Consider the following 41080-nt stretch of genomic DNA (forward strand, 5'->3'; position numbering starts at 1 on the left):
TGCAGCTTCTATTTCAGTTCGCAGTCAGCGTCAACTTCGCTTTTGCGTCCTGCGGGCTGTCTCGAATCTCGTCGGCGCCGTCCAGTGACTTCCGCCGCTTCGTTTCGAGGGAGGCGGCTTCTACTTCAGCGCCGTCTTCCTTGTCAACCGCTCGCTGTCAGCTTTCCTCACCGCTTTGCGTCCGTCGTGTTGTCTTCCGGACCGCCGCTTCTTCGGTGGGGCGCGGCTTCTATCTCTTCGCCGCGTTCGCTGTCAACCCGCTCGTTGACTGCCCTATTTCCTTGTCGGTGCTGCTCTCCCTCCGAAGTGCCTTCCGCGCCAGTGCGCGGGCTTCGAAGCGAGGGGCGCGGCTTCTACCACCGCCGCATCCTGTGTCAACTGCCCTACTCCTGCTTCCCGATCCGCTCCGCCTCCCATGAGGCGGCAACCCACTCCAACACCTTCAACGCCCGCTGACCGTCTGCGGCGAACATCTAAGAACCGGATCGGAGAATGTCAACTTCTCGTCACCGCCACCGCATCGCGCTGGTGTCACCGGGGTGACGCCTGCGTGTCGCCGCGAGGTGGGCGGCTTATCCATCAAGCGATCCGGCGGCGCAAGAAATTTGATGCAGGCCGCCGGCGCGATGCGACGTGGTGAAGGGGGAACCCGTAGGGCGGTTCCACCCATTCCCCGGGGATTTCAGCTCCCGAACCGGAGTTTCGAGAGGTCCACCCTCCCCCGCCGGCACTTCTCCGCGACCACCACCGAGCGCAGCTCCTGGTAGGCGCGCTCGAAGTCGTCGTTCACGATGACGTAGTCGTAGGAGGCGATCCCCCGCTCGATCTCCGAGCGGGCAGCCAGCATCCGGCGGCGGATGGTCTCATCCGAGTCCGTCTGGCGATCCCGCAGCCGCCGCTCCAGCTCATCCATGGAGGGGGGCAGGACGAAGATGAGGACCGCGTCGGGGTGCTTGCGCTTGATGGCCTGCCCACCCTGGACGTCGATGTCGAAGATGGCGGTTCCACGGCGCGTGCGGGCTTCGTCCACCACGGACTGAGGGCTGCCGTAGAAGTGGCCGTGCACCTCGGCCCACTCCACGAACTCGCCCTTCTCGATCTTCTCCTGGAAGGTGGCGACTCCCACGAAGTGGTAGTCCACACCCTCCTGCTCCTTCCCGCGGGGGCGCCGGGTGGTGACGCTGGTGGAGAAGATGCCATCCGGCATCTCCTTCAGCAGGCGGTGCGCGAGGGTGGTCTTTCCCGCTCCAGACGGAGCGGAGAGGACGAGGAGCAGGCCAGGCTGGAGTCCAGTGGATTCGTTCATTCGACGTTCTGCACCTGTTCGCGGATGCGCTCGACCTCGGCCTTCATCGAGACCACGCGCGCGGAGATCTCCGCGTGCTGGCTCTTGGAGCCGGTCGTGTTCACCTCGCGGTGCATCTCCTGCACGAGGAAATCCATGCGCCGGCCCACCGGCTCGGGGCTCGCCATGAGGAGCCGGAACTGCTCCAGGTGGGTCGCGAGCCGGGTCACCTCTTCCGCGATGTCCGTGCGCTCGGCGAACAGGGCCACTTCCTGCGCCAGGCGCTGCGGATCCACCGCGACGCCGCGCGCGAGCTCCGCGACACGGTCGGTGAGCCGCTGCTGGTAGTCACTGACCGCGCGGGGCGCGAGGCGGGCGACCTCCTGGCTCCAGCCTTCGATGAGCTTCATCCGGGCGTCCAGGTCCGCGTGGATGGATTCGCCCTCGGTGTTCCGCATCGTCTCCAGGGCCGCGAGCGCCTGCTGCAGCGCGGTCTGCGTGGCCTGGGTGGCGGACTCCACGTCAACGCCCTTCTCCTCCAGGCGGATGACGCCCGGCTGGTTGGAGACCTGCGACCAGGCGATCTCCGCCGGCTGGCCCAGGGCCTCGGCGACTTCCTTGAAGGCGCGCGCGTATTCGCGGGCCAGGGCGACATCCACCGTGGGGACGTTGCCGGAGACGGTGGCGGCCTGCCGGCGCACCAGGATCTCCACCGAGCCTCGCGCGAGGCGGTCCTTCACCTGCTTCACGAGCGCGGGCTCGAGCGCGGACAGCTCGCGCGGCAGCCGGACCTTCACTTCACAGAACTTGTGGTTGAGCGAGCGTGCTTCGACGGAGACCTCTTCGTCTCCCACTCGGGCGCGGCCCGAACCAAATCCGGTCATGCTCTTGAGCATTGGGGCGGGTGCTAGGGGCTTTCCGTCCCAAGGTCAAGCCAGCGTCTTGTGTCCGTTCCAATTCTGGTAGGGTCCGCCGCCGATGGCGTGGCACAAGTGGCTTGAAACGTGGGCGAAGCTGGCACTGACGCTCCTGGCTTCCCTCCTGTTCTGGCGCCCCGGACGTCGCCGTTCTCCCGGAGCGCCCCTCCCCCACCCGCGCAGGGTCCTGCTCGTCCGGCCCGACAACCGCGTGGGCGAGGCCCTTCTCACCACGCCCCTGATGCGGACCCTCAAGGCGCACCTCCATCCGGCTCCGGAGGTGCATGTGCTCGTGCACGCCAGGGTGGCTCGCGTCCTCCAGGGACACCCTGACGCGGATGCAATCCTGGCGTTCGACCGGCGCCTGCTCTGGCTGGGACCGCTGGCGCCTGGCATCCGGGCACTGCGCCGCGCGGGCTACGACACCGTCGTGGATTGCGCCAACTGGAGCGCGCCTTCGGTCACGAGCGCGCTCATCTCGCGAATGGCGGGGCCGAAGGCCGTCGTCATCGGACCGGGCGTCTGGCCGGTGTCGCTGCTGCAGTCGGTGTCCGTCCCTGCCCGTTCCGATACCCGGCACGAGGCCGTTCAGCGGACGCACCTGCTCACGCCCCTGACGAAGGGCGCGGTCTCCGAGGGGCTTTCCTTCCGGGAGCCGGTGCTGGGCGATGCGTTCCGTGGCTACCTGGCGATATTCGCCGGCAAGGGTTCTCGCCGTGCGGTCATCAACCCGGGGGGCCGGCTGGGTGAGCGCCGCATTCCCGCCGAGGCCTTCGCGGCCGCGGCCCGGGAGCTGATCTCGCTCGGCTATTCGCCCGTCGTGACCTGGGGACCGGGTGAGGAAGCCCTGGCTCGGAGCGTGCTCGCGGGTGCTCCGGGGGCGGAGCTGGCTCCGGCGACGAGCATCGATGAGCTGGGGGCCCTCATGCGGACCGCGGGCCTCACCATCTGCAACAACACCGGGCCCATGCACCTGTCCGTCGCCGTGGGTGCCCCCACGCTGGCGTTCTTCCTGCGCATCGACATGGAGCGCTGGGGCCACGCGGTGGCTCCGCACCGGATGGTGGATCTGACGCCCATCGTGGACGGCGCCGCCGGTGCGGGGTTGGAGCAGCGCGTGGCCGAGGAGGTCCGGTCGTTCGTCTCGGAGCGGACTTCGCTCACGGGGTGAGCCTTCGCTCCTCCTCGTGCACCATCCTCGGGACGCCGTCCTCGACGGGCCAGGCTCGCAGGCACCTGAGGCAGCGGACTTCGGGCGGAGGGCCCTCGTGCTCTTCGAGCGGGCCCTTGCAGTGGGGACAGCCGAGGATGGACCGCAGCAGCGGGTCCAGGACCATGGCTACTTCGCGCCTTCCCGGCCGAGCCTGCGCGCCAGCTCCGTGGTGCTGTGGTCCTTCGGGTCTCCCGCCACCGCGGTCCTGCCTCCGTAGGCCCGGACCTCGTCGCCTTCCGGAATGGTGTCCGGCGTGTAGTCCGTCCCCTTCACGTGCACGTCGGGCTTGAGGGCCCGGATGATGCTCCGCACGTTCGGCTCGTCGAAGACGACCACGCGGTCCGTGCAGGCCAGCGCCGCGACGAGTTCCGCTCGCTCCGCTTCCGGGATGTGCGGACGGCCGGGTCCCTTGTAGGCCCGGGTGGAGGCGTCCGAGTTCACCGCCACCACCAGCACGTCCGCCAGCGCCTTCGCCCCTTCGAGGTACCGGACGTGCCCGACGTGCAGCAGGTCGAAGACGCCGTTCGCGAGGGCCACCGTGCGGCCCTGCTCGCGCCAGCGTTCTCGTTCCTCCGCGATGGCGGCGAGGGGGCGAAGCTTGTCCAGGGTGTTCATCGGGGGCTCCGCAGTGCTTCGAGGAGTTCTTCGCGTGAGACCGTCGCCGTGCCGGGCTTCTGCACCACCAGCGAGCCCGCCACGTTCGCGAGCCTCGCGGCGTCACCGAAGGAGGCACCCGCCGCGAGCGACAGCGCGAAGCTCGCGATGACGGTGTCACCGGCTCCGGTCACGTCCACCGCGGACTTCGCTCCGTGCACCGGGATGAGGTCCACGCCGCCCTTCGCGTCGAAGAGGGCCATGCCGTGCCGGCCTCGCGTCACCAGCAGGGCCTTGCAGCCCAGCTTGCGGACTGCTTCATGGCCCGCCTCCAGGAGGTCTTCCTTCGTTCGCACCGGACGGCCCGTGAGGGCTTCGAGTTCCGGTTCGTTGGGCTTGCACACCGTGAGACCGGCGAAGGCGGCCAGCGCATAGCGGCTGTCCACGCAGACCGGGAGCCCGTCCGCGGCGAGCTTTCGCAGCGCGGCCCGGACTTCGTCGCTCACGACGCCCGCGCCGTAGTCCGAGACGACCACCGCGTCCGCGTCCTTCGCCGCCGCCTCCACCTGCCTGGCGATGGCCTTGCGCATCCGGGGCGGGAGGGGGCCTCGCTGGCCCCGGTCGACCCGGAGCATCTGCTGCCTTGTGGTGCTGATGCCTCCCGCGAGGATGCGCGTCTTCGTCTCCGTCTGGATGCTTCGGCTGCTGACCGCGTGCAGCCGGATGTCCGCCGTGTCGAAGAGCTTGCGCAGCTCGGTGCCCATGGAGTCCACGCCCAGGGCGCCCACCGCCGTCACCTGCCCCGACAGCGCGCGGATGTTGGCCGCCACGTTGGCTCCGCCGCCGAGCTTCACCTCCGACGACTCGTACCGGACGATGAGCACCGGGGCCTCGCGGCTCACCCGGTCCGTCTGGCCATAGAGGTAGTGGTCGGCGACCAGGTCTCCCACCAGCAACACCCGACGGCGCGCGAAGGCGAGTGGCAGGCGCGAGGACGATGCTGCCGGACGTGAAGACGGGGCCGCGGGCATGGGCGCGCGTTGTCCCACAGCGCTCCAGCCCTCACAAGTCGCGCGTCTGCCCCTGCAGCCCCAGCGCCCGCTTCAGATGCGCTTCGCCCTCCAGGACCTCCACTCCCAGGCGTACCACCCAGGCCTCGAAGCCAGCGGGCAGGCGCACCGCGTCCTTCTCTGTCGTCACCACTCGCGCGCCTCGCTGACGGGCACGGGCTTCGACCTGCCGCAGCTCTTCCGCCGTGAAGCGATGGTGATCCGGGAAGAGGGCCGCGTCCCGGACCTCCACCCCGAGCGTGGTGAGGGTCTTCAGGAAGCCTCCGGGCCTTGCCAGTCCGGCCAGGGCGAGGACGGGCCTTCCTTCGAGCGCGTTCGTCGCGTGCTCGGTGCCCGCGGGGGCCCTCCAGCCCGTGGGGCCGTAGCGCGTCCGGACCCTGGGGACGGTCAGGGCTTCGACCCATGGGTTGGGGGCGGCGTCTCCCGGGGCGGCTCTCAGCCAGAGCAGCGTGGCCCGGCGCAGGGCGGACGGGGGCTCTCGCAGCGGGCCTCTTGGGAGCAGCTGGCCGTTGCCCAGGCCCACGGCTTCGTCGACGACGACCAGGTCTTCGTCACGGTGCAGACGGCGGTGCTGGAAGCCGTCGTCCAGCAGGACCGTGTCCAGGCCGAAGTCGTCCCTGGCCCGGAAGGCCGCCGCCACCCGGTCCGCGCCCACGAAGAGCCGGGCCCCGGGGCACCTGCGTGCGAGCAGCAGCGGTTCGTCCCCCGCCTCCGTCACGTCGGGCAGTGGCTCCGCTCCCGTGAAGGTGAGCGGCTGCTGGGACTCGCGTCCGTAGCCTCTCGTGAGGATTCCGACCTTGCGCCCTTCGCGGATCAATTGCTCCGCGAGGTGGAGGACCGCGGGCGTCTTGCCCGTGCCTCCGACGTTGAGGTTGCCGATGGAGATGACTCGCAGTCCTTCGACGTGTTCGGCTCGCTTCAGTCCCGAGTCGTAGAGGGCGCTTCGGAGGCGGACCGCTCCGCTGTAGGTCCAGGACACCAGCGTCAGCGGCGACAGGAGGGCACGGCGGGTCCAGGGCTCCGGTGTCGGCGGATAGAAGATCCGCTCCAGCGCCGTGGGTGCTCCGGTCATCGCCGTGGCTCCGCGGCCTGCGCGTAGAGGGACAGGATGTCCCTGGCGATGTGCTCGTTCGTCGGGTGCCGGGTCTTCGCCGTGGATCCGGACCGTGCGGCGGTGATGACGGCTTCCACCGTGGACGCTTCCACGCTTGCGTCCGCCAGCTCCGGGAGCGCTCCTTCGTTCACCGCGACCACCCGGACTCCACAGGCCCGGGCCTGAGCCGCGGCCCTGGCGCTCCAGTCGTTTCCCAGACCGAGGATCCAGACCTCGTCCAGGGCCTGCAGCCACTTCGCGAAGTCCGCTCCCTGCTGGTAGCCCGCGAAGGTCACATGCTCCGTGAGGCCTCGCTCCGCCACCTGCGTCCGCGTCGCTTCGAGCAGGGCTCCGTCGCCTACCAGCACGAGGCGGGCTTCGGGGCGCTGCTGCCGGAACGTGGCGAAGGCTTCGACTCCCAGCGCGTGACGACGGCTCTGCTGAAAGGTGGAGATCATCCCCACGAGGTGCGTGTCCTCCAGGCCCAGGGTCTGGCGGAGGGTCTTGCGGTCGCTCGGCGGGGCGAACATCGGATCCACCAGCGCGGGCAGGACCTGGACGGGACGGTGACGGCCTTCGAGCTTTTGTACCAGGTGGCTCGCGGGCACCGTGTAGGCGCTGGCTTCGGGCAGCGAGGACCTCAGCGAGCGCGGCGCGTGGATGGAGCGGATCCGCACGGCTCCCTTCGGCGTTCCCCAACGGGCCACGAGATGATCATGCGTGAAGTGGGTGTGGACCACGTCCACCGTCCTGCGGCGGAGGGCTCGCAGGTCGCTCCAGATTTCCCACGGTGGGGACTTCACGGACAACGTCAGGCCTCCTTCATCCAGGAGGCCCAGTTGCTGGAAGCGGGGGACGGCGGGTTCTTCGGCGGCGATGTCCCGGCGCTTGCGGTCCACCGCCACCGTGACCTCGTGGCCCAGGGCCCGCTGTGCTTGCGCGAGCAGCGCGACGTTCTCCGCCGGGCCGCTCCAGAAGGGACTCGCGAGCAGGTGCAGGATGCGCATCAGCGCTTCACCAGCGAATGGTAGAGGTCCCGGAGCGCCCGGGCTTCGTGCTCGACGCCGCAGCGGCTGCGGGCCTCTTCTGCCGCGTTGCGGCCGACCTGACGGGCTCGCTCCGGTTCGCGGGTCAGTTCGTCCAGGAGGGCTCGCAGGCCCTTCACGTCTCCGGGTTCGAAGAAGAAGCCCGTGCGGCCGTGCTCGATGAGCGTGTCCAGGTACGGCAGCTTGGAGGCCACCACGCAGCAGCCGGAGGCCATCGCCTCCACGTGCACCAGCGAGTAGCCCTCCGCGTAGGACGGGTGCACCAGGATGCTCAGGCCCTGGTACCAGGGCTCGATGGTGGACTGCTCTCCCGCGAGCAGCACCCGGTCCTCGATGCCCTCGCGCAGCCCGTTCACCCACGTCAGGTCCGGCCCCTTCGCGAGCCCCACCAGCACCGCCTGCCACTCCGGCCGCTGCGGCAAGAGGGGCCTCAAGGCTTCGATGAAGTCGCCCTGCCCCTTCTCCTTGCGGATGCGCCCGATGACGCCGATGCCGTAGCGGCCTCCCTGCTGGAGCCGGGCCCAGGCCGCGTCACGGTCTTCCGGTGGATGGAAGCGCTGGAGGTCGATGCCGTGGGAGATGACCGTGGACGGGAGCGCGATGACGTCGGAGATCTGCTTCGTCAGCGACACCAGCGCGTCCGCGCCCCTGGCGAGCCAGCGCGTGAAGCGCGTGGGGGCCACCGACGTGTGCCTGGTGAAGACGAGTTGGACCTTGCCTCCCAGCGCCTTCAGGAGCATCCCCGCCAGCAGCTCGTTGTTGCGGTGCGCGTGCCAGACAATGGGCTCCTGGTGCGAGCGGCGGATCAGCTCTCCCCAGGTGATTCGCGGCAGGGCCTCCGTCAGGCCGGAGCCGATGACCCGTGTCTCGTCGCCGTGGGCCAGCGCTGGCACCACGGACTCCACGTGCCGCGTGACTCCTGTGTAGCGCTTGTGGAAGTGCGGATGGACGATGAGCGTCATCGAGGCGCCCTCCTTAGCGCGGCCATGGCTTCAGCGTTGCGCTCACTGGCTCCGGAGATGCGGCGCACCGTGGCTTCCGCCTGGGCGCCCAGTTGCTCCCGGCGTTCGGGATGGGCGAGCAGGTCCTCCAGCGCGGCGTGCAGGGCTTCTCCGTCCGCCACTTGAAGGCCTCCGTTGCCTTGCAGCACCGCGACGCTGTCCCGGAAGTTGTCCATGTGCGGGCCAAACAACACCGGCCTGCCCTGCCCCGCCGGCTCCAGGATGTTCTGTCCGCCCCGCTTCGTGAACGAACCTCCCACGAACACCACCGTCGCCAGGCGGTAGGCCCGCGACAGCTCGCCCATCGAGTCCATCACCACCACCGGTGCCCGCTCCGGGTTGCCCTGCGAGCGCAGGCCCACGATCAGGTTGCGCTCCTTCGCGAGGGTCATGATCCGCTCCGCCCGGTTCAGGTAGCGCGGCGCGATGACCAGGGTCAGCGTGGGCCAGCGCTCCCGCAGACGCTGATACACCTGCAACAGGATTTCTTCCTCGCCCTCGTGCGTGCTTCCCGCGAGCCACATGGGCTCCGCTGGGGACAGGCCCAGGGCGGTTCGCAGGGCTTCGTCCTCTGGGGCGGGCCCCGCGGCGAGGGCGTCGAACTTGGTGTTTCCGGTGGTGAGGACCCGGTCGGCCGGGGCTCCCAGGGCCTTGGCTCTTTCGGATTCCTCGTCCTGCCGCATCAGCAGCAGGTCCATGTCCTTCAGCGGGTTTTCGATGAGGCCGAAGAGCGTCCGATACTTCCCCACGTTCGCCGGGGAGAAGCGTCCGTTCGTCATGACGACGCTGGCTCCGGATTGCTTCGCGGCGCGGATGAGGTTGGGCCAGACCTCCGTGTACTCGAGGACCAGGAGGTCCGGACGAAGGGCCCGCACCGCTCGTCGCGTCGCGCCCCAGAGGTCGTAGGGCGCGTAGACGACTCCGTCGATCTGCTTCGACAGGCGGTCCCTCGCCATCGCGTGGCCGCTGTCCGTCATCGTCGAGAGCACGATGCGGCAGCCGGGAAAGCGCTGGCGCAAGGGGCCGAACATGGGCGCGAGGGCCAGCAGGTCTCCCGCGCTGGCTCCGTGCAACCACAGCAGCGGGCCCTCTCCCTTCGGCAGGTCTCCCGGTCCGTAGAAGCCCAGCCGCTGCTTCAGCCCGTGACGCGTCTTCCGATGCACGCAGAGCACCGGGAACAGCAGCGCGAAGAGGATGTAGGTGGCGACGACGTAGAGCAGGCGCATGGGCGACGTCCCGCGCTCTATCAGATGCCCGGCGGTCCGGGCACCACTCGCACCGGGCTGGGGACCAACCAGGGCCGCCACTCGTGGCCGAAGAAACGCCCGGGCGCGTGGGCCCAGACCTCCACCTGGACCACTCCGGGACCGGTCAGTTCGACGTGCTGTCCGTCGGGTTGGAGGCGGCCTTCACCCCAGACGCGGACCTCCAGCGTCCCGGGCGTGTGTTCCGGGAGGCGGACCGTCAGCAGCGCTCCCACGGGGGCCTCTCGCGTGTTCGGGTCGTAGCCTTCCAGGGCGAAGCCGTCGGGGGCTCCGAGTGCTCGGAAGACGCAGAGTGCACGGCCGCTCGCCAGGGCCTGCGTGACCTGGGCCGCGGCTTCGCGTGCGTTCTGGGACAGGGGACCTGGCAGCACGTCCGGTGGCAGCTCCATGTCGAGCGCGTTGAAGATGTCCTCGTACGCGGGCACGCCGTGCGCGTCACTGCCGCACAGGGCGAGGCGATTGCGCTCTCGCGCCAGTTCCAGGAAGCGTTCCGTCGGGCGTGGCTCTGGAACCGCGAGCAGCATCACTCCGTGCACCGGGCTCACCATGGAAGCTCCGAGCGCGGGCAGCAGGCGGCTCACCGGGCTTCTCAGCGCCTGCCGGAAGAAGGTGTCCGCCGAGTACAGCTCGAAGCCCGGGACCTGGTGCGCAGTGGCTTCGTCCTTCCACGGGTTCTTCGTCTGGACCGGATGCGCGAGGACCGCCGTGCCTCCGGCGGCTTCGATCGCGGCCACGGCCTGTTCCGGGGGGCCCCAGGGCTTCACGCCTTCGATGGGCCGCTGCATGCCGAACGCGGCCAGATGGCCCGCGCTGGTCGACACCTCCACGCCCGGGATGAGCAACACGCCGTCCACCCAGGTCGCGGCGGGTGGCTTGAAGTCGTTGTGGTCGGTGAGCACCACGAAGTCCAGGCCCGCGGCCTTCGCCGCCTGGGCGACCTTCGCGGGTGAACCGTTCCCGTCCGAGCGCGTGGTGTGCACGTGGTACGCGCCCCGGATCCACGGCTTCGCGTCCGGCTTGGGCTCGACCATGGGGTAGTCCGCGAAGCCCGCCGCGAAGGCGAAGAAGCCCGCGACACCGAGCAGCAGGAACAGCACGCCGAACACGGCGCGGATCGCCAGGGAGAGCGGCTTCCTGGCCTTGCTCACGCCGCTCCCCGCTCCATGGGGCCCGACGTCTGCAGGCGCCACATGGCGGCGTAGCGGCCTTCCTTCTGGAGCAGGTCCGCGTGGCTCCCGCTCTCCACGATGCGGCCCGCCTCCACCACGTGGATGACGTCCGCGCCCGTCACCGTCGACAGCCGGTGCGCGATGACCAGCGCCGTCCGGCCGGGGAGCACCTTCGCCAGCGCGGCCTGCACTTCGCGCTCATTCTCCGGATCCAGGCTGCTCGTCGCTTCGTCCAGCACCAGCACCGGGGCCTTCGACAGCACCGCTCTCGCGATGCACAGGCGCTGACGCTGGCCTCCGCTCAGGGTGACGCCTCGCTCTCCGATGCGCGTGTCGTAGCCCTGGGGCAGCGCCTGGATGAAGGTGTCCGCGTTCGCCACCCTCGCCGCGGCCTCCACTTCCTCTTTCGTCGCATCGGGCCTGGCGTGCCGCAGGTTCTCCAGCACCGTTCCGTGGAAGAGCAGCGGCTCCTGCGTCACCAGCGCGAACTGACTTCGGACGCTCGCGGCCGTGTACGCGTCCGCGTCCACTCCATCCAGGAGGATGCGCCCCTGCTGGGGCCGCTCGAAGCGCAGCAGCAGCGACGTCACCGTGCTCTTGCCGCCTCCGCTGCCTCCCACCAGCGCAGCCACCTGCCCCACCTTCAGGTCCAGTGTCAGCCCGTCCAGCGCGCGGCGCTCTCCGTAGAAGAAGCGCACGTCCTCCATGTGCAGCGACTCGCGCAGCGCGGGCGCCGGCACCGCGCTGGCGGTGTCCTCCACCGGGTGCTTCAGGTCGAGCAGCGCGAAGAGGCGCTCTCCCGCCGCTCCCGCCTGCACCGCGAACTGCGTCACCCGGCCCAGGTCCTTCACCGGCTGGTACACGAGGATGACCGCCGTGAGCAGCGACAGGAGCGCTTCCGGCTCCATCGCCCGCGTCGCCGCCGCGTACCCCAGCGCTCCCGCGAGCGCCGCCGCCGCGAGCACCTCCATCAACCCCGGCACGCCTCCTCGCGCCCAGGCCGCGCCCACCACGGCTTCCTCGTGGGCCTTGGCGTAGGACTCGAAGCGCGCCAGCTCCGCCTCCTGGCCGTTGAAGGCCTGGATGGTGCGCAGGCCTCCCAGCCCTTCGTGCAGCTGGCCCGCGAGCTGTCCCAGGTGGGCCTGGCCTTCGCGCGTTCCCTTCAGCACCTTGCGCGTGAGCTTCGACGCGGGCAGCGCCGCCAGCGGAATCACCGCCAGCATCAGCCCTCCGAGCATCGGGCTCATCGCCAGCGCCACGCCCGCGAGCACCAGCACCTGGATCGTGTCTCGCAGGTACGAGCCCACCGTGTACATGGCGGCCATCTCCACCGCCAACACGTCCGAGGAGAAGCGGCTGAGCAGGTCTCCCGTCCGCTCCTTCGACAGCTGCGACGGCGACAGCGCCGTGAGCCTCAGGAACAGGTCGCGCCGCAGGTCCTTCACCACGCGCTGCGCGAACAGGCCCATGAAGTAGAACTGGCCCAGGTACCCCACGCCCTTCACCGCGCCCACGCCCAGCACCAGCACCGGGAAGCCCCAGAGCGCCGCCTCGCGCGGCAGGTCCGCGAGCCACGGCACCTTGTGAGCGCTCGCGAAGCCCTCTTCACCTCCCGACAACAGGAAGCGCAGCGCCGGCCCCAGCAGGTACGCGTACGCGCCCGTGGCGAGCCCCAACACCGCCATGCACACGAAGGCCAGGACCAGGATTCCCGCGTGCGGCTTCGCGTAGCGCAAGAGCTTCCAGAGCGCGCGATGCATGACTACTTCACCACCTTCTGCAACGCCGCCCTCGCGAGCACCGAATACGGGTTCAGCTCCAGCACCTTCATCAGCTTCTTTCGTGCGAGCGGCGCGTCGTCCAAATCGATTTCGATGATGGCCGCGATGACCTGCGCCCGCTCCAGGTACGGGTCCAACGTCAGCGCCTGCTTGAGCACCTTGCGCGCCGCGAGCGCCCGCTGCATCAGCGGCCCGGGGGAGCCCCGGTACTTCGCCCAGGCGAGGTACGAGTAGTACTCGGGCTCGCTGCCGTTGAGTAACACCGCTTCTTCAAAGCCCTGGATGGCCGCCCTGTAGTCGCCCCGCTTCATCGCGGACTCGCCCCGGCGCAGCGCCAGCTCCGCGTCCACGTTGATGGCGGTCGCGCGGCCCACCACTTCCTGCCGGCTGAAGAAGTACTGGAGGTAGGCGCGGCGCTTCTCGTCCACGCTCAGCACGCGGTACGCCGCGGACAGCTTCTCCTGCACCTGCTCCAACAGGTCGCGCAGGTCGGAGATGTCGAACTCCGCGTAGGTGTCCGGGTGAAAGCGCATCGCCGTCTCGTGGTACGCGCGCTCCACCGCTTCTTTATCCGCCGCGAGGTCCAGCCCCAGCCCGCCGAAGTAGCTGCGCGTGATGATGCGCACCGCCTCCTCGCGCACCGCCGCCGCCGTCTCCGGTGGCAGGCTCTTGCGCTTGCGCGGCGCGATGACGTCCGGCACCGCCGCGGCGCTGAGCACGTCCGTCCCCGTCGCCACCGGCGTCGCGGAGAACGTCACGCCGCCCGTCAGCTTGAGGAACCACAGCAGCGTGTACGCCGCCCGCAGCTCCGCGCGCCCGTGCGCCAGCAGGTCCTTGAGGACGATGCGGCCATTCACCTGCATGGCCAGCTTGATGTCCTCCGTGTCCAGCGCCATCGCCTGGAGGTCCCGGCCGAAGTCCGCCGAGCGCACCGGGTACTCGTTCACGTGCGCCTTGAGCGCGCCCGCCACCACCCGCAGCGGCATGCGCCGGCGCGCGGCCTCCAGCAGCGGGGCCAGGGCGGGCTGCTCCACGGAGGCCACTTCGGAGGAGAACTCGTCACCCGCGTAGAACGCGAAGCGGCCTTCGCGCATGGCCAGCACGCGCCCGAGCCGGTCCCTCGTGAAGTCGCGCAGCAGCGCCAGCAGGTCCTCGCCCACCGCCTCCACGCCCACGTCCGCGAGCGCCGCGCCGATGCGCAGCCCGGAGGCGAGCGACTCCACCACCGGGTGCTCCTGCGCCTCCGTGAGGACCTTCCGCTCGCGCAGGTAGCGGGGAAGCGCGTCCTCCTTCGCGGAGGAGTCGAAGTTCGCGGGTCCACCGCGCAGGAAGAACACGCGGCGATAGAGGCCCTTGTGCGCCACCACCAGCACGCCGTCGCGCCGCAGCCGGTAGAGCGAATGCAGCAGCGCCGGCAGCGGGAAGGCCTTCAGGTCCCCCGCCGCCACCGCGGGCCTCGACAGCGTGGCGGCCAGGCCCGTGAGCGGGATGGCCTGGGCGGCCTTCACCAGCGCCTCCAGGCGGGGCACCAGCTCTCCCGGCTTGAGCGGATCCGGGATGTACGCGTTGACCTTCAGGTCCAGCACCGAGCTCACGCCCTTCGCGCGGCCCAGGTGCCCCTTGTCGATGGCCACGATGGGCACGCGCCCGCCCTGGCTGTGCCCGCGGATGAGGTGCACGACGTGCTGCCCCTCCACGCGCGGCAGGTCCACGCCCAGCACCACCACGTCCGGGTTGTCCGCCGAGAAGTGCTCCAACGCCATCACGGCGTCATTCACCGCCCGAACGGTGTACCCGGCCTGCGAGAGCAGGCCCGTCAGGTGCTCCAGGGTCGGGGGGTGGCTCTCGGCGAGCAGAAGCGTCTTCAAGGGGGCCGCAGTCTACAACCTCCCTCCCTCCGCGCATCAGCTACGATGAGGGTCTTGCCTCCCATGACGCAGCCATCCTCCCCCCGCATCCTCGTCGTGGCCGGCGAGGCCTCCGGCGACACCCACGCGTCGGAGCTCGTCGCCGCCCTCCAGGCCCTGCGCCCGGACCTCACCTTCTTCGGCATGGGGGGCGCCCGCCTGGCCGCTCGGGGAGTGGAGCTCATCCACGACGCCCGCGAAGTGTCCGTCATGGGCATCACCGAGGTGCTCCCCCGCATCCCCCGCATCCTGCGGATCATGAAGGACCTGGCCCAGGCCGCCGAGGAGCGCCGCCCCGACGTCGCCATCCTCGTGGACATCCCGGACTTCAACCTGCGGCTGGCCAAGAAGCTCAAGGCCCTGGGCATCCCGGTGGCCTACTACGTGTCCCCGATGATCTGGGCTTGGCGCCGGGGCCGCGTGCGCACCATCCAGCGGCTGGTGGACCGGATGCTCTGCATCCTGCCCTTCGAGGAGGAGTTCTACCGGGAGGCCGGGGTGCCCGCACGCTACGTGGGAAGTCCCGTGCTGGAGCAGATGCCCCCATCCGCCAGCGCCCATGAGTTCCGGCAGCGGCTGGGGCTGAAGCAGGACGCCCCCACGCTCGCGCTCCTACCCGGCAGCCGGATGAGTGAGATCCGCCGCATCCTCCCCACCCTCGTGGGCGCCGCGAAGCAGCTGGCCTCCGAGCGGCCGGGGCTCCAGGTGGTGGTGCCGGTGGCGCCCACCATCGAGAAGGAGGAAATCCTCTCCCGCTTCGAGGGCAGCGGCGTGACTCCGGTGCTGGTGGACGGGCGCGCCCCGGAGGTGGTGGGCGCGAGCGACGCCGCGGTGGTGGCGTCCGGCACGGCGGTGCTGGAGGCGGGGCTGATGGAGCGGCCGCTCGTCGTCGTCTACCGCGTGTCGATGGTGACGTACTGGGTGGGCCGGCTGATGCTGAAGGTGGCCTTCGTGTCGCTCATCAACCTGCTGGCGGGCCGGCGCGTGGTGCCGGAGCTGCTCCAGGGGGAGATGACGCCGGAGAACATCGCCTCGGAGGTGCGGCGCGTGTGGCTGCCGGGCGAGCCCCGCGACGTCATGGTCCAGGGCCTGGCCGAGGTGCGTGGACGCCTGGGCGAGGTGGGGGCCGCCCACCGCGCGGCCCAGACGGTGCTGGAGCTGTTGCCCCCTCGCGCTGTGTCCTGAGCCGGCAGAACCGACGGGGTTGGCGCGGGTTCTGCTGTTCCAGCGCCGGGTTTGGGGTATGTCCGCCGGGTCATGAACCGTGCGCTGGTCTGCATCCCCACCTACAACGAGCGGGACAACATCGGCCCCATCACCCAGGCGGTGCTGGCGGCGGACCCCCGTGTGGACATCCTCGTCGTCGACGACAACTCGCCCGACGGGACGGGGCAGCTGGCGGACGCGCTGGCCGCGAAGAACCCGCGCGTGCGCGTGCTCCACCGCGAGAAGAAGGAGGGCCTGGGCCGCGCGTACCTGGCCGCCTTCCGCTGGGCCCTGGCCGAGGGCTACACGTACATCCTGGAGATGGACGCGGACTTCAGCCACGACCCGCGCTACCTGCCCACCTTCCTGGACGCCGCCGAAGGTGGCGCGGACCTGGTGCTGGGCTCGCGCTACGTGGAGGGCGGCGGCACGGTGAACTGGGGCGTGGGCCGGAAGATCATCAGCCGCGGCGGTTCGCTCTACGCGCGCAGCATCCTGGGCGTGGACGTGCGCGACCTCACCGGCGGCTTCAAGTGCTTCAACCGCCGCGTGCTGGAGTCCCTCAACCTGGATGAGGTGCGCAGCACCGGGTACGCGTTCCAGATTGAGCTGACCTACCGCACCCTGCGCAAGGGCTTCACCGTGCGAGAGGTCCCCATCGTGTTCGAGGACCGGCGCGTGGGGCACTCGAAGATGAACAAGAAGATCTTCGTCGAAGCGCTGGGCATGGTCTGGAAGCTCCGCTTCACGGTGTAAGGCGCCATGTCGATGTCCGCCATGGTGTCCACCTTCCTCGTGTCGCTGTCCGCCATCTTCTTCGTGGTGGACCCGATTGGCGTCGTGCCGCTGTTCCTGGCGATGACGGCGGGGGACACCAAGCAGCAGATACGAAGCACCGCCCTGCGCGCCTGTCTGGTGGCGTGCGGGCTGATGCTCTTCTTCGCCGTCTTCGGCCGCGTCATCTTCCAGGTGTTCGCGGTGTCGCTGGGCGCCTTCCGCGTGGCCGGCGGCATCCTGCTGCTGATTACGTCCCTGGACATGCTCCGCGCGCGGCCGTCCTCCACGCGCACCAGCCCCACGGAAGAGGAAGAGGGCGTGGTGAAGGAGGACGTGGCCATCGTCCCGCTGGCCATTCCGCTGCTCGCGGGGCCGGGCGCCATCGCCACGGCCATGGTGCTGATGGCGCGCTCCGGGACGTCCTTCGTGTCCGCGCTGCCGGTGGTCGCGGCGGTGGTGCTCACCTTCACCGCGACCTACTTCATCCTCAACGCGTCCAGCCTGGTGCAGCGGGTGCTGCGTCAGTCCGGCGTGGCCATCCTGGAGCGCGTGTCCGGCCTAATCCTGGCCGCCATCGCGGTGCAGTTCATCGCGGACGGGGCGAAGGACCTGCTCAAATAGCGTCCGCGCCCGCCACCCACACCGTGCCGTCCTTGCGCACGGTGCCCTGGGGACGGCCGTCCATGGTGAGGTGCTCCGGGCTGGAGCGCTGAGCGTCGTACGCGTAGCCGCCCTGGACCTCCTGCAGGTACACCACCACTGCGTCCACGACGTTCTCCTGCACGACCTTGAACGAGTCGCTGGCGCACTGGGTGTCGCCGGTGAAGAAGCGCTCCAGCGAGGCCTCCTCCGGGTGGCGCACGTAGACGACCACGGGGGCCCTCTGCTCCTTGCCCTCCGAGACGAACTTCTGGATGGCCTGGGCGGGCGCGGGCTGACGCAGCAGCGCCTGGAGGAGCGTGCACTTCTCGTCCTCGGCCTCCACGCGCTGGGCATAGGGCACGGTGCGCACACAGCCCACCGTCCCCATGAAGCCCAGGCCCGCCACCGCGAGCGCCCAACGGATGCGAGGAAGTTCCACCATGTGACACCTCAAGGCTTGCGCCAGCGAGGGGTGAAGGGCGCGTTCGTCAGCGACGGGTCCTCCACCGCGATGATGTATTCGGCGCGGCGGTTGGCCGCCTCCGCCGTCTCGTCCGGCGTGGGCACCGCCGGGGACTGCTCACCAAAGCCCTCGTAGAACACTGGTACCTTCAGGCCGCGCTGGCGGAAGTAGGACGCGATGCTCTTCGCCCGCTTGAGCGAAAGCTCGCGGTTGTCACTCGCGCTGCCCACCGTGTCGGTGTGCCCGAGCACGTACAGGCGCAGCGACGCCCACCGGCCATACTTATTCAACGCCTCCGTGATGCTCTTGTAGCTGGCGTCCAGCTTGCCCTTCTCCGCCGGCGGGATGTCCGAGCGGCCGGAGGCGAACGTCACCTCCTCGTGCGGGATGTCCACCTGCCACGGGTAGAGGTCCACGCCGGTGTAGAAGTCCGAGGTGTCGTAGGCGCGCAGGCGGATGTGCATCACCTTGCCCTCCGCCGGCAGCCACTTCACCTCCAGGGGCGTGCCCGCGGGCGCGCCCTTGAAGTCCACGTCGCCCGCGAAGGCCGTCTTGCCGGTGTCCATCTTCACCGAGACTTCCGTCTTCCCGGCCGGACGCGACAGCGTGAAGCGCAGCTTGCGGCCGGCCACGTCCACGTCCTCCGGGCGCACCTCCATCTTCAGCGGGCCGTTGAGCTCCGTGTCGAAGGACAGGGGCATGGAGCCGGGCTCCGCATTGCCCGGGAAGCGCACGGTCAGCTCGCCCTCGTAGTGGAACTTCCCTTCCGGCTGCTCCAGGGCGACGCGGCGGGTGATGCCCGGCTTGCCGCCCCCCTTGAGCTCCACCGTCTTGCCGTCGCTGCGCTTGAGCTTCACCTCGAAGCCGTCGATGGGCTCCTCGATGTGGACGAGCAGCGTGGGCACACCCTCACCCAGCGCCGCCTTGCCCTCCAGCGACACCCGGATGGCCTCCGCGGAGGCAGAGAGCGGCAGGCCCAGCAGGGCCACGAGAGGTAGGATTCGGACGGACATGCGGCGTCGGCCTCGGCGTCGCGGGGGAGGTGGGGAGGCAACTCCAGCCCGGGGGAAGGGATTCCCGCGCGAGCCTACCGCACGCCCACCAGGGTGATGCCCCGCGCGGTGGCCCCGGAAAAGAGGGCGGGTGCGTCCAACAGCACCGTCCGCCCTACCTCCAGCGCGAGCACCCGGGCGCCCACCTCCGCCATGACCTCCAGCGTGCGGGGGCCCACGGCGGGCAAATCAAAGCGCAGGTCCTGCTCCGGCTTGCAGCGCTTCACCACCACGGCGCCCGGGCCGCCCAGCTTCGCGCCCCGGCGGATGGTCTCGTCGGTGCCCTCCACGGCCTCCAGCGCGAGCACGTGGCCGTCGCGCACCACCACCGTCTGGCCCACGTCCGCCTGGCCCAGGAGGACCGCCACTTCCCTGCCCAGGGCCACGTCCTTCTCCTGGGCGGGCTTGAGCGCGGGGCCGGCCAGGTGGCCTTCGGGGCAGAGGACCTCCCCCAGGAAGTCCGTGGGCGCGATGATGGTGATGCCCTGGGACTCGAAGTCCGCGGCCACCGCGCGCAACAGCGCGTCGTCCCGGAAGCTGCGCAGGCGGGAGATGATGCGCACCGCGCCCAGGTCCGGCCGGGCCTCCGTGAACGCGCGCACGCGGCCGATGCCGCCCGCCATGGCCGCCCGGGTGACGCCCGCCTGGCGGAACACCTTCTGGATGCGGCCCACCTGCCCCACGCGCACCCAGGCGAAGTGGCCCACCTCCTGCTCCAGCGCCGGGTCCGTCTCTCCCCGGTGCGCGGCCACGACGACCTCCAATCCGCGCGCGCGGGCAGCCCGCGCGAAGAGGAAGGGAAGCTGGCCGTTCCCGGCGATGAGCCCGATGCGCTCCACCCGCTCGACTCCGTTCTCTGGGTGCGACAGGGCCTAGCGCGTGACGCCGCGCTTGCTGGTCTCCACGAACCGCACCAGGTGGTCCACTTCCGGGTGGCTGGCGAGCTCCCCGCGCAGCTGCGCGAGCGCGTCCTGCAGGCTCAGCTTGGAGCGGAACAGGATGCGGTAGGCCTCCTTCACGCGGCCAATCTGCTCCTCGGTGAAGCCGCCGCGCTCCAGGCCCACGGTGTTGAGGCCCACCAGCGTGGCCCGGTCCCCCTGCACGGTGCAGTACGGGGGCACGTCCATGGTGACCATGGAGCCGCCGGAGATGAACGCGTAGCGCCCCAGCCGGGTGAACTGGTGCACCGCGACGAGGCCGGAAATCTTCACCGAGTCCTCCACCGTGACGTGGCCCGCGAGCGCGGCCCCGTTGGCGAGGAGGACCTCATTGCCCACGATGCAGTCGTGCGCGATGTGGCTGTTGGCGAGCAGCAGGTTCCGGTGGCCCAGGCGCGTGGCGCCGCCGCCGGCCACCGTGCCCAGGTTCACCGTGACGAACTCACGGATCTGGTTCTCATCTCCGATGATGAGCTCCGTATCCTCGCCCGCGTACTTCAAGTCCTGGGGCGCCGCGCCCACCGAACAGAACTGGAAGAGGTGGTTGCGCTCCCCGAGCGTGGTGCGGCCTTCGACGACGACGTGCGGCCCGATGCGGGTGCCCGCGCCGATGACGACCTGGGGTCCGATGACCGAGAACGGCCCCACCTCCACGGTGTCGTGGAGCCGGGCTCCCGGATGGACGACCGCGGTGGGATGAACCTGCGCCATGTCCTTCTCTCCTCAGCAGCGCGTGTGACGCGCCCTACGGCGCCGCGCTCTCGTCGCCCTTGGCGGCCTTGTTCTTGTCCACCACGGTGGCGAGGAACTCTCCTTCCGCCACCCTGGCGCCATCCACCGACGCCACACCCTTCGTCTTCCAGATGGCGCCCTTGTGGCGGATGACCTCGATGTCCAACTGGAGCCTGTCTCCCGGCACCACCGGCTTGCGGAAGCGCGCGTTGTCCACGCCCATCAGGTACGTGACGAGCCGCGTCGGGTCCATGGCTTCCGTCTTATACGCAAGGATGGCCGTGGCCTGGGCAAGCGCCTCCAGGATGAGCACGCCCGGCATCACCGGGTGCCCCGGGAAGTGGCCGTTGAAGAAGGGCTCGTTGATGGTGACGTTCTTGTACGCCGTGAGCTTCTGGCCCGGCACGATTTCCACCACCCGGTCCACCAGGAGGAACGGGTAGCGGTGCGGCAGCAGCGCCTGGATCTCGCCAATGTCCATCATCCGCCCTTCTCCTTCTCCAACAGCTCCACCCTCTTGCGAAGGGCACGCACTTCCTTGAGCAGGTCCGCCATCTGCCCGGACGCGGCGCTGGCGCGCAGCCAGTCCTTGTGCGGGATGGCGGGGCTGCCGCTGACGACCTGCCCGTCTGGAACGTCATGGGCGACGCCGGACTGCGCGCCCACCTTGGCCAGGTCACCCACCCGGATGTGGCCCACCACGCCCACCTGCCCCGCCAGCACCACGCCGGTGCCCACCTCCGCCGAACCCGACACGCCCGCCTGCGCGCAGATGAGCGACAGCGGCCCCACGCGCACGTTGTGGGCGATTTGAACCAGGTTGTCGAGCTTCGTTCCCTGGCCCACCACCGTTTCACCCACCGTCGCGCGGTCGATGCAGGTGCAGGCGCCCACCTCCACGTCGTCTTCAATCCGGACGATGCCCACCTGGGGAATCTTGAAGTGGCGGGGGCCGTCCTCCCCTTCCGCGTCGAAGGCGAAGCCGAAGCCGTCCGCGCCCACCACCGACGAGGCGTGGAGGATGACGCGCGAGCCCACGATGCAGGCCTCGCGCACCGTGGCGTGCGGGTAGAGCACGCAGTCGTCGCCGACGCGCGCGCCCTCGCCCACGTAGGCGCCGGGGTGCAGCACCGTGCGGGCGCCGACGTGGGCGCCCTTCTCCACCACCGCCCCGGCCTTCACCGTGGCCTCCGGGTGCACCGAGGCCTCCGGGTGGACGTGGGCGGCAGGGTGGATGCCCGCCGCGGGCCGCGTGGCCGGATGGAACAGGGTCAGGAGCTTCGCGTACGCCAGGTGCGGGTTGGGCACCCGCACCAGCGCCACGCCGTCGCGAGCGGGGGCATCCCGCCCCACCAGCACCGCCGAGGCGCGGGTGGCCTCGAACTGCTTGCGGTAGCGGGGGTTGCCGTAGAACGACACCTCCCCGGGCACTGCCTCCTCCAGGCCGTTCAGGCCATGGACGAGCAGTCCCGGGTCGCCGAGGAGCTCACCCCCGACGTGGGCGGCGATGTCCCCCAGCCGGTGCGCGTTGGGTGCGGAAGGCACGGGGGAGTCCAGAGGCGCCTACTTCTTGACCGGGGCGTCCTTGGCCGCCGGCGCCGCGGGCTTCTTGGTGTTGTTGTAGTTGCGGACGACCTCGTTGGAGATGTCGTACTGGGACAGCGCGAAGACGATGCCCGAGTCACGCTTGTCCAGCACGATGCCCAGCCCGTCCCGCTCCGCGATGGTCGCGATGACCTGGTCGATGCGGTTGACGATGGGCTCCATCTCCTGGCGCTCCTTGTTGGCGGCCTCGGCGCGGCTGCGCTCGTACTTCTGCGCCAGCTCCATCACCTTCTTCTGGAGCTCCGTGGCCTTCTGGGTGCGCGTGGCCTCGCTCATGGCGCTGGCCTGCTTGTCCAGGGTCTCCTTCTCCTTGCGGAGGGCGTCCTGCTCCTTGTCGATCTCCTTCTGGCGGTCCTCCAGCCACTTCTGGAGGCGGGCCTTGGCGGCCTTGCCGTCATCCACCTCCAGCAGCACGCGCTGCAGGTCGACGTAGGCCACCTTGAGGTCGGCGGCCGAAGCGGCAACCGGGAGGGCGAGCGACAGGACAGCGGCGGCGGCCGCCAGGGTGCTTCGAAGCGACATGGGTTACGGCTCCTCGAAAAGGGTGCTGCAGGCTCCGACGTCCGCCGTCCCGGCCTGTTCACTTCCGCCCGTGGAGGGAGGGAGCGCGTGGGCCGGGAAGGCCACGGGGTCAATGCCTATCAGAAGAAGTTACCGATCGTGAACTCGAACAGGATGGGGTCATCCGAAGGCCGCTTGGTCAGCGGGATTCCCCACTCGAAGCGCAGGGGTCCGATGGGCGAGAACCAGCGGAAGCCGAAGCCCGCCGAGTGGAAGAGGCCCAGGGGCAGCTTGTCCTGCCGGTCCTCGAAGAACTTCTCGTTGGAGCCGAAGGCATTGCCCGCGTCGTAGAAGAGCACGCCGCGCAGGCCGGCCTTCTCGAAGATGGGGAACTCCAGCTCGAAGTTGAAGATGAGCTGCTTGTTGCCGCCCACCCGGAACTCGGTGACGTTGGCGTCCGGGTTGTCCGCGCGGGGCACCAGCAGCGTGGGGCTGATGCTGCGCAGGTAGTAGCCGCGGATCGTGTTGATGCCGCCCACGTAGTAGAGCTCGCTGATGGGCAGCGGCTTGCTGGAGTCCAGCTGCTGCACGTAGCCCATCGTGGCGTTCGTCTTGAACACGAAGCCCAGGGGCAGCGGGAAGTACAGGCGCGAGTAGGCGGTGTAGCGGTTGAAGAGGAACGTGCCGCCCAGGAACGAGGGCGCCGTCTCCACCGAGCCGTAGTGGATGAAGCCGCGCGACGGGAAGAGGCGGTTGTCGCGCCGGTCGAAGGACACCGACAGGCGCAGCGCGCTGGTGACGCCGGACTGGAACTGGTTGGCCAGCAGCACCGCGCCAATGCCCTGCCCCGCCTGCACGTCCACGTACTCACGCGAGTAGCCGACCGTGGCCAGCACGTCGTCCACCAGCTGGCGGCCCAGGGAGATGGTGCCGCCCGTGGAGTTGCGGATGAAGCCCTCGTAGTCCGCCTGCACGCGGAAGAACTCCGCGGACAAGAGGTAGTTCGTGTCCAGGAAGTACGGGTCGTAGAACGACAGCTGGACGAGTGAGCGCAGGCCCGAAATCTGGGCGGACGCGGACACGCTCTGGCCCCAGCCGAGGAAGTTGTTCTGCGACACCTGGGCCGTGAAGATGAAGTTCTCCACGTTGGAGAAGCCGAGGCCCACCTGGAAGGTGCCGGTGGCCTTCTCCTTCACCTCCACCTGCAACACGATGGCGTTGTCGGAGCTGCCCGGGTGCTGGGTGATTTCGACGGTCTCGAAGAAGCCCAGCGCGGTGACGCGCTCGCGGCTGCGCTTCACGCCGGTGCCGTTGTAGAGCTCGCCTTCGTAGACGCGCAGCTCGCGGCGGATGACCTTGTCGCGCGTCTTCGTATTGCCGACGACGTCGATGCGCTCGATGTTGACGAGCGGGCCCTTCTGGATGTCGAAGGTGAGGTCCACCGTGCGGTCTTCCGCGTTCACGGAAGTCACGGGGTTGATGTTGGCGTAGGCGTACCCCTTGTCGAAGTACACGTCGGAGATGTTGGAGATGTCCGTGGAGAGCTGGCCGCGGTTGAAGCGCGTCTTGGGGCGCGACTTCATCAGCTTGAGCAGCTCCTCCGGCGGGCGCTCCAGGTCTCCCGCGAAGTCGATCTTCCCGATGTCGTACGCCTCACCCTCGGTGATGTGCAGGGTGATGTAGATGTCGCGCTTGTCCGCGGACAGCTGCACGGTGGGCTTGTCCACGCGCACGTTGATGAAGCCGCGGTCGTAGTAGGCGATCTGGATGACGGCGAGGTCGCGCTGGAAGGCCTCCTCGCGGTAGGTGCCCTCGCCGGTGAAGAAGGACAGGAAGCCGCCCTCCTTCGTGATCATCGTCGCCTTGAGCTCCTCCGGGGACACCTTCTCCGCGCCCTGGAGGATGATCTGCCGCACCATCACCTTCGAGTGCTCGTTGATGACGTAGACGACGTTGACCGCGGCGCCGTTCTCCACCGGGACCAGCCGGTAGTTCACCTCGGCCAGGAAGTAGCCCTTTTCGACGTACTTCTCCTGGATCTTCTTCTGAGTGGCGCGCACGGCCTCGATGTCGAGGATGCTGCCGGCCTTGAGGTCCAGCTGTTCCTTCAGGTCCTCCGCGCTGAGCTCCTCGTTGCCCTGGAGCTGCACGGCGCGGATGGTGGGGCGCTCCGACACGCGCACCACGTACGCGATGCCGTTGGCCATGCGCTGCGCGAGCAGCTGCACGTCCGTGAAGTAGCCCAGGGCCCAGAGGGCCTTGAGGTCCTCCGCGGAGCGGTTGAGCGGGTCACCGACCTTGGTGCGCAGGGCGCGGCGGATGGCCTCGGACTCCACGCGGCGGTTGCCCTCGACGCGGATCTCCACCACGCGGTCCGAGGGGGACACCCGGGTGTCGTCCTCGTCCGGGGTGGCCAGGGGCACATCCGCACCCGAGGGGGTCCCCGCGTCCGGAGGCGATACAGGCGTGGCGGCGGGAACGGACGGCGGAACGACGGCGGGCGAACCCGCGTCCACGTCCACCTGGGCGTGGGCAGGAAGCGGCCCGAGCGCCCACAGGGCGACCGCCAGCAGCGGGAGCAATGACTTGCGCAGAACGGTGAGCCTCAAGTGCAGTCCGGCCAGGAAAAGGCGGGGCAATGTACGGGATGGGGGGAGGCCCCCTCAATCCAAAAGCGAGTGGCCATCAGGCCTCCGACACCTGCCCGCCGGCGAGTCTCAGACGGCGGGGCATGGAGCGAGCAAGCGTCTCGTTGTGCGTGACGACGACGGCGGTGATGCCCAGGTCCCGGTTGACGTCCCGGAGCAGCTGGTGGATGCCCTCGCCCGTCGTGGGGTCCAGGTTGCCGGTGGGCTCGTCCGCGAGCAGCACCGCGGGCTTGAGCACCAGCGCGCGCGCCAGGGCGACGCGCTGGGCCTCGCCTCCGGACAGCTCCCCGGGGCGGTGATCCACGCGGCTGCCCAGGCCGACGCGCTCCAGGAGCTCCCGGGCGTACGCGTAGGACGGGGCCCGGTCCCGGCGCTGGATGAGCGCGGGCATGGCCACGTTCTCCAGCGCGGTGAACTCCGGCAGCAGGTAGTGGCTCTGGAAGACGAAGCCGATGGTGCGGTTGCGGAACTCGGCGATCTCCGCGTCGTTCATGGAGAAGACGGACCTGCCGTCGAAGAGGACTTCACCGGCGGCGGGGGCGTCCAGCGTGCCCAGCACGTGCAGGAAGGTGCTCTTGCCCGCGCCGGACGCGCCAATCAGGGAGACGAGCTCGCCGGCGTTGATGTCCAGCGACACGTCGCGCAGCACGTCAATGCGCTTGCCGTGCAGGAAGTAGCTCTTGAAGACGTTGCGGATGGACAACAGCGCCATGGCTACTCCGCCTTCAGACCTTCCACCGGTTCCACGCTGCTCGCCTTGAGGGCCGGGTAGATGGACGCCAGGTAGGTGACGAGCACCGCGATGACCACCGCCAGCGCCGTCTGCACCGGTTCGATGCGCACCGGCAGCGCGGGGATGTAATAGACCTCGGGATCCAGCTTGATGCCGACCTTCTCGATGAAGAGGCACCACGCGAGGCCGGAGAACAGGCCCAGCACGCCGCCGGCCACGCCAATCTGGAGCCCTTCGGCGAGGAAGATCTTCACGATGCCGCCATCCGGGACGCCCAGCGCCTTGAGGACGGAGATCTCCTTGCGCTTCTCCAGCACCAGCATGATGACCGTGGCGACGATGAGGCCCGCGGCGACGATGATGATGATGGACAGGATGATGCCCATCACCAGCTTCTCCAGGCGCAGCGCGGAGAAGAGGTTCTTGTTCATCTCACCCCAGTCGCGCGCGCGGTAGGGGTAGCCGCCCAGCACGCGCACCACCTGGTTGGCGATGCGGCGCGCGTCGTCGATGTCCGCCACCTTCAATTCGATGCCGGTGGCGCCCTTCACCGCGAAGAAGTCCTGCGCTTCCTTGAGCAGGATGTAGACGAACTTGGAGTCGTACTCGTACATGCCCGAGTAGAAGACGCCCGCCACCCGGAACGCGCGGCTCTTGGGGATGGGCCCGGACGGCCCCAGCTCCGTGCCCAGCGGGGACACGACGTTCACCCGGTCCCCCACCACCACGCGCAGGGACGCGGCCAGCTCCCGGCCGATGATGATGCCCGGCAGCACCGTGGGCTTCGCGGGCTTGGAGGGCTTGCCGATGATGGGGTCCTCCTCTTCCGCGTCCTTCTTGTCCCCGTCCTCCACCGCGCTGCTGGGGAGGATCTTCGCGGGCTGCTCCAGGTGGCCCAGGTCGCCGCCGGGCAGGATATTCTGGGGCAGGTCCGTCACCGAGCCGACCGTCTTCGGGTCGATGCCCTTGATGATGACGCCGTCGACGTTGCCCTCGGAGGCGATCATCACCTGGTTGATGATGAAGGGCGTCTGGCCCACCACGCCGGGCACGCGCTTCACCTGCGTCATCACCTTGTCGTAGTCCGGCAGGTCCCCGGCGTAGCGCGACACCACCGCGTGCGCGTTGGTGCCCAGGATCTTCTGCTGGAGGTCGGCCTCGAAGCCGCTCATCACGCTGAGCACGATGATGAGCGCCATCACGCCCACGCCCACGCCGCCCACGGACAGGGCGGTCATCATCATGGTGGGGGACTGCTCGTGCAGCTTCATCCGGTGCTGCGCGGACGCGGCGGCCAGCGGATCCGCCAGGCCCAGCGACTTCACGCGCGTGCGCTCCACGGCGGCCTCCGCCCCGCGGATGATGAAGTAGACGATGAGCGGCGGGATGATGCCGAACATCAGCACCGCCAGCGCGCCCAGCAGCAGCGACGGGCGGAACACCGCCACGTGCCGGCGCGCGACGAAGAGCTCGAAGCCCAGCCGCAGGTCCACCCGGCCGCTGCCCGCCGCGATGAAGCCCGTGTTGATGCCCAAAACGAGCGCCAGCACCAGCGCGGCGAACACGAGCCAGTACGCCAGCTCCGGCCGGCCGATGAGCCCCGCGACGTACGTCACCTCGCGCAGCCGGTAGCCCAGGGCGAGCTGGAGCGACGGCACGCGCTCCATCAGCGACAGGAGGATGGGCACCGGCAGGCCCAGGTAGAACACGCCGATGGTGGCTTCCGGGAACGACAGCCGCTGCGCCCGGGACGCGCCCACGAAGCCGGACGCGAACGCCACGCCCATGCTGATGATGAACGCGATGGCGAAGGCGATGGTGGGCGGCAGGGACAGGCCCCCGGACGACTCGCGCGCGGCGCCGCCCAGGTCCGACGGCACGCCGCTGGAGAGGACGGTCTGGAGCAGCAGCAGCGCCAGCTCCGCCAGGAGGATGCCGCCGCCGTAGGCCCCCAGGGTGCTCCAGTAGAAGTCCCGGTAGCGCGCCAGGCGCGGGTACAGCGGCGCACCGGCGGCGGGGCTGGGCCCCTCACCGGAGGCCGGCGCGCGGCGGATGCCGGCGGCGATGAGGCCCCAGCCGGCCAGCCAGACGAGCGTCCCGCCGATGAGCGCCTTGGGCCCGGCCACGGCGGAGGCCGTCTGGGCGCCCAGGGCGAGCGCCCCGGCGTCGAAGGACTGGACGAGCCCGCCCCACCCCACGAAGGAGAGGCCCAGGGCGCCGGCCACCTCGGCCCACGCCTCGGACTCGGAGATGGCCACCCCCAGGAGGATGGCTCCCACGAGGGCCACGAGGGCGCCGGCCCACAGGAGGGGCCAGCGATAGTCGGTCTGCCGTTCGGCGGGGTGCACGAGGCCTCGTGGCTACTTCGCCAGCGGCTTGAGGAGGGGGAAGAGAATCACGTCACGAATGCTGGCGGCGTCCGTGAACAACATGGCGACGCGATCAATCCCGATGCCCTCACCGGCCGTGGGCGGCATGCCGTGTTCGAGGGCGCGGATGTAGTCCTCGTCGTAGTCCATGGTCTCCTGCTGGCCCCGCTGCTTCGCGTCCAGCTGGGCCTGGAAGCGGCCCTTCTGGTCCAGGGGGTCGTTCAGCTCGGAGAAGGCGTTGGCGATTTCCCGGCCCGCGACGAAGAGCTCGAACCGGTCCGTGATTTCCGGGTTCTGGTCGTTGCGGCGGGCGAGCGGGGAGACGGCGGTGGGATACTGGGTGATGAAGGTGGGATGGATGAGCGTGTGCTCGACGTGGGCCTCGAAGAGGGCGCCCACCAGCTCGCCGTGGTTCATGGCGTCCACGGCGCGGCGCTCCACCTCCGAGTGCACCGTCTTGAGCAGCTCGTGACGCAGGCGGTCCGCGTCCACCATGTCCTTGTCGGACAGGCCGGGGACGGCTTCCCGGATGGCCTCCGTCATGGGGATGCGCTTCCAGCCCTTGCCGAAGTCGATGGTGTGCTCGCCGTACTTCACCTTGGAGTCGCCGGTGACGTGGCGGGAGGCCTCCGAGAGCATCTCCTCCGTGAGGTCCATCAGGTCCTCGTACGTGGCGTACGCCTGATAGAACTCCAGCATCGTGAACTCCGGGTTGTGCCGGGTGCTGATGCCCTCGTTGCGGAAGTTGCGGTTGATTTCGTAGACGCGCTCCATGCCGCCCACCACGAGCCGCTTCAGATAGAGCTCGGGCGCGATGCGCATGTAGAGGTCGATGTCGTACGTGTTGTGGTGCGTGATGAAGGGCCGCGCCGCCGCGCCCGTCACCAGCGGGTGCATCATCGGGGTCTCGACCTCGACGAAGTCGCGCCCGTCGAGGAAGCTCCGGATGAACTTCACCAGCTTGCTGCGCTTGAGGAAGACCTGCTTCACGTCCGGGTTGGAGACCAGGTCCAGGTAGCGCTGGCGGTAGCGGACCTCCACGTCCGTCAGGCCGTGCCACTTCTCCGGCATGGGGCGCAGGGACTTGGTGAGGGGCACGAACTTCGTGGCCGCGATGGACAGCTCGCCCGTCTTGCTCTTGAAGACGGTGCCCTGCGCCGCGACGAAGTCACCCAGGTCGCACTGCTTGAAGACCTCATAGAGGTCCCCCAGCACGTCCTTCTTCACGTGCACCTGGATTTCGCCGGAGCGGTCGCGCAGCTTGATGAACGCGGCCTTTCCGAACGAGCGCATGGCCACGATGCGGCCGGCGACGTCCGCCTGGGGCGCTTCCTTGTCCAGGTCCTCGGCGGTCTTCTGGCCGTGGGCGTCGTGGATCCGCTGCGCCACGTCCCGGGGGGCGTAGCCGTTGCCGAAGGGGTTGAAGCCGGCCTCGCGCCATCTGGCGGCCTTGTCCAACCGCTGCTGGTAGATCTCCTGCTCCTTGGAGCTGGAGTCCGCCGCTTCGGCGCTCTTCTCACCTGGGGGGTTCTTGTTCTCGGTGTCGGCCATGACGCGCTCGTATGAAAGGCGCGGCACCGTAGCCAAGCCTCCCCCGGTACGCAACGCATCCGGGAGGGGGCTTCAGGAAGACATCAAAAGAAACGCCCCCACGGCCGCGGCCAGGAGCAGCGGGATGAGGACCTCCACCGGGAAGCGGTGGTTGGCATGGGCCAGGTGCAGGCCCTTCAGGCCGAAGCGGCGCTGGCGGCGCACGCGGGCGGCCACGAGCGACGCGAGCGCGGGCGGGGCCTTCTCCCGCTCCACCGAGCGCACGCGCTCCACGGTGCGTGCGTAGCGGTCCCACCCCTGGCGGCACTCCTCGCAGCCGTCCAGGTGGCTGCGCACCGCCTGCTCCTGGGGGGCCGGCAGCTGTTCGTCCGCGAGCGCCAGGAACAGCGCCTTCGCCTCGCGGTGATCCAATCGGGGTTGCACGTCCATTGACCTCCACCCGCCGCCGCTCATGGTTCGAAGCGCCCCAGCAGGTCCGCCAGCTTCTCGCGTGCCCGGTGGAGCCGGCTCTTCACGGTCCCCTCGGGCAGCTCGGTGATGTCCACAATCTCGTCGTAGCTCAGGCCCTCGATGTCTCGCAGCGCCACCAGCATGCGCGCATCGGGGTCCAGTTGGGAAATGGCCCGCTGCACCCGGGCCCGCTCACGCGCCGCGTCCAGGGCGGCGTCCGGCTGGACGGGGGCGCCACCGCCTTGCGCGATGGCGGCGGCGCTCACCTCGTCGTAGGCCTCCGAGCGGCCCCGCCCCCGGCGCTGGAGGTACTTCAGCCGGTTGAGGCAGTGGTTCTTGGAGATGCGGAACAGCCACGTGGACAGGCGCGCGTCCTCGCGGAAGCGCCGCACGTGCTGGTGCACGCTGACGAAGATCTCCTGCACCAGGTCGTGGGCCTCCTCGCGGTCGCCCAGCATGCGGAAGCAGAAGTCGTAGAGGCGGTCCTGGTGCTCCAGCACCAGGGACTCGAAGGCCTCCGGGTCGCCGCGACGCAGCCGGACGAGCAGCGCCTGCTCCTCGCGGCGCGCGGCGGATGCGGCCTCGGCGGCCAGGGCCTGCTGTCCGACGTCGAGCACTCCGCCCGGTGACACCCGCGCCTCCCGTGTAGGGCCTTGTTCCATCCTACCGCGCACCACCCTGCCCCGCCCCCTGACACCGGCCCTGGGAAAAAGGTTCCCGGGCATGAAAAACCCCTCCCGGACCGCGAGGGGCCCGGGAGGGGTGGGAGGCGGTTTCCGTCCGGGAGCGCTACTCCGCGCTGGCGTTGCGGTTGGGGTTCTTCACGCCCAAGAGCTGCGCGGTGACGAACTCGTCCAGGTCACCGTCCAGCACCTTGTCCGCGTTGCCCGTCTCCACGCCGGTGCGCAGGTCCTTGACCATGCGGTACGGCGCCAGCACGTAGCTGCGGATCTGCGAGCCGAAGGAGATGTCCTTCTTGGCCGCCTCCGCCGCGTCGCGCTCGGCCTCGCGCTTCTTCATCTCCATCTCGAACAGGCGGCCGCGAAGGATCTGGAAGGCCATCTCCTTGTTGGCCGACTGCGAGCGCTCCGTCTGGCAGGTGACGACGATGCCCGTGGGGATGTGGCGCAGCTGCGCCGTGGACGACGTCTTGTTGACCTTCTGTCCGCCCGCGCCGGTGCCGCGGATGTACTTCAGCTCGATGTCCTTCTCCGGCAGGTCGATCTGGATGCTGTCGTCGACCTCCGGGTACACGTCCACGGACGCGAACGCCGTCTGGCGGCGCGCGTTGGCGTCGAAGGGGCTGATGCGCACCAGCCGGTGCACGCCCACCTCCGCCTTGAGGTAGCCGTAGGCGTTCTCACCCTCGATGCGCAGGGAGACGTTCTTGAAGCCCGCCTCTTCGCCCGGCACCTCGTCGCTGAGTTCGACCTTCCAGCCCTTGGTCTCCGCGAAGCGCGTGTACATGCGCAGGAGCATGGCGGCCCAGTCCATGGAGTCCGTGCCGCCCGCGCCCGCGTTGATGTCCATGAAGCAGTTGCTGCGGTCCTGCGGCCCGGAGAGCATCCGCGCCAGCTCCAGCTTCGCGACCTCCGCCTCCAGCGGCGCGAGCGAGCCCTCGGCCTCCTGCGCGCTCGCCGGGTCGTTCATCTCCGCCGCCAGTTCCAGGAGCGTCTGCGCGTCGTCCAGCCCGCGCAGCGTCTTGTCGAAGGCGCCCACGCTGGCCTCCAGCGTGGCCTTCTCCTTCAAGAGGCCCTGGGCCTTGGTGTTGTCGTTCCAGAAATCGGGCTGCGCCGAGTCGCGCTCGATCAGCGCGATGCGGGACCGCTTGCGGTCGAGGTCAAAGATGCCCCCGGAGCGCGTTGAGGCGCTCCTTCAGGGCGTTGATCTTCTCCATCGAATCGTTCGCCATGGTGTTCTTCGTCTCCTTCGTATCGAAACAGGTGGGGATGCCAGGGTGTTTCAGGAGGCCTTGAGCGAGGTCACCTGGGCATCCTGACGGGGCGGCGTGCGCGCCGTTCCTGGCACGAGCGCCCGCAGCCGGTCCAGCCAGAAGGCACCGGCCATGCCCAGGGAGATGGGCAGGATGAGCGCGATGGCGCGCCAGTTGTCCTGGTCACACCAGGGCAGGACCTTCACCACCAGCCCCAGCGCGCCCGTCACCGCGAGCAGGCCCCACACCCACTTGAGCCGCGCGCGCGCCTTCGCGCTGCCCCAGGTGAGGCGCAGGCCGTACGGCACGGCCATGAGCGTCAGCGGGTTCGCGAGGAAGAGGTTCTCATTGTGGTGGGTGACGACGTGGTTCGTGCCCACCCACATCACCACGAGCGCCAGCCCCGGGATGCCCAGCACCAGGCCCACCACCATGTTCTCCACGCCCAGGAGGATGCGCGCCGCGCGGCTGCCCTTCTTCTCCCACGCGGCCAGACCCAGCGCGCTGGCGCCCAGGAGCACGCCCAGGGCGAGGAAGTACGGGCCGAAGGCGGGGGGCTGCGCGGGAGGCCTCGGACGCGAGGGCGACGCGTAGTAGTCCCACTGCTTCTCCACCAGCGACACCGGCTGCCCGTCCGGGCCCGGCACCTTCAGCTCCGCCACCTGCTGCTCCAGCTCGTCCGGGAGGAAGGCTTCTTCCTTGCGGGTGATGGGCTTGTCGATGGAGTCATTCATCATGAAGTCGAGCAGGAAGCTCACGGGCGGGCTCACGGCCGTGTAGCGCCGCGTGTGCTCGCGCAGCGTCATGCGGGCCGGGGCCTTCTCCGCCTCCGCCAGCCGGCCGCCGACGGCCACGTCGATCATGTCGCGCAGCCGCGTCACGCAGTTGTCGCTGTAGTGCTCGTAGAGATAGTCGCGGTTCTCCGGCAGCACGTTGTCCGCCAGCTTCTTCGCCACCGTCACGCGCTGCTCGGGCGTGAGGTTGAGCTCCTGCACGCGCACGTCACGATTGAGCGACTTGTAGAAGCGGAAGGTGCCGTTGACGCTCGACTCACCGACCCAGAACTCCAGGCGGCCCTTGGCGAAGCGCACCACCGTCTGGTCGTCGAACGAGTACATCCCGTAGTTGTAGAGCCGCTGCAGGTGCTTCGCGCGGTCCTCCACCACCAGCGAGCCGTGGCCCCACCACGAGAAGACGTCGTCACCGGGGCTGAAGGTCACCAGCCAGATGGACAGGTCCTCGCCCCGGCTCTCGCCCGTGCCCCACGGCGGCACCGACGCGGCGCGCGCGGAGGACGCGCTCAGCAGGAGACCCAACAGGCTTGCGACGATGAGAGACGACAGGCGGGGCATCGTTCCATCCAACACGAGACACGGGGGGCCGCAAGCCCCCCGGCGGGGATTTCAGATGAGCTTCGCGCGGCGGGCGCGCGAGTCGATGGTCAGCGAGTCCGCCACCATGCCCCGCTCGCCCAACAGCTGCTCCTCCAGGGCCGCCATGCGCTTCGCGTCGCGAGGCTTCTCATGGTCATGTCCCAGCAGGTGCAACAGGCCGTGCGCGAGGTAGCGGCCCATCTCCGACTCCAGCGTGCGGCCGTACTCCTTCGCCTGCCGCTTCGCCGTGTCCAGGGAGATGACCACATCGCCCAGCGGGCGGGGGCCCGGGGTGCCCTTGGGCTGGTCCCCCGCGGGGAAGGACAGCACGTCCGTGGCCTTGTCCTTCTGGCGCCAGGTGCGGTTGAGCCGGCGGATGGCCCGGTCCCCCACGAGCGACAGGGACAGCTCGCAGCCGGTGAGGCCCAGGCGCTTGAGGTAGTCGCGGGCCCAGGTGGTGAGCAGGCGCTCGTAGTCCCCTGCCTGCCCGTGCGCCACCTGCACCGTCACCTGGTTGTCCGCGGCCTTCGGCTTCGCTTCCGGCTTTTCGATGTGGGCCAGCTCCACGCGGAAGGCCGGCGCGCAGATGGACCAGTAGTCACACGCGCCCTGGCTGTCGTTGCGGTACACCACGCGCTTGCCGCGCGGGACGAGGCCCACCTCGCCCGCGCCAATGCGCTCGCGCTTGCCGTCCACCACGAGGGTGAGCTCGCCGGTGAGCACCAGCACGACCTCGTCGAACTCCGGCGTCTGCGCGGGCTCGCTCCAGCCCGGCGGCGCCCGCATGCGCGCCACGGACGCGGACTCCGTCTGCGTGCTGGCCACGCCGACGAACTCCTCGATGCGCTTGCCGTCGTCGCGCGGAATCACCCTGCCCTTGCGCAGCTTCACGCCCTCCACCTTGCGGCTCATGACATGCCCGCCGTTCGCACCTTGGTGTCCTTCGTGTCGGATTTCGCGGGCGCGGGCGCCATCATCAGCGGCGCGCCCCCGGCCTTGCCCCCGCCCATCGCGCCCGCCGGGTAGACGGGACGCGTGTGGTAGATGCCCTCCAGCGTGTGCAGGAAGGACTGGGCGATGAGGTTCAGGTCCTTGAGCGTCAGGTCGCACTCGTCGAGCTGGCCCTCGGAGAAGATGATGTTGATGATCTTCTGCACCTGGGCCTGGAGCTTCTGGCTGGTGGGGTCCGGCATGGAGCGCGTGGAGGCCTCCACCGCGTCGGCGATCATCACCAGGGCCGCCTCGCGGAACTGCGGCTTGGGCCCCGGGTAGCGGTAGATGCTCTCGTCGATGGGGGGCGCGCCTTCCTTGCCCTCCTGCTCCTTCAGGGCCTTGTGGAAGAAGAAGCCCACCGTGCGCGTGCCGTGGTGCTGGGGAATCGCGTCCGCCACCAGCTTGGGCAGGCGGTACTGCCGCGCCATCTCCAGGCCTTCCGTCACGTGGCGCTTGATGATGACCGCGCTCATCGCGGGCGCCAGGCCATCATGCCGGTTCTCCCCCTTCTGGTTCTCCCCGAAGTAGAGCGGGTTCCGGCCCTTTCCGATGTCGTGGTAGTACGCGCACGAGCGCGCCAGGAGCGGGTTCGCGCCGATGGTCTCCGCCGCGTTCTCCACCAGCGTGCCGATGATGATGGAGTGGTGGTACGTGCCGGGCGCCTGGACGATGAGCTCCTTGAGCGCCGGGTGGTTCAGGTTCGCCAGCTCCAACAGCTTGATGTCCGACGCGTAGCCGAACGTGGCCTCGATGAGCGGCGTCAGCGCCATCACCATCACCGGGACGGCCAGCGCGGTGCCGAAGAACGCGCACACCGCCGTGATGAGGGTGTCCCCGGCCAGGCCCTTGCCCTCCACGAGGAACAGGAAGAGCACCGCGATGAGGTTGGCGACGCCGGTGACGAGGCCCGCGCGGAAGATGCCCACGCGGTCCTTCGCCTTGACGATGCGGTCCGCCGCCACCAGCGAGCCCACCAGCGTGTAGATGCCGAACGCCAGCGAGTTGCCCAGCATCACGCCCGCCAGGCACGCGAACACCATGGCGAAGAACAGCGCCAGCTCCTGCGTCAGGATGAAGCGCACCAGCATGGCGCCCGCCGCCACCGGGAAGGCGTAATAGAAGGCTTCAATGGGCAGCGCCGTGTAGCGGTCCTGCACCGCGTCCGCGATGGACACCCAGACCTGGAGCAGGCCCAGCAGGCCCACGAGCAGCAGCCCCAGGAGCATGCCGTCCTTGCGCGTGGGGCGGAAGCGGCGGAAGGCCGCGCGGCAGAAGCCGTAGAAGGCCACCACCAGCAGGGCGACCAGGCCCGTGCCGCCCACCTGGAGCTGGAGCAGGTCCAGCCGGTCCGTCTGCGCGCGCATCCCGCGCAGCATCACCAGGTGCGTTTCGTTGACGAGCTCGCCGTCGCCGATGACGCGCTGGCCCTTCTTGATGGCGATGACGGCGTCCTTCACCGCGTCGCCCGCGAGCCGGCGGCGCAGGTCCGTCTCCGCGATGTTGATGGTCAGGCTGGGGCGCACCAGCCGCTTGGCGATGCGAAGCACCGCGCGGCGCTGCACCGCCGGGGCGTCCGGCAGCACGTTGCCGGGCACGGAGGCGAAGCGGTCCATCTCCTGGTGCGCCTCGCGCATGTCCACCACCTGGGAGGCACCCGCGGCCAGCATCTCTTCATTCTTGTGCTGCACGTCGCGCACGGTGAGGCCCTGGGGCGCCTCCCGCACCAGCTCCTCGCGCGAGCCGGCCACGTACACCGGGCCTCCGTCCGCGCGGTAGGCCCGGTCCAGCAGCACCAGCGTGGCGGTCTCCGCCTCCTCCGAGAAGCCGTTGGCGATGATGGCCTGGAAGTCCTCGGGCTCGAACCCCGCGTCGCGCTGGCCGAAGAGCTGCTCCTGGAACTGGGCCTGCATCTCCTCGCGGTCGCGGCGCTGGCGCTCCAGGGCCTCCGGCGTGAGGGGCGTGGGCTTGCGGCGCTTGGACTGGCCCTCCTCGGGAGGGGTCTCCTCGGCGCGGGCCTCCTTCTCCTCTTCCAGGTGCGCGCGCGCTCCGGCGAAGGCGGCGCGCACGGATGCGCGCAGGTTGCCCACCACCGCCGGGTTGAGGTCGTACACCGGGCGCACGGCGCTCCGGGCCTCGCGGCGGCGCTGCTCCGTCATTGCCTGGTGGACGATGTCGTAGTCGCGCGCGGCCTTGAAGCCGGCGGGCGAGTTGGCCCGGAAGGGCTTGCCCAGGGCCTCCGCGGTGAGCGCCGGAATCTGCTGGCTGTAGAGGCCCGGGGAGATGACGAAGCCCGCGCCTACCGAAACCACGAGCAGCAGGAGGGCCTGCACGACGCGCCGGCCCCAGTCCCCACGCCGCCCAAGCCCCAGGCGGGCCGCGAGCGCGTCCAGCGGGCTGGGCCCGGGGGTTGGTGATTCAGGATCGGCCATGGGGGAACTCCTCACCCTGCGAAGACGTCAAGGCTCCCTACAAGGAAGCAGTGACGGGGAAAATTCGTGAGGGTGGGACAGCCGCCGCCCGGACGCCAGTTCGCTCTGCGAAAAATGCGGGTAAGCCAACAGGCAGCGGTGTGGGTCACCCAACGACTCCACCCCCGCCCCGGCGCAGGCCTGGGAGCGGGGGTGGCGGGTACCGCGGCACGACGTCAGGACTCCGAGCCTTCCGTGGCCGGGGGCGCCTTCTGGGCGGCCTCCGAGCGCTCGTAGGCGCGGATGACCTCCTGCACCAGCGGGTGGCGAACGACGTCCACGTCGGAGAACTCCGAGAAGTGGATGCCTTCGATGTTCCGCAGCACGGAGCGCGCGTGGTTCAGGCCGGACAGCTTGCCCGTGGGCAGGTCCACCTGGGTCACGTCACCCGTGATGACCGCCTTGCTGTTGTAGCCCAGGCGGGTGAGGAACATCTTCATCTGCTCCACGGTGGTGTTCTGCGCCTCGTCGAGGATGACGAAGGCGTCGTTGAGGGTGCGGCCGCGCATGAACGCGAGCGGCGCCACCTCCACCACCCCCTGCTCCACCAGCGTCTGGGCGCGCTCCACGGCCATCATGTCGTGCAGTGCGTCGTAGAGCGGGCGCAGGTACGGGTTCACCTTCTCCGCCAGGTCGCCGGGCAGGAAGCCGAGCTTCTCACCGGCCTCCACGGCGGGGCGCGCCAGGATGATGCGCTTGACCTTGCGCTCCTGGAGGAAGGCGACCGCCATGGCCATGGCGAGGTACGTCTTGCCGGTGCCGGCGGGGCCCACGCCGAAGACGATGTCGTGGGCGCGGATGGCGTCCACGTAGCGCTTCTGCGCGATGCTCTTGGGGGCGATCTGCCGGTTGCCGGAGCTCTTGAGGACGGTGCCGAGCATGACCTCCTGCAGCGACTCCGAGCCGCGGCCCAGGACCTTGATGGCCTGCTCCACGTCCTCGCGGTAGACGGTGCGGCCGGCGCGGATCATCTCCTCGAGGTTCTCCACGAGGCGCACCGCGAAGGCGACCGCGTCCGCGGGCCCCGACAGGAGCAGCTCCGTACCGCGCTGCCCCACCCGGACCCCCAGGCGACGCTCCATCAACTTCAGGTTTTCGTTCTGGTTTCCGCAAAGGGCCAGGGTCGTCTCGTTGTCACGGACGTCCACCTTCGCGGAGGTGGGGGTGGTTTCAGCGCGAGTGGCGGGCACTTCCAGCGTGGCGGGATTTCGCAATGCGCGTCGTTCCTCGTTCAGTGATCGCTCGCCCTCAATTTAACGTCGCCCCTCCCCCCACGCCCGCCATCTCTCGACGGCGAGCCTGCCCGCGGGCTAGCGCACGGGCGGTAGGAGGATGAACTGCCGGGCGGCCGTGCGGCGGTAATAGTACTCCTCCCGCCACGGGTAGCGCAGTTCCTCCGGACGTAACAATCCGGCATCCACCAAAGCATCCAGCCGCTCCGGGAGGGTCCCCTTCTCCAGCTGGAACACCTCCAGCGCGGCCTCGATGCGGACGCGCTGCGCGTGGGCAATCTGACGCTGGGCGGCGGGATCCCCCAAACGGGAGGCCCCCGACTCCTGCCCCTGCCCCCCGACCCAGCGGGACGCGACGAAGGCCAGCCCCGCGATGACGGCCATGGTCACCGCGATGCGGCCCACCGGGCCCGCCACCCGGGCGACCAGGCGGGTGTCCTCCGGAACGGGCGCGCGGCCCTCCGAGTCGATGGCGCGCACGTAGTCGCCCTTGACCAGGTTGTAGAGCGCCTTGCAGGTCTCGAACTCGCCCAGGCCGCAGAGGTCCACCATGCGGCGCAGGTCGCGCCCCACGGCGATCTCCTCATAGACGTGGCGCTCCGACGGCCCGATGACGCCCAGCTCTCCGCCCTCGTCGTTGACGCGGGGCGGCGGGAGCGCCTTGACGCGCTCGAAGGTCATGTCGTCGCGGTGGATGCGCTTCCGGATGACGGGCCACTCGTCCACCATCCGGAAGCCCTCCATGAGCACCGTCTCCGCGCGCAGCGGGATGATGCCGTCGGGGCCGGGCTCCACGGGCTCCTGGATGAACTCATAGGTGCCCGCCTTCCAGGTGAAGAGGCGGTAGAGCGTCTCCGTCACCTGGAGCTGGGCCATCTGCTGGAAGCGCTCCGCGGTGAGGGCGTGACTCTGCACCAGCACGTCACCCAGGCGCTTGAGGGTGCGCTTCTGGACCTCCAGCGCGGCCTCCAGCTGCGTCTCCGTGATGATCTCGGCGCGCACCAGCATGGCGCCGATGAGTTCCTTGCGCTTCCGGGTGAGGCTTTCGGCCTTGATGATGTGGCCGTCCTGGAAGCCGATGCGCACCTCCTGGTCCTTGTTGCGCAGGTGGAGCGTGCCGGTCTTCTGCTGCTGGCCAATCAGCTGCAGGATGTCACCGATGCCGAAGTCCTTGAGGGTGCCCTTGAGGGCCATGGCTCAGGCCTCCCCCCGCTGATGGCGGCGCAGGCCGCGCAGGGTCAGCAGGTAGACGAAGAAGAGCACCGTGCCCGCGGGCACGAGCTTGAGGTACAGCGGCGCGTCCCCGTACGGCGTGCGGACGAGCCCCCGGTGCAGCACCAGCGCGGCCACGGCGAAGCTGAACACGAAGGCATACAGGGCGCCCCGCACCGGCAGGCCCGAGCCCACGTGGCCCGCGCCGGACACCAGGCTCCCCAGCGCGTACGTCACCCGCTTCGTCCAGGCCTGGTGGCGCTCCACCTCGCCCTGCTTGCGCGAGCGGAACTCCTTGGGCACCTGGCTCTTGCGCGCGTAGACGTGCACGCACTGGCCGCACATCGCGCTGCTCACGGGCAGGTCCTTGTCACAGCGGTGGCAGACGGCGTTGCCGCACCGCTCACAGCCGCGCGACGCCTTCATGCGAAAGGCCGCTTCCCCCAGGCCCGCGATGAGCGCCGCGAGCCCGGCGGCCAGGCCCCAACCCACCGGGCCCGCAGGCAGGACGGGCGACATCCAGCGGCTCACCTGGGACTGCACGCGGGCGCCCTCCAGGGTGCCGTCCGCCAGGTCCATCCAGTCGCGCTCCGGCACCGTGGGCGCCAGGAGCAGGCGGTTGAGCAGGGGGCGGTCCTCCGGAGGCGGTTCGCGGCGCAGGAGCGAGTTGTCCAGGGCCTGCGCCTGGGCGATGGCGGACGTGGAGCGGTCCAGCTCCTTGCCCAGCTGATCATCCGGCAAGAGCCGCGCCCGGCGCCGGTACACCTGGCCCAGGTTGTAGTGCGGCGCCGCCATGGACGGATCCGCCTTGGACGCCTGCGTGTAGAGGAGCACCGCGCCGTCCACGTCGCCCAGGCCCATGAGCGCGTTGCCAAAGCGCGTGAGCATCCGCGCGTCGCCTTCCTTCAACCCGGAGGCGGCCTTGAAGTCCGCGCGCGCCTCCTCCAGGAGGCCCCGGCGTGCCTCGTACCAGGCGAGCGCCCCCAGCTCCTGGAAGCGCGCGGTGCGTGCCTCCGCCCGGGCGCGCACGCGGGCCGCCGCGCCCTCCGCGGACAGGCCCCCGCGCTCCAGCAGGTAGACGTCCTCCGCGGGCGTGCCGGCGAAGACGGTGAAGCGCGCCAGCGTCCCCGCGGCGAGCGGCATCACGCCCAGGCCCATGAGCAGCACCGCGGCCACCCAGCGCTCGGCGCGGCCCACGTACAGCGCCACCGAGGCGAAGAGCAGGAGCAGCACCGGCAACAGGCCCGCGCCCAGCACCACGGGCAGCGACAGGAGCAGCAGCCCCAGCAGGCCCGACTGCCAGCGCGTCACCGCCCGGGGGAACAGGTGGTGGAAGTCATGCAGCGCGTAGCGGATCCGCCGCAGGAAGAGCACCGCGACCACCGCCACCGCCGTGGCCGCCCACGCGGCGAACACCAGCGCGCCCAGGTCCGTGAGCGCGGGCCGGCGGTATCTCGCGTCCGTCGCCAGCGTGACGAGCGCGGCCTTCCACTCGCCCAGGCCGCGCGGCACGTTCAGCGGATCCTCCACCACGTAGGTCTCCGCGCGGGCGAAGCGCGCGGCGGGCAGCCCCGGCGACAGGGCCACGGCCACGTCCAGCAGCGCGATGGCGCCGGTCAGGTCTCCGGCGCGGCGGCGGACCGCGGCCTCGCGCACGAAGCCCATGCTCAGGGGCTCCAGGTCGGAGGCGAGCACCTCCTCGCGCAGCGTGAGCAGCTCCTTCTGGGCGGCCTCCGCCGCGGGCAGGTCGTTGCGCGAGCGGGCCGCCTTCCACTTCTCCCAGACGGCCAGCAGCTCCGCGTCCGTCACCTTCGGCGCCATCACCGGGGTGACGGCGGGGCGGGACGGGACGACGACGGGG

Annotated in this window: 35 protein-coding genes; 4 read left to right on the plus strand and 31 right to left on the minus strand. The window is 69.8% G+C overall.

The window, feature by feature from the left end:
- Positions 1-682 precede the first annotated feature (682 nt).
- Positions 683-1306 (minus strand): guanylate kinase, encoded by a 624-nt coding sequence (gene gmk, locus D7X96_RS24610; protein WP_120550013.1) that lies wholly within the window; start codon positions 1304-1306, stop codon positions 683-685.
- Positions 1303-2181 carry a YicC/YloC family endoribonuclease gene (locus D7X96_RS24615; RefSeq protein ID WP_120550012.1) on the minus strand — a complete coding sequence of 293 codons (879 nt, stop codon included), beginning with the start codon at positions 2179-2181 and terminating at the stop codon, positions 1303-1305. Before D7X96_RS24615 ends, gmk begins: the two co-directional genes overlap by 4 nt.
- Before the next feature lie 82 nt (positions 2182-2263).
- Here D7X96_RS24615 and D7X96_RS24620 point away from each other — a divergent pair, with 82 nt between their 5' ends.
- Complete coding sequence (locus D7X96_RS24620) at positions 2264-3373, plus strand: glycosyltransferase family 9 protein (RefSeq protein ID WP_120550011.1); 1110 nt, start codon at positions 2264-2266, stop codon at positions 3371-3373.
- Between the two features lie 168 nt (positions 3374-3541).
- Here D7X96_RS24620 and D7X96_RS24625 read toward each other — a convergent pair whose 3' ends face one another.
- From D7X96_RS24625 to D7X96_RS24665, 9 genes are read right to left on the minus strand one after another with little or no spacing between them, the layout of a single operon-like run.
- Entirely contained in the window at positions 3542-4030 is a 489-nt protein-coding gene (locus tag D7X96_RS24625; protein ID WP_121722479.1) for an adenylyltransferase/cytidyltransferase family protein, read from the minus strand.
- Positions 4027-5040 (minus strand): bifunctional heptose 7-phosphate kinase/heptose 1-phosphate adenyltransferase, encoded by a 1014-nt coding sequence (locus tag D7X96_RS24630; RefSeq protein WP_120550009.1) that lies wholly within the window; start codon positions 5038-5040, stop codon positions 4027-4029. Before D7X96_RS24630 ends, D7X96_RS24625 begins: the two co-directional genes overlap by 4 nt.
- Positions 5041-5071: 31 nt before the next feature.
- Positions 5072-6151, minus strand: a complete 1080-nt coding sequence (gene lpxK, locus D7X96_RS24635) for a tetraacyldisaccharide 4'-kinase (protein ID WP_120550008.1) — start codon at positions 6149-6151, stop codon at positions 5072-5074.
- Positions 6148-7179 carry a glycosyltransferase gene (locus D7X96_RS24640; protein ID WP_121770861.1) on the minus strand — a complete coding sequence of 344 codons (1032 nt, stop codon included), beginning with the start codon at positions 7177-7179 and terminating at the stop codon, positions 6148-6150. The genes lpxK and D7X96_RS24640 overlap by 4 nt, the downstream gene beginning before the upstream one ends.
- The gene (locus tag D7X96_RS24645) at positions 7179-8180 is read right to left on the minus strand and encodes a glycosyltransferase family 4 protein (RefSeq protein WP_121722477.1); all 1002 of its coding nucleotides are present in this window, start codon (positions 8178-8180) and stop codon (positions 7179-7181) included. Before D7X96_RS24645 ends, D7X96_RS24640 begins: the two co-directional genes overlap by 1 nt.
- The gene (locus tag D7X96_RS24650; protein WP_121770862.1) at positions 8177-9445 is read right to left on the minus strand and encodes a 3-deoxy-D-manno-octulosonic acid transferase; all 1269 of its coding nucleotides are present in this window, start codon (positions 9443-9445) and stop codon (positions 8177-8179) included. Before D7X96_RS24650 ends, D7X96_RS24645 begins: the two co-directional genes overlap by 4 nt.
- Positions 9446-9465: 20 nt before the next feature.
- A complete protein-coding gene (locus D7X96_RS24655) occupies positions 9466-10632 on the minus strand; it encodes a PHP domain-containing protein (protein WP_121770863.1) in 1167 nt (388 codons plus the stop codon).
- Positions 10629-12413 (minus strand): ABC transporter ATP-binding protein, encoded by a 1785-nt coding sequence (locus D7X96_RS24660; RefSeq protein WP_121770864.1) that lies wholly within the window; start codon positions 12411-12413, stop codon positions 10629-10631. Before D7X96_RS24660 ends, D7X96_RS24655 begins: the two co-directional genes overlap by 4 nt.
- A 2-nt stretch (positions 12414-12415) precedes the next feature.
- Positions 12416-14302, minus strand: coding sequence for a DUF4388 domain-containing protein (locus tag D7X96_RS24665; RefSeq protein WP_121770865.1), 1887 nt, complete (start codon positions 14300-14302; stop codon positions 12416-12418).
- Between the two features lie 63 nt (positions 14303-14365).
- On the opposite strand from D7X96_RS24665, the gene lpxB reads away from it, so the two are divergent.
- The 3 genes from lpxB (at position 14366) to D7X96_RS24680 (ending at position 16945) form a co-directional block, all read left to right on the plus strand.
- On the plus strand, positions 14366-15526 hold the full coding sequence (lpxB, locus tag D7X96_RS24670; protein ID WP_121770866.1) for a lipid-A-disaccharide synthase: 1161 nt from the start codon (positions 14366-14368) through the stop codon (positions 15524-15526).
- Positions 15527-15598: 72 nt separating this feature from the next.
- Entirely contained in the window at positions 15599-16303 is a 705-nt protein-coding gene (locus D7X96_RS24675; RefSeq protein WP_121770867.1) for a polyprenol monophosphomannose synthase, read from the plus strand.
- Between the two features lie 12 nt (positions 16304-16315).
- Complete coding sequence (locus D7X96_RS24680; RefSeq protein ID WP_120549999.1) at positions 16316-16945, plus strand: MarC family protein; 630 nt, start codon at positions 16316-16318, stop codon at positions 16943-16945.
- Here the strand turns inward: D7X96_RS24680 and D7X96_RS24685 are convergent.
- The 20 genes from D7X96_RS24685 to D7X96_RS41540 form a co-directional block, all read right to left on the minus strand.
- Positions 16938-17408 (minus strand): hypothetical protein, encoded by a 471-nt coding sequence (locus D7X96_RS24685; protein ID WP_120549998.1) that lies wholly within the window; start codon positions 17406-17408, stop codon positions 16938-16940. The genes D7X96_RS24680 and D7X96_RS24685 overlap by 8 nt on opposite strands.
- 8 nt (positions 17409-17416) lie before the next feature.
- On the minus strand, positions 17417-18442 hold the full coding sequence (locus D7X96_RS24690; RefSeq protein ID WP_121770868.1) for an OmpA family protein: 1026 nt from the start codon (positions 18440-18442) through the stop codon (positions 17417-17419).
- A gap of 74 nt (positions 18443-18516) precedes the next feature.
- Entirely contained in the window at positions 18517-19320 is an 804-nt protein-coding gene (locus D7X96_RS24695; RefSeq protein WP_120549996.1) for an LpxI family protein, read from the minus strand.
- 33 nt (positions 19321-19353) lie between these two features.
- Positions 19354-20130, minus strand: coding sequence for an acyl-ACP--UDP-N-acetylglucosamine O-acyltransferase (gene lpxA, locus D7X96_RS24700; RefSeq protein WP_120549995.1), 777 nt, complete (start codon positions 20128-20130; stop codon positions 19354-19356).
- A gap of 34 nt (positions 20131-20164) precedes the next feature.
- Entirely contained in the window at positions 20165-20632 is a 468-nt protein-coding gene (gene fabZ, locus D7X96_RS24705; RefSeq protein ID WP_120550015.1) for a 3-hydroxyacyl-ACP dehydratase FabZ, read from the minus strand.
- Positions 20632-21696, minus strand: a complete 1065-nt coding sequence (lpxD, locus tag D7X96_RS24710; protein WP_120549994.1) for a UDP-3-O-(3-hydroxymyristoyl)glucosamine N-acyltransferase — start codon at positions 21694-21696, stop codon at positions 20632-20634. The genes fabZ and lpxD overlap by 1 nt, the downstream gene beginning before the upstream one ends.
- A gap of 18 nt (positions 21697-21714) precedes the next feature.
- Positions 21715-22278 carry an OmpH/Skp family outer membrane protein gene (locus tag D7X96_RS24715; RefSeq protein WP_120549993.1) on the minus strand — a complete coding sequence of 188 codons (564 nt, stop codon included), beginning with the start codon at positions 22276-22278 and terminating at the stop codon, positions 21715-21717.
- Positions 22279-22397: 119 nt separating this feature from the next.
- Positions 22398-24866, minus strand: coding sequence for an outer membrane protein assembly factor BamA (bamA, locus tag D7X96_RS24720; protein ID WP_199746872.1), 2469 nt, complete (start codon positions 24864-24866; stop codon positions 22398-22400).
- Positions 24867-24942: 76 nt separating this feature from the next.
- Positions 24943-25617 carry an ABC transporter ATP-binding protein gene (locus tag D7X96_RS24725; RefSeq protein WP_120549991.1) on the minus strand — a complete coding sequence of 225 codons (675 nt, stop codon included), beginning with the start codon at positions 25615-25617 and terminating at the stop codon, positions 24943-24945.
- A 2-nt stretch (positions 25618-25619) separates the two neighbouring features.
- Entirely contained in the window at positions 25620-27986 is a 2367-nt protein-coding gene (locus D7X96_RS24730) for an FtsX-like permease family protein (RefSeq protein WP_121770869.1), read from the minus strand.
- 12 nt (positions 27987-27998) lie between these two features.
- Positions 27999-29558 (minus strand): lysine--tRNA ligase, encoded by a 1560-nt coding sequence (gene lysS / locus D7X96_RS24735; protein ID WP_121770870.1) that lies wholly within the window; start codon positions 29556-29558, stop codon positions 27999-28001.
- 72 nt (positions 29559-29630) lie between these two features.
- Positions 29631-30011, minus strand: a complete 381-nt coding sequence (locus tag D7X96_RS24740; protein WP_120549988.1) for an anti-sigma factor family protein — start codon at positions 30009-30011, stop codon at positions 29631-29633.
- Positions 30008-30640 (minus strand): RNA polymerase sigma factor, encoded by a 633-nt coding sequence (locus D7X96_RS24745; RefSeq protein ID WP_120549987.1) that lies wholly within the window; start codon positions 30638-30640, stop codon positions 30008-30010. Before D7X96_RS24745 ends, D7X96_RS24740 begins: the two co-directional genes overlap by 4 nt.
- Before the next feature lie 157 nt (positions 30641-30797).
- Positions 30798-31920 (minus strand): peptide chain release factor 2 gene (gene prfB / locus D7X96_RS24750; protein WP_233609624.1). Its coding sequence is split into 2 segments (ribosomal slippage): positions 30798-31850 and positions 31852-31920, totalling 1122 coding nucleotides; the frame shifts between segments, so codons are not numbered across the junction.
- Between the two features lie 50 nt (positions 31921-31970).
- Positions 31971-33293: an Lnb N-terminal periplasmic domain-containing protein gene (locus D7X96_RS24755; protein WP_121770871.1), complete on the minus strand. Its 1323-nt coding sequence runs from the start codon at positions 33291-33293 to the stop codon at positions 31971-31973.
- A gap of 51 nt (positions 33294-33344) precedes the next feature.
- Positions 33345-34226, minus strand: a complete 882-nt coding sequence (gene ybeY / locus D7X96_RS24760) for an rRNA maturation RNase YbeY (RefSeq protein ID WP_199746871.1) — start codon at positions 34224-34226, stop codon at positions 33345-33347.
- Positions 34223-36736, minus strand: a complete 2514-nt coding sequence (locus tag D7X96_RS24765; protein ID WP_121770872.1) for an HD family phosphohydrolase — start codon at positions 36734-36736, stop codon at positions 34223-34225. The genes ybeY and D7X96_RS24765 overlap by 4 nt, the downstream gene beginning before the upstream one ends.
- A gap of 215 nt (positions 36737-36951) precedes the next feature.
- Positions 36952-37989, minus strand: a complete 1038-nt coding sequence (locus D7X96_RS24770; RefSeq protein WP_121770873.1) for a PhoH family protein — start codon at positions 37987-37989, stop codon at positions 36952-36954.
- A gap of 96 nt (positions 37990-38085) precedes the next feature.
- Positions 38086-39201 carry a DUF4388 domain-containing protein gene (locus D7X96_RS24775; protein WP_121770874.1) on the minus strand — a complete coding sequence of 372 codons (1116 nt, stop codon included), beginning with the start codon at positions 39199-39201 and terminating at the stop codon, positions 38086-38088.
- A gap of 3 nt (positions 39202-39204) precedes the next feature.
- Positions 39205-41080 (minus strand): tetratricopeptide repeat protein (locus tag D7X96_RS41540; protein ID WP_147468389.1); only part of this gene is annotated, 1876 nt, incomplete at its 5' end.

It is taken from the genome of Corallococcus interemptor (assembly GCF_003668875.1).
Taxonomy (GTDB): Bacteria; Myxococcota; Myxococcia; order Myxococcales; family Myxococcaceae; genus Corallococcus; species Corallococcus interemptor.

What these genes read in the sequence shown, in the direction of transcription:
- gmk (WP_120550013.1), bottom strand. Translation starts at nt 1,306, where the DNA reads ATGAACGAATCCACTGGACTCCAGCCTGGCCTGCTCCTCGTCCTCTCC.
- D7X96_RS24615 (WP_120550012.1), bottom strand. Translation starts at nt 2,181, where the DNA reads ATGCTCAAGAGCATGACCGGATTTGGTTCGGGCCGCGCCCGAGTGGGA.
- D7X96_RS24620 (WP_120550011.1), top strand. Translation starts at nt 2,264, where the DNA reads ATGGCGTGGCACAAGTGGCTTGAAACGTGGGCGAAGCTGGCACTGACG.
- D7X96_RS24625 (WP_121722479.1), bottom strand. Translation starts at nt 4,030, where the DNA reads ATGAACACCCTGGACAAGCTTCGCCCCCTCGCCGCCATCGCGGAGGAA.
- D7X96_RS24630 (WP_120550009.1), bottom strand. Translation starts at nt 5,040, where the DNA reads ATGCCCGCGGCCCCGTCTTCACGTCCGGCAGCATCGTCCTCGCGCCTG.
- lpxK (WP_120550008.1), bottom strand. Translation starts at nt 6,151, where the DNA reads ATGACCGGAGCACCCACGGCGCTGGAGCGGATCTTCTATCCGCCGACA.
- D7X96_RS24640 (WP_121770861.1), bottom strand. Translation starts at nt 7,179, where the DNA reads ATGCGCATCCTGCACCTGCTCGCGAGTCCCTTCTGGAGCGGCCCGGCG.
- D7X96_RS24645 (WP_121722477.1), bottom strand. Translation starts at nt 8,180, where the DNA reads ATGACGCTCATCGTCCATCCGCACTTCCACAAGCGCTACACAGGAGTC.
- D7X96_RS24650 (WP_121770862.1), bottom strand. Translation starts at nt 9,445, where the DNA reads ATGCGCCTGCTCTACGTCGTCGCCACCTACATCCTCTTCGCGCTGCTG.
- D7X96_RS24660 (WP_121770864.1), bottom strand. Translation starts at nt 12,413, where the DNA reads ATGCATCGCGCGCTCTGGAAGCTCTTGCGCTACGCGAAGCCGCACGCG.
- lpxB (WP_121770866.1), top strand. Translation starts at nt 14,366, where the DNA reads ATGACGCAGCCATCCTCCCCCCGCATCCTCGTCGTGGCCGGCGAGGCC.
- D7X96_RS24675 (WP_121770867.1), top strand. Translation starts at nt 15,599, where the DNA reads ATGAACCGTGCGCTGGTCTGCATCCCCACCTACAACGAGCGGGACAAC.
- D7X96_RS24680 (WP_120549999.1), top strand. Translation starts at nt 16,316, where the DNA reads ATGTCCGCCATGGTGTCCACCTTCCTCGTGTCGCTGTCCGCCATCTTC.
- D7X96_RS24685 (WP_120549998.1), bottom strand. Translation starts at nt 17,408, where the DNA reads ATGGTGGAACTTCCTCGCATCCGTTGGGCGCTCGCGGTGGCGGGCCTG.
- D7X96_RS24690 (WP_121770868.1), bottom strand. Translation starts at nt 18,442, where the DNA reads ATGTCCGTCCGAATCCTACCTCTCGTGGCCCTGCTGGGCCTGCCGCTC.
- lpxA (WP_120549995.1), bottom strand. Translation starts at nt 20,130, where the DNA reads ATGGCGCAGGTTCATCCCACCGCGGTCGTCCATCCGGGAGCCCGGCTC.
- fabZ (WP_120550015.1), bottom strand. Translation starts at nt 20,632, where the DNA reads ATGGACATTGGCGAGATCCAGGCGCTGCTGCCGCACCGCTACCCGTTC.
- D7X96_RS24715 (WP_120549993.1), bottom strand. Translation starts at nt 22,278, where the DNA reads ATGTCGCTTCGAAGCACCCTGGCGGCCGCCGCCGCTGTCCTGTCGCTC.
- D7X96_RS24725 (WP_120549991.1), bottom strand. Translation starts at nt 25,617, where the DNA reads ATGGCGCTGTTGTCCATCCGCAACGTCTTCAAGAGCTACTTCCTGCAC.
- lysS (WP_121770870.1), bottom strand. Translation starts at nt 29,558, where the DNA reads ATGGCCGACACCGAGAACAAGAACCCCCCAGGTGAGAAGAGCGCCGAA.
- D7X96_RS24740 (WP_120549988.1), bottom strand. Translation starts at nt 30,011, where the DNA reads ATGAGCGGCGGCGGGTGGAGGTCAATGGACGTGCAACCCCGATTGGAT.
- D7X96_RS24755 (WP_121770871.1), bottom strand. Translation starts at nt 33,293, where the DNA reads ATGCCCCGCCTGTCGTCTCTCATCGTCGCAAGCCTGTTGGGTCTCCTG.
- ybeY (WP_199746871.1), bottom strand. Translation starts at nt 34,226, where the DNA reads ATGAGCCGCAAGGTGGAGGGCGTGAAGCTGCGCAAGGGCAGGGTGATT.
- D7X96_RS24765 (WP_121770872.1), bottom strand. Translation starts at nt 36,736, where the DNA reads ATGGCCGATCCTGAATCACCAACCCCCGGGCCCAGCCCGCTGGACGCG.
- D7X96_RS24775 (WP_121770874.1), bottom strand. Translation starts at nt 39,201, where the DNA reads ATGGCCCTCAAGGGCACCCTCAAGGACTTCGGCATCGGTGACATCCTG.